This is a genomic window from Kitasatospora sp. NPDC029367 (genome assembly GCF_055569135.1).
In genome coordinates this window covers 1-57,143 of the sequence record NZ_JBVHYH010000007.1, presented here as the reverse complement: position 1 = coordinate 57,143, position 57,143 = coordinate 1, and the positions used below count along the sequence as shown (strand labels likewise).

The window sequence follows — 57,143 nt, the reverse complement described above, 5'->3', positions numbered from 1 at the left end:
CGAACGGTAGGCTTTCCGTGTGATCTTCAAGCGCATCGGCAATGGGCGGCCGTACCCGGATCACGGCCGGACGAGCACCCGACAGTGGGCTGACGTCGCCCCACGCCCGGTGCGGCTCGACCAGCTGGTGACCACCAAGGGCCAGCTCGACCTGGAAACCCTGCTGGCCGAGGACTCGACCTTCTACGGCGACCTCTTCGCCCACGTGGTCAAGTGGCACGGCGACCTCTACCTGGAGGACGGGCTGCACCGGGCCGTACGGGCCGCGCTGCAGCAGCGCCAGGTCCTGCACGCCCGTGTCCTGGAAATGGACTGACGGCCGCACTCCGACGACTCCGGACCGCCCCCTCGCCACCCGGCGGAGGGCGGTCCGCGCGTCCCCGGGTACCCCCTTTCGGGTACCGGGGTACTCCAGATGATGATCGTTTAGTACCTTCGCAGCTGTCCGGCACTACGCTGCTGACTACGGCCGCGACCAGGGGATCCGCCCGCTCCCGGAGGATCCCCCGCCCTGGCCCACCCGTCATCCCGACCCCGCCCTGGCACGAGGGGGAGACAGACCCGTGAGCATGTTGACTCCCCAAGGCCTCAAGGGGAAGCAGTACCGCGTCACCGGCAACGCCTACCCGCGGCTGGGCCGGCCCCCGAAGAAGAGTCGCAAGGTGATCGCCGCACTCGCGGCCCTGCTCGCCCTGGCCCTGATCGGCCTCGGCGGCGTCCAGCTGTACGACATCTTCCGCGGCAAGGACAAGAACGCCTCGGCCCAGGCCTGCGCCGCGCCGTCCGGGAAGCCGCTGGCCGCCCCGACGGCGGGCGCCACCCCGGGCGCCCCCGCGGCCTCCGGCGCGCCGGTCGATCCGCACGCCGTCCCGCAGCCCTCGGCCGTCACGGTGAACGTCTACAACGCCACCACCAAGGCCGGCCTGGCCGGGCGGACCGCCGACGAGCTCAAGAAGCGCGGCTTCACCATCGGCAAGGTCGGCAACGCCCCCGCCGAGCTGGACAAGAAGGTGCCCGGCACCGCCCAGGTGATCGCCGGCCCGACCGGCGTCGCGGCCGGCACCCTGGTGGGCGCCCAGATCGCCGGGGCGACCGTGACCGCCGACGCCCGCACCGACACCAGCGTGGACTTCGTGATCGGCGACAGCTACAACGCCCTGCTGGACGAGACCCAGGCGGCCGCGGCCCTCGCCCTGGCGATCAAGCCCTCCCCCACCCCGAGCGCCACCGGCAGCTGCTGAGGCGCGGCGGAGAACCGGCGCAGGACCGGCAGAGAACCAGGAGAGCCCCCCGGCAGACGCAGTGCCGGGGGGCTCTCGGACGCTCGGAGGGGTCGCTCAGCCGGCCGTGCCGTACAGCCGGTCGCCCGCGTCGCCCAGGCCGGGGACGATGTAGCCGTTCTCGTTCAGCCGCTCGTCCACGGCGGCGGTGACCACGGTGACCGGCAGGCCGGCCAGCTCGCGCTCCATCACCTCGACGCCCTCGGGCGCGGCCAGCAGCACCACGGCGGTGACGTCGGTGGCGCCGCGCTCGATCAGCATCCTGATCGCGGCGACCAGGGTGCCGCCGGTGGCCAGCATCGGGTCGAGCACGTAGACCTGGCGGCCGGAGAGGTCGTCGGGCATCCGGGTGGCGTACGTGGAGGCCTCCAGGGTCTCCTCGTTGCGCACCATGCCGAGGAAGCCCACCTCGGCGGTCGGCAGCAGGCGGGTCATCCCGTCCAGCATGCCGAGGCCGGCCCGCAGGATCGGCACGACCAGCGGACGCGGGTAGCTGAGCCGGGTGCCGAGGGTGACCGCCACGGGCGTGGTGATCTCCACCTCGTCGGTGCGGACGTCCCGGGTGGCCTCGTAGGCGAGGAGGGTCACCAGCTCGTCGGTCAGGCGACGGAAGGTCGGCGAGTCGGTGCGCTCGTCGCGCAGGGTGGAGAGCTTGTGGGCGACCAGGGGATGGTCGACGACGTGGAGACGCATGTACCGAGGTTAGCCCGGTCCTGGACGCCTGTACGACACGCCGTGCCAGGCCGCCGACCGGCGGCTGTCACGGTCCGGTGACACGCCGTGACGTGCCAGGAATGTCCGGACGGAACCGACTCCTGTGGTATCAACCCGGCCGTTCTGGGAATGTCACGTCTTATGACGAGCAACCCGAGGGCCGGGGACGGCTCGGCCGACGAGCCCGTCGACGGGCCGGCCCTTCGCGCCGGCCCGCCGCAGGAGCCCCCGGAGACCGAGTCGGAGCGCCGCAAGCGGCGGGCCGTCTTCCTGCGCGAGCTCGCCGAGGCCCGCGAGTTGAGGGAGCGGGTCCAGCCCCGGCGGACCAAGGAACGGCGGATGCGCGAAGCGATGCGGATGCGAACCTTCCGGATCTGACCGGCCCCACCGCCGACCCCGCCGCGGCGCCGCCGGGCGGCCGGATCGAATTCGACCGGCTTCGGACGGCCCCGCCCCGGCTCCGCCCCACGCCGCTCGGCCCTTCCGACACGACCTGCGAAGACGCGCTGCCGAACACTCCCCGCGAGGGCGGGCTTTCTGTCACGATTCCGAAGGGACGGTCCGAACAAGCGGACCGACTCTGGCGCGGGGGCGGCCAGATTTTCGCGCCGCCCGAGCGCGCCGACAGCCGAGACCGATGATCTTGGGAGTGTCCCTGGTGGCGTACTTCGCTGCAGTGCTTGCTCGCTCCGAGGACGGGTGGGATGTGAGCGAGACGGAGCTCGACGACGTCGAAACCCTGGCCGATCTGGCCGATCTGGCCCGCGAATCCGCGCAGGACGACGACAGCGTCCTGATCTTCATCGAACAGGAGGACTCCTGGTTCGCCATCGTCCGGGTGGACGGCGAGGACGACCCGAGGATCTTCGTGTCGGACGGCGCCGCCGCCGCCCGCAGCTCCTACGGCTCCGTCCTCACCGACGAGCTGGTCGACCAGGCCGGCGAGAGCGAGTTCGGCGACCTGGACCACCTGCTGGACGAGGACGCGGAGACCGAGGAGCAGGACGACGAGGACGCGGACGCCCACGGCGGCGTCCCGGTCGGCCCGCTCGGCGACGCCCACCTGCTGACCGAGTTCGGCCTGGCCGCCGACGAACTGCTCGCCCTCAGCGGCGAGGGCGCGGTGCCGGGCGACGCCCTGGAGGACATCGCCGAGGCCCTGGGCTGCGGCGAGGTCCTGGAAGCGGTCCGGTAGCGGCACCGGTCGCACCGGTGTCCGCCACCGGATGCCCGACACTGGATGCCATGCAGCCCGCATCCACCCCGCTGACCGTCCCGTACGTCCCCCCGCTGCCCGCCCCCGTCCGCCCCGACCCGGTCCGCGACCGCTGGGCGGCGCCGATGCGCCTCGCCATCGCCGAGGCCGCCCTGGCGCCGGCCACCGGGGACGTGCCGGTCGGGGCGCTCGTCCTGGGCCCGGACGGCGAGGTGATCGGACGCGGCCACAACGAGCGCGAGGCGGTCGGCGACCCGACCGCGCACGCCGAGGTGGTCGCGATCCGGCAGGCCGCCGAGCGGATCGGGGAGTGGCGGCTGAGCGGCTGCACCCTGGTGGTCACCCTGGAGCCCTGCACGATGTGCGCCGGCGCCATCGTGCTGTCCCGGATCGACCGGGTGGTCTACGGCGCCCTCGACGAGAAGGCCGGCGCGGCCGGCTCGCTCTTCGACGTGATGCGCGACCGCCGGCTCAACCACCGGCCCGAGGTGATCCCGGGCGTGCTCGCCGAGGAGTGCGGCGAGCAGCTGCGCGCCTTCTTCGACATCCACCGCTGAGCCGCCCGGCGACGGCCCGTCCGATACGGATTTCGTGACCGCGCCACCCGTCCGGTAGAGTTCCCCTCGGTAGCGTGTCCGAGCGGCCAAAGGAGCACGCCTCGAAAGCGTGTGTGGGGGCAACTCCACCGTGGGTTCGAATCCCACCGCTACCGCTCGAAAGCCCGAGGGCCCGTCCGATCACGGACGGGCCCTCGGCGTTTGCGCGCTCCGGACGGCGGCGGGGCGCCCCCTGACGCGGGAAAGCCCCCCGGACGCCCCGGACGTGGAAAAGGCTCCGCACTCCGGGCCGATGACCACCATTGCCCGGCTCGTACGGAGCCTTGGAGGGGGAGCGGCTCGGGGGGACTGACCGCTCCCCCGGCGGAGTCCCACAACCGGCGCCGCGAGGGGGGAAGCCGCGACCACCGGTCCCACAGCGGGGGCTCCGGATCCACGTGCCGGGGATTCCTGCCAGATCCTCGGCACGTCATCCATCCTGCCGCCCGGCCCCGGCCCGGGCACCCGGAGAAAGGCCCCACTCGCGGGGACCTTCGTCCCGCCGGGCGAACGAGTCGCACACTTGATAGCCCGTCCGGTGGATAAGCTGCCCTGCAGGACCGCTCGGGGACCGGATGACGGCGGCCCACCGCAGGGAGGAAGGTCACGATGGCGCAGGCGAAGAAGATCGGCATGGCCCTCCTGCTCATCTTCGTGCTCTACTCGATCATCACCTCACCGGCCCGGTCCGCCGAACTCGTCCAGCTGGGCTTCGAGGGCATCTCGAACGCGGCCAAGGCGGTCGGCACCTTCATGACCGGTCTGATCAAGTAAGGAGCGGCAATCGTGATCCGCCACCTGGTCCTGTTCAAGCTCGACGAAGGCGTCGCCAAGGACGAGCCGCGCGTGCTCGCCGCCGCCAAGGCCTTCGAGGAGCTCGGCGCGCTGATCCCCGAGCTGCGCGAGTGGGAGTGCGGCTGGAACACCACCGAGCGCGACATCGCGTACGACTATGCGATCAACAGCCTGGTCGAGGACCGCACGGCCCTCCAGGCCTACCTGACCCACCCCGCGCACCAGGCCGCGGCCGGCCAGTGGCGCGAGTTCGCGACCTGGGTGATCGCCGACATCGAGGTCTGACCCCCGCCGCCGTCCCCCGGACGGCCCGCGCCCGCCCCGCCCGGCTCACGGGCGGGGCGTCTTCGTCTGCCCCGGGACAATCCTTGCGGCGCCTCGCCGACAGGGTGGCCACCGGCTGCGCACTCCACCAACACACCTCCACCGGGTGCTTGCCCGACCTGCGCCCACCTTGTGATGCTATGACCGGTTTTGCCGGACATGGCGAGGTACCGAACCAGCCGCGACACCCGATCCGCAGGGCCCACCGTTGTCGACTTTGGGAGGGGGGACGTGTCCGTGGACGAGGTGTTGGCCGCGATCATCAGTCCGGCCGGCGAGCTCCGCCCGGACGGGCTGCGCGGCCCCGGCGGTCGACCCGCCGTGGACGTCCGGACGCTCACCCGGGTGCTGTTCGAGCGGCTCAGCGAGCTGCCCCCCGACGCCCCCGAACGGGAACGGGTCCGGGCCGCCCTGATCGAGGTGAACATCCCCCTGGTCCGCTACGCCGCCACCCGCTTCCGCAGCCGCAGCGAGCCGATGGAGGACGTCGTCCAGGTCGGCACCATCGGCCTGATCAACGCGATCGACCGCTTCGACCCGACCCGGGGCGTCCAGTTCCCCACCTACGCGCTGCCGACCATCCTGGGCGAGATCAAGCGCTATTTCCGGGACAACGTCCGCACCATGCACGTCCCGCGCCGGCTCCAGGAGCTCTGGGTCCAGGTCAGCGGCGCCATGGAGGAGCTGACGGTGCTGCACGGGCGGGCCCCCAAGGTGCCCGAGATCGCCGCCTGCCTGCGGATCCCCGAGGAGGACGTCCGGGCTTGCCTGGACGCCGGGCGCGCCTACAACGCCGCCTCGCTGGAGGCCGCCCAGGAGCACGAGGGCGGCCTCGCCCTGCTGGACCGGCTCGGCTACGAGGACACCGCGCTGGCCGAGGTCGAGCACCGCGACATGGTCCGCCACCTGCTGGTCCAGCTCCCCGAGCGGGAGCGGCGGATCGTGATGCTGCGGTTCTTCGCCAACCTCACCCAGTCGCAGATCAGCACCGAGCTGGGGATGTCGCAGATGCACGTCTCCCGGCTGCTCTCCCGGATCCTGACCAGGCTTCGGACCGGCAACTCCTGGGAAGAGTGAGATTGCAGCGCGTTACCCCGGTGTGACATCTTGCGACGTTCGGGTTTGCCGTGCACCGTGTTCCGGTATGCAGGGGGTTGGGCCCCCGCCGGGAACCTCCGTGCGACGGCCCCCGTTCAACTGTCAGTCACGAGGGGGTGGGTGCATGTCCGGAGAGCTGGGCACTGCGGAGATCCACGCTGGTCAGGCCGAGGGTACGGCCGTCACCGGGGACCGGATCCCGCTCCAGCGGGCCACGTCCCTCACGAGGCCCGGAGCCGGAGCGCCCGGCCCCGGAGCGCCCGGCGCCGGAGCCGACACCGCGGCACCGCCCGGCTCCGGGCTGGACACCCGGACGCTCTCCCGCTCGCTCTTCCTGCGGCTGGCCGCGCTGGAGCCCGGCAGCGCGGAGCACACCTACGTCCGCGACACCCTGATCGAGCTCAACCTGCCGCTGGTCCGGTACGCCTCGGCGCGCTTCCGCAGCCGCAACGAGCCGATGGAGGACATCGTCCAGGTCGGCACCATCGGCCTGATCAAGGCGATCGACCGCTTCGACCCGGAACGCGGGGTGGAGTTCCCCACCTTCGCGATGCCCACCGTGGTCGGCGAGATCAAGCGCTTCTTCCGGGACACCAGTTGGTCGGTCCGGGTGCCGCGACGGCTCCAGGAGCTGCGGCTGGCGCTCACCAAGGCCGGGGACGAACTGTCCCAGCGGCTGGACCGCTCCCCCACCGTCGCCGAACTGGCCGCCTGCCTCGGGGTCAGCGAGGAGGACGTGGTCGAGGGCCTCGCGGTGGGCAACGCCTACACCGCCTCCTCCTTGGACTCCAGCCCCGGCGAGGAGGACAGCGAGGGGCCGCTGGCCGAGCGGCTCGGCTACGAGGACCTCGCGCTGGAGGGCGTGGAGTACCGGGAATCGCTCAAGCCGCTGCTGGCCAAGCTGCCGCCGCGCGAGCGCCGGATCATCATGCTGCGGTTCTTCGGCAACCTCACCCAGTCGCAGATCGGCGAGGAGATCGGGATCTCCCAGATGCACGTCTCCCGACTGCTCACCCGCACCCTGACCCAGCTCCGCGCCGGGCTGATCAACGAGGGCTGACCGCCACCACGGCCGGCGGCGGGATCAACTCCCGTCGCCGTCCAGCAGGTTGGCGCGCAGCCCGGCCAGCACCCGGCCGTCCAGTCCGAGCCCCTCGCGCCAGAACGCGGCGAAGTCGCCCCAACCGGACTCGACCTCCGCGAAGGCCGCGTCCAGGTAGTCGCGCTCGGCCCGGAAGACCGGCAGCAGGAGCTCCGGCTCGTGCATCAGGCCGCGACCTGCGAAGTCCGCCAGCACCAGCTCGACCACGGCCGCGACCCGCTCGTTGGTGAGCAGGTAGTCGGCGAGCACGGTCTCGCGGTCCACGCCCAGCGCGGTCAGCAGCAGCGCCGCCGCCCAGCCGGTGCGGTCCTTGCCCGCCGAGCAGTGGAACAGCAGCGGCACGCCGTCCGGGGCGGCCAGCAGCCGCAGCAGGGCGGCGAAGGTCTCACGGGCCTCCCGGTCGGTGACGAACCAGCGGTAGAGACCGGTCATCATCGCGGCCGCCCGGCCTTCGCCGAGCAGGGCGCGCTGCCCGTCCGGGCTGCGCTCCGCCAGGGCGCCGCGCAGCGTCGCGTGGATGTCGAAGTCCGTTGCCAGCAAGGGGAGATGGTGTGCCGTCACGCCGCCCGGCAGGACGTCCCGGCCGGCCTCGCGGACCTCGTCGGCGCTGCGCAGGTCGACCACCGCGCGCAGGCCGAGCGCGCCCAGCGGGTCGAGGTCCTCGGCCGTGACGCGGTTCAGGCCATCGCTGCGCAGGACCACGCCGGCCCGCAGCACCCCGCCGTCGGCCGTCCGGTACCCACCCAGATCGCGGGCGTTGACCGCGCCCCGCAGCCCGAGACTGCGGCCGACCGGGATGGTCCCGGCGGGCTCCGGGAGCGCATTCCGTGCGTGCCCGATTCGCTCGGACGCGATCTGACGATCGGCCACCCGCGGCCTCCATTGCATATTCGGACTGTCACATGGCACAGCGGTGCCCGATATTGCATGAACCTGCCCATTGGAGCAGCAGGATGTGCGAGAGTGTCATGCGCAACGACGACAGTGTAGGTGCCCCACGGAGCCGTGCGAGGCGCACAGTCGGTAACCAGCTGTAGCAGTCGGCTTCCGGTTTTTCATTTTCAATTCATTATTTGCGCGAGCGGTCCGGTTACGGTCACAATCAGCGCCTCCATGGCTTCACCATGAACGTTGGTAACAGGTTCGCTGCACTGTCGCCCAATTGGTCCCCCGGACTGCCGACCCTCGACCAGGATGGGCGCCGGGCAGCCTGCTGCCCGCGAACAGCTACACGGGCAGGCGAGCGCCGAAGCAGCGCGGCGCCTGACCCAAGGGGAGGATCAGACATGGGTCGAGCGACCCGAAGAGTCGCCGCTTGCGCAGCGGCAGTTCTGCTGGCCAGCGGCCTGCAGACGACCCTGGCCCACGGCGACACCACGCCACCCAGGATCGACCTCACCATCCTGGTCATCGACGACGGCGGCCCGTCGGTCGCGGCGATCACCGCCGAGCTCAAGAGCCAGGGGACGCCCTACAAGGTCGTCAGCCTCAATGACACCAACCGCCCCGTCATCAACGCCGCTTTCCTGAGCGACACGGTGAACGGGCTGCCCCGGGGCAAGTACCAGGGCATCGTGCTGCCCAACGAAAACCCCTTCCCGAACAGCGCCGCCGAGATGGCCGCGATCGCCACCTACGAAGCGGCTTTCAACGTCCGGCAGATCGACGCCTACACCTGGGCCAGCCCGGCCGTCGGCCTGAACTACGCCCAGAATCCGGGATTCGTCGGGACCCTCGACGGAATCCAGGGCGCCACCACCACGGCCGGAACTTCGGGCCCGTTCGGGTACCTCAAGGGCAGCGTGCCGTTCGAGGACAACGACCCGAAGGTCGGCGAGAGCTACGGCTACCTGGCGACCCCGCTCGCCAACCTGCCGTCCGGCGCCTCCTTCGTCCCGCTGGTCGACGCGGCGATACCCGACTCGACCAGCCGCGGCTCGCTGGTCGGTGAGTACACCCACGACGGCCGCAAGGAACTGGTCGTCACCTTCGTCTACAACCAGTACCAGCAGCAGTACCGGCTGCTGGCCCGCGGCATGGTCGACTGGATCACCCAGGGCGTCCACCTCGGCTACGACCGCAACTACTTCGCCACCCACGTCGACGACGTGTTCCTGGCCGACGACCGCTGGGACACCGCGCTCAAGTGCACCCCCGGCGACGTCACCTGCCCGCCCGGCACCCCGGACACCGCCAACCCGATCCGGATGACCCCCGCCGACGCGCAGTACCTCAAGCAGTGGCAGACCGCCAACAACTTCACCCTGGACATGGTGTTCAACGGCGGCGGCAGCGAGGACTGGAAGTCCGACCACCAGACCACGGTGGACCCGACCGCCACCCAGATGATCACCGACCAGAACAGCTACCGCTGGGTCAACCACACCTACACCCACCCCTACCTGGGCTGTGTGCAGGACGTCTCGGTGGTCCCGTGGAAGTGCACCAAGGACGCGTCCGGCAACACCGTCTGGACCGACCGGAACACCATCTCCACCCAGATCAAGCAGAACTTCGACTGGGCCACCGCCAACGGCCTCAAGGTCGACCCGCAGGTGCTCGTCACCGGTGAGCACTCCGGTCTGCTCACCGCCCCGCAGGAGACCAGCGACAACCCGAACCTGGCGCCGGCGCTGGCCGCCAACGGCATCAGGTTCACCGGCAGCGACGCCTCCCGCGAGCCCGCCCAGCGGGCCGTCGGCTCGTCCACGCTGACCGTGCCGCGGTACCCGATGAACGTCTTCTACAACGCCGGTTCGGCGAAGGAGGAGGCCGACGAGTACAACTGGATCTACACCAGCAAGGCCAACGGCGGCAGCGGCGTCTGCGAGAACAACGCCAACTCCACCTGCCTGCCCGCGCCGCTGGACACCACCACCGGCTACCAGTCGTACATCGTGCCGCTGGAGGCCCGGATCGACCTCGGCCACGTGCTGAGCAACGACCCGCGCCCGCACTTCGTGCACCAGTCGAACCTCTCCGAGGACCGCATCCTGTACCCGGTGCTGGAGAAGATCCTCGGCAGCTACCGCTCGCTGTTCGCCGACAACGCCCCGATCGTGAACCTCGGCGAGCGCGAGATCGGCCAGGAGTTCCAGAAGCGCGCGGCCTGGAACACGGCGGTCGCCGCCGGCCAGGTCACCGCCTACAGGATCGGCAACACCGTCACGGTGAACGCGCCCGCCGGTGTTCAGGTCCAGGCCACCATGCCGACCGGAACTGCTCAGAAGATGGCCATCGGTACGGCCGCCTTCGGTTCGTCCTACGCCGGTACGCTCTCTGGCTGGGTGTCCCCGGGCGCCCTGCAGAGCGGCATCACCCTGCAGCTGCCGTCCGGCAGCGCGCCGGCCGCCCCGGCCGCCGTCGCCCCGAGCGTGGCCGCCAAGTCCGTCCCGGCACCGGCGCCGGCGGACAAGAAGGTCGTGCCGCAGGGCGTCGCCACGCCCGTCCCGGCCGGCCCGGGTGATGTCACCCGCAAGCCCGCCCAGTCCCTCGTCCCCGGCAGCGGCACCCCGGTGCCCGGCAAGGACGTCGTCCAGGGCGCGAAGACCCAGGGCAACGGTGCCCCGGCCGGCAACGGCCAGAACGGCTCCGGCAAGGCCTCTGGGGGGACGGCCTCGCACGGCAGCACCACCACCACCGGACGCTCCGGCAACCGGTAATCCGTAGCATCCCGTCGCGGGGTCGGGCCGGTCGCCCGGCCCGGCCCCGCCACGGCTCCCGCTCCGGCCACCCAGGCCGGACAACCGACGCAAGAACAGGAGGGGGGACAGGAGATGCGCGTCACCCTGCTCACCGAGGGGACGTACCCGCACCAGCACGGCGGCGTGAGCGTCTGGTGCGACCAGCTCGTCCAGGGCATGCCGGACGTCGACTTCGACGTCATCGCCGTCACCGGAACCGGCCAGGAACCGCTGGCCTGGGAGCTGCCCGCCAACGTACGGTCGGTCACCACCGCACCCCTGTGGGGTCCGGCCTCCGAGGCCCGGGCGCCGCGCGGCAAGGAGATGCGCCGCTTCCTCAACGCGTACGAGCGCTTCCTGCACTCCATCCTCGACCCGGTCTACACCACCCACTTCGGCACCGAGCTGTACGGCTTCGCCGACCTCGCCCGGCGCGGGCTGCTCAGCCCGGCGCTGCGCAGCGAGCGCGCCCTGCGCACCCTCCAGCACGTGTGGACCCGCGACTACCTGCCCACCGCGGTCTCCCGGCCCACCCTGCACGACGCGCTGAACGCCACCGACCTCCTGGAGCACGCGCTGCGGCCGCTCTCGGTCGACCCGCCCACCGACGGCGTCGCCCACGCGGCCAGCGGCGGACTCGCCACCCTGCCCGGGCTGATCGCCGCCCAGCAGTACGGCGTACCGTTCCTGCTCACCGAGCACGGCATCTACCTGCGCGAGCGCTACCTCGGCTACCGCACCGGCCCGTACCGCTGGCCGGTCAAGGCCCTGCTGCTCGGCTTCTACCGGATGCTCGCCGAGGAGAGCTACCGGCAGGCCGCGCTGGTCACCCCCGGCAACCGGTACAACCGGCGCTGGGAGGAGCGCGGCGGCACCCCGTCCCACCACATCCGCACCGTCTACAACGGCGTGGACCCGGCCGCCTTCCCGCCCGCCGGGCCGGAACCCGAGACGCCGACCCTCAGCTGGGCCGGCCGGGTCGACCCGATCAAGGACCTGGAGACGCTGATCCGGGCCTTCGCCATCGTCCACCAGGAGATCCCCGAGGCGCGGCTGCGGCTCTTCGGAGGCACCCCCAAGGGCGGCGAGGCGTACCGGGACGGCTGCATAGCCCTGGCCGCCGAGCTCGGCATCGCCGACTCGGTGGCCTTCGAGGGCCGCGTCGCCGACATCACCGACGCGTACGCGGCGGGCAACGTGGTGATGCTCTCCAGCATCAGCGAGGGCTTCCCGTTCACCCTGATCGAGGCCATGTCCTGCGGCCGCGCGACCGTCTCCACCGACGTCGGCGGCGTGCGCGAGGCGGTGGGCGACACCGGACTGGTCGTCCCGCCGCGCGAGCCCGAGCCGATGGCGGCCGCCGCGATCGAGCTGCTGCGCGACCCCGCGCGGCGCGCCCGGCTCGGCGAGGGCGCCCGGCTGCGGGTCATCGAGCAGTTCACGCTCCGCCAGAACATCGACGGGTTCCGGGGCATCTACACCGAACTCCTGGGCACCTCCCGCTGGATGCCCGGCGGCATGGTCGCCGTCACCGACGCCGCCCCCAGCCCGGACTGGGACCAGCAGCTGGCCGCCGCCCGTCCCGAGCCCAGCGAGGTAACGGCGTGAACGAGCGAACCATCAGCGGGTACGCCCCCAGCGAGGTGGGCGCATGAGTGGTCCGATTCGTCTGGTCCCCGACGAGGGCGGCGCCGAGCGGACGATGCAGCTGCGCACCCTGCCGTTGAAGCGCCGCCGCCCCGCCCCGTCGGCCGAGCCCGACCCCGCCGAGCAGCTCGACCTTTCCGAGGACCCGCTGGACGAACTGGCCGAACGCCTGCGCGACGTCTGCGCCGACGCCGTCCACCCGTACGAGATCGCGGCCTTCCTGGAGTCCGACGGCCTCTCCGACGAGCAGGCCGCGCTGCTGTACGGCCGCCCCGACGCGTTCACCGTCGCCGAGGAGCTGTTCGAGAAGGTCGAGCGCCGCTACCCCGGCCCGAGCTCCGAGTTCGCCAACCCCTGGCGGGCCGACCCCTGGCGCTGCGTGGTGCGCGGCCTGGTGTTCGCCCTGCCCGGGCTCGGCTACCTGCTCGGCGCCAACCTGTTCGCGACCACCCGGATGCGCTTCGGCCTGCCCTCGGGCATGCTCGCGCTGTCCATCGCCACGCTGGTCAGCTGGGGCTTCAACCAGGCCCTGGCGCACCGCGCGTACCGCTGGCTGAGCCGGCTGCGCCGCCGGGACGCCGCGGTCTGCCTGGCCGTCGGCGCACCGGTCGGCGCGCTGCTGGCCGCCGCCTCCGCGTACGTGGTCGGCGGTCCGCTGGGCGCCCTGTGGTTCGCCGCGGGCCAGTCCTGCTACCTGGCGGCCGCCACCGCGCTGCTGGTGCTCGGGCGGGAGAAGTTCCTGCTGCTGGCGCTCGCCCCGGCCTCGGTCGGCGCGGGCGTGGTGCTGGCCGTCGACGTGCCGGAGCTGGTCCGGACGGTGGTGCTGCTCGCCTCGGTGGTGCTCGCGGTCGGCCTGGCCGTCCGGGAGCTGCTGGTCGCGGCCCGCGGCGGCGAACGGGACGGCGTGGAGCTGAGGCTGCCGATCCGCCAGGAGGTCCCGCACCTGCTGTTCGGCCTGGCCTGCGGCGCGCTGACGCTGATCGCCGGGCTGGGCGAGACCATCCACCAGGCCGTACGGGCCGCCGGCCCCGCGGTGCACGCCGCGGCCCAGGGCGCGCACGCCGTGCACGAGGTGCGGACCACCCCGACCGGCCCGGCCATGATCGCCCTGACGCTCAGCCTGGGCCTCGCCGAGTGGCTGCTGTTCCGCTACCGGGCGATGGCCGTGGCCGCGCTGCGCACCAGCCACACCACCGGGCAGTTCACCCGCCGCACCGGCGGGATCCTGCTCGGCTGCCTGTTCATCTACCTCACCACCGTGGCCGCGCTGGACGCCGCCGCGACCGTGCTGTGGCCGGGCGCCCCGTCGCTCGGCGTGCCGCAGCTCGGCGCGATGCTGCTCCTGGGCGGCTCGCTCTGGCTGGCGCTGCTGCTGAACGCCTTCGGGTTCAGCTGGAGCACCGCCCTCATCTGTCTGGCCGCCGCGACCGCCGAGAGCGTCGGGCTGCTGACCGGTGCGGACCCGATCGTCCTGCAGCTGATCGGCTGCGGGGCGGCCGCCCTCGTCCTCACCGCCACCGCCGGGCCCGCGCTCGGCCGCACCACCCAACACCGCTGATAGTCCGCCTCCTCCGAGGCACCACCGGCCGGCCGTGCTCAGACGTCCGGCAGCCCCCGAAAACGAGAAAGCGAAAACGCATGAGCAGCGTCGCGGTTACCGGAGCCGAAGGCTTCATCGGCTCCCACCTCGTCGAGACCCTGGTCGCCGACGGGCACCACGTCCGCGCGATGGTCCAGTACAACTCCTTCTCCTCCTTCGGCTGGCTGGAGACCCTGACGCCGGAGGTGCTGGACTCGGTCGAGATCGTCCTCGGCGACGTCCGGGACCCGGGCTCGGTCAACGGCCTGGTCAAGGGCACCGAGGCGGTCTACCACCTGGCCGCCCTGATCGCGATCCCGTACTCCTACCGCGCCCCCCACTCCTACGTGGACACCAACGTCACCGGCACCCTGAACGTCCTGGAGGCCGTGCGCCACCAGGAGATCCCGCGCCTGGTGCACACCTCCACCAGCGAGACCTACGGCACCGCGCAGACCGTGCCGATCACCGAGGACCACCCGATCAACACCCAGTCCCCGTACGCCGCCTCCAAGGCCGGCGGGGACCGGCTGGCCGACAGCTACCACGCCAGCTTCGAGACCCCGGTCGTCACCCTGCGCCCGTTCAACACCTTCGGCCCGCGCCAGTCGATGCGCGCCGTCATCCCGACCGTGATCGCCCAGGTCGCGGCCGGCCAGACCGAGATCACCCTGGGCGACCTGCGCCCGACCCGCGACTTCACGTTCGTCAAGGACACCGCCAACGCCTTCCGCACGGTGGGCACCGCGGCCGCCGAGACCGTGGTCGGCCGGACCTTCAACGCCGGCACCGGCGGCGAGATCTCGGTCGGCGACCTGGTCACCCTGGTCGGCAAGCTGATGGGCGTGGACCTGGTGGTGAAGGAGGACGAGCAGCGCATCCGTCCGACCAACTCCGAGGTCATGCGCCTGGTCGCGGACGCCACCCGGCTGCGCACGGCCACCGGCTGGGCGCCGCGGTTCACGCTGGAGCAGGGCCTGGAGCAGACCATCGAGTTCTTCCGCGACCCGGCCAACCTGGCCCGCTACAAGACCGACATCTACAACGTCTGACCGCCGAAACGATCTTGCTCGTCCTGGTAACCGAGGTTCGTGTCCTACACACCTTTTCCGTGGGGGAAACACCATGCACGCAGTGATCCTGGCCGGCGGTAAGGGCGTTCGCCTCCGCCCGTACACCACCGCGCTTCCCAAGCCGCTCGTCCCGATCGGCGACCAGCACGCGATCCTGGAGATCGTGATGCGCCAGCTCGCCGCCGCGGGCTTCAAGACCGTCACCCTGGCCATCGGCCACCTCGGCCACATCATCCGCGCCTACGTCGGCAACGGCGCCCAGTGGGGCCTGCGGGTCGGCTACGCCGTCGAGGACAGCCCGCTCGGCACCATGGGCCCGCTGCTCACCATGCAGGACCGCCTGCCCGAGCACTTCCTGGTGATGAACGGCGACATCCTCACCGACCTGGACTTCGCCGGGGTGCTCAAGCACCACGAGACGTCCGGCGCCCCGCTGACCATCGCCACCTACGCCCGCCAGGTGAAGATCGACTTCGGTGTGCTGACCACCGACTCCGGCACCATCACCGGCTTCCAGGAGAAGCCCAGCATCGACTACCGGGTCTCGATGGGCGTGTACGGCGTCTCCCGCTCGGCGCTCGCCAAGTACACCCCGGGCCTGCCGCTGGGCTTCGACGAGCTGGTGCTCGACCTGCTGGCCGCCGACACCCCGCCGGCCGCGTACGACTTCGGCGGCTACTGGCTGGACATCGGCCGCCCGGACGACTACGACCGGGCGAACGCCGAGTTCTCCACGATCCGCCCGGTCCTGATGCCCTTCGAGTCGGACGGCACCGTGCCGGGCGTCGCGGAACTGCCGCTCCCGGCCGCCCGCACCGCCCCGGAGGACACGGCCGAGCAGCCCGCCGCCGCGGGCGCCGAGAGCGACGGACGGGCCGCGTGAGAATCCTGCTGCTCGGCGGCGACGGCTTCCTGGGCCGTCACGCCACCGCCGTCCTGCGGTCACTGCCCGGGGCCACCGTGCTGACCGCGGGCCGGCGGCCCGCCCACGACCTCCGGCTGGACCTGGGCACCGCCCAGGCCGGCCCGCTCGGCGAGGAACTGGCCGCGCTGGCCCCCGACGTGGTGGTCAACTTCGCCGGCGCGGTGGCCGGCAGCGCGGTCAAGCTCGCCGAGGTGAACGCCCGCGGACCGGCGGTGCTCTGCGAGGCGCTCGCCCTGGGCGCCCCGAAGGCCCGTCTGGTGCACGTCGGTTCGGCCGGCGAGTACGGCGTCTGCGCGGAGGGCGAGTCGCTCTCCGAGCAGGCCGACGCCCGTCCGGTCGGCGTGTACGGCGCGACCAAGCTGGCCGGCTCCCTCGCGGTGGCCGGCTCACCGCTGGACGCGGTGGTGCTGCGGGTGTTCAACCCGGTCGGCCCGGGCGCCCCGGCGGGCTCGCTGCCCGGCCGGCTGGCGGCCGAACTGCGCCGGGCGGCGCCCGAGGGCGCCGACGCCGTGGTCACGGTCGGGGACCTCTCCGCCTACCGGGACTTCGTGGACGCCCGGGACATCGCCCGGGCGGTCGGCCTGGCCGTCACCGCCGAGGGCCCGCTCCCCCGGGTGCTCAACCTCGCCTCCGGCCGGGCCCAGCGGGTCCGGGCGATCGCCGAGGGCCTGGTCGCGGCGTCCGGCTTCACCGGCCGGATCGACGAGAGCGGGGCGGGCTCCGAGCGCTCGGCCGCGGTCTCCTGGCAGCAGGCCGACGTCTCGGCCGCCGCCCGGGAGCTCGGCTGGCACCCGGAGACCGGGCTCGCCGACACCCTGCGCGACCTCTGGCTCAGCACCGCCGAGCCGACGCCGACCCCGGTGGTCGCATGACCGCCGGGACCACCCCCGACGGCCGCCTGCTGGTGCCGCTGTACGTCCACCCCGCGGTGGACCCGGCGGCCTGGCAGGCGGTCGCCGCCGCCGACCCCGCCCGGATCGCCGCCGTGGTGCTCAACCTCGCGGACGGTCCCGGCGAGGTTCCGGACCACGTCTTCGCCGATGCCGCCGAGGAACTCCGCGCCGCCGGACTGCCGTTGGTCGGCTACGCCGACACCGACTACGGCCGCCGGCCCCACGCCGCCGTGGTCGCCGACATCCTGACGTACCGTCAGCGCCACGGCATCACCGGCGTGTACTTCGACCAAGTCGCCACCCACCCGGGCGCGCTGGCGCACTACCGCCGCCTCGCCACGGCGGCCCGGGCGGCCGGCTGCGGCACCGTGGTGTTCGGCCACGGCGAGCACCCGGACCCGGCGTACGCCGAGGTCGGCCTGGCCGACCTGCTGGTCACCTTCGAGGGCGACTGGGACGCGTACCGCGCCATGACCCTGCCGCTGTGGACCGGCCGCCACGCGGCCTCCCGCTTCTGCCACCTGGTCTACGACGTCCCCGCCGAGTCCGCCCGCGACGCCTCCGCACTGATCGCCGCCCGGCGAGCCGGCGTCGGCTGCGCCGTACCGGGCGCCGGGGAGAACCCCTGGCGCACCCTGCCGCACGGCCTGACCGCCGCTGAACTGACCTGACCCGATCCGGAGTTCGACTACCGTGAACCGCCGTAACCGGCTGCTGCCCGCCGCCATAGCCTTCGCCACCGTCACCGCCCTGCTGGTCAGTTCGTGCAGCAGCTCGGGCTCGGAGGACGACAACGACTCGGCCGACGGCACCCAGAGCGCCTCGCCCACGGCCACCGCACCGAGCACCCCCAGCACCGCAGCGCCCAGCACCGCCGGCACGCCCAGCGCCCCCGGCACCACCTCGGCCCCGGGCACCCCCGGCGGCACCACCGCCCCGGGCACCACCCCGCCCGGCACCACCACCCCGCCGCCGGCCGGCGCCCGCTGGCAGCCCACCCCGGGCCTGACCTGGCAGTGGCAGCTCGGCGGCGGCCCCGTGGACCAGTCGGTGGACGTGCCGGTCTACGACATCGACGGCTTCGAGAACGACGCCTCGGTGGTCGCCGCGCTGCACGCCAAGGGCCGCAAGGTGATCTGCTACATCAACGCCGGCTCCTGGGAGGACTTCCGCCCCGACTCCGCCGCCTTCGCCAAGGCCCTGCAGGGCTCGGACACCGGCTGGAAGGGCGAGAAGTGGTTCGACATCCGCAAGCTCGACCAGCTGCGGCCGCTGATGGCGGCCCGCTTCGACATGTGCAGGAGCAAGGGCTTCGACGCCGTCGAGCCGGACACCATCGAGGCCTACAACCAGAACAGCGGCTTCCCGCTGACCCCGGACGACCAGATCAAGTACAACCGGATGCTGGCCCAGCTCGCCCACGAACGCGGTCTCGCCATCGGCCTCAAGAACGACCTGGACCAGATCCCCGCCCTGCTGCCGGACTTCGACTTCGCGGTCAACGAGGAGTGCTCGCAGTTCGACGAGTGCGACCGGGTCGCGCCCTTCGTGAAAGCGGGCAAGGCGGTCTTCCACGTCGAGTACAAGCTCGACACGGACCAGTTCTGCGCCAGGACCAAGGCCCTGGGATTCAGTTCGATGCAGAAGAAGCTCGACCTCAACGCCTGGCGCAAGCCCTGCTGAGGCCGGTGCTCCCCGCCGCGCGGGTGACCCTCACCGGGGTCACCCGCGCGAGGGTCACTTGACCGCCAGCCAGACGACGGCGCCCAGGACGACCAGGGCGACGACGGCGATCAGCGCGATCACGCCGGTGCGACTGCCGCCGGTCTTGCTGCTGCCGTAGGTGGAGACGGAGCCCGGTGCCTGACGCGCCGGGCTCTCGTCGACGAACGCCCGGAACATCTGGGTGCTACCGGCGGGGTCGTAGTCGTTGTCAGCCATGGCACGGACTCTAACGAATCCGCCCACCTCAGGCACACCCCGGACCCCTCCCCGGGCGGACCCGCCACCCGCGCGTGCGACGACGGTCCGACCGGATCGTGAAATCCGTGTGACGGACGGAACAACCCACCGCACGGGCCTGGTTGACTGCGGACATGACCGGAAACCAGAGCCGGGTCCGCCTCGGCACCTCCGACCTGTCCGTCCACCCGCTCTGCCTCGGCGGCAACGTCTTCGGCTGGACGGCCGACGAGCGGCAGTCCTTCGCCGTACTGGACGCCTACGCGGCCGCCGGTGGCAACTTCGTCGACACCGCCGACGTCTACTCCGCCTGGGCCCCCGGCAACGCCGGCGGCGAGTCCGAGACGGTGATCGGCGACTGGCTCCGCAGCCGGGGCAACCGCGACGACATCGTGATCGCCACCAAGGTCGGCAGCCACCCCAAGGCGACCGGCCTGGCCGCGGCCACCATCAAGTCCTCCGTCGAGGGCTCGCTGCGCCGCCTGGGCGTCGACCACATCGACCTCTACTACACCCACCGGGACGACGACACCCCGGTCGAGGAGTTCGTGACGGCACTGGACGAGCTGGTCCGCGCGGGCAAGGTCCGGGCGGTCGCCGCCTCCAACATCTCCGCCGAGCGGCTCGCCGAGGCGCTGTCCTTCGCCGAGCGCGAGGGCCTGGCCAAGTACGTCGCGGTCCAGCCCCAGTACAACCTGGTGTCCCGGGGCACCTTCGAGGGCCCGCTGGCCGAGGTGGTCGCCGAGCACGGCCTCGCCACCGTGCCCTACTACGCGCTCGCCTCCGGCTTCCTCACCGGCAAGTACCGCCCGGGCGGCCCGGGCGTCGACAGCGCCCGCGCCGAGGGCGCCGCCCGCTACCTCGCCGAGCCGCGCGGCCCCAAGGTCCTGGCGGCCCTCGACGCGGTCGCCGCCGAGCACGGCGTCGAGCCCGCCACCGTCGCCCTCGCCTGGCTCGCCGCCCGCCCCACCGTCGCCGCCCCCATCGCCAGCGCCCGCACCGTCGACCAGCTCCCCCCGCTCCTCGCCGCCGGCGCCCTCACCCTCACCCCCGCCCAGACCGCCCTCCTCACCACCGCCTCGGCCTGAGCACGCACCGGCCCCCGACAGCGGCGTGCTGTCGGGGGCCGGTGGGCTTCCCGGCTACGGCCGCCCGAAGTGGGTCGGGTAGTAGCCCGAGTCGAGCGTGGATATCCGGACGGTCCTGCCGGGCCGGGGGGCCTCGACGAACTTGCCGCCGCCCAGGTAGATCCCCACGTGGTGGATCCCCGAGGCCCGGCCGCTGTCCGACCAGAACACCAGGTCACCGCGGCGCAGTTGGCCCGCGCTGATCGGCGTGGTCGCCGCGTACTGGTCGTCGGCCACCCGGGGAAGGCCTATCCCGCTGCGCCGGTAGGCCTGCTGGACCAGCCCGGAGCAGTCGTAGCCGGACGGGCCGTTGCCGCCCCAGACGTACGGCTTGCCCAGCTGGGCGAGCGCGTAGTCGACGGCCGCCTCGGTGTTCCCGGAGGTCGGGGTGGTGTCCGGGGACGGTCGGCTGCCCGACCCGCCGGAGCCCTGCTCCGAGCCGCCGCCGGACTGACCGGTGCGACTGACGTAGACGTCGTAGTGGCTGGTCCAACGCCACTCACCGCTGCCGTTCTTGAACCAGTACCTCGACCCGTCCCAGCCCTGACGCAGGCCCCAGGAGGAGGCCGAGCCGTTCGAGCCGGCCTTCGCACCGGAGGAACCGGAGGAGGCGGAGGAACCGGACGAGCCGGACTTGCCGGTGCGACTGGCGTAGACGTCGTAGTGGCTGGTCCAACGCCACTCACCGCTGCCGTTCTTGAACCAGTACCTCGACCCGTCCCAGCCCTGCTTGCCGGCCGCCGCGTGCGCGGAGCCCGCACCGGCCGTCAGGCCGACCACGCCGGCACCCGCCAGCACGGTGGTGGCCAGGCAGGTGCCTCGCACGGCCCGGTTTATTCGGCTGCCACCGCCGACCGCGGCGGCCCGGGCGGTGCGCGGCCGGGCGGCGCAGTTCGGGCAGCCGCAGCCCGTGATCGCGGGGATGCTGCCCAGGCGCTCCTCGAAGCCGATCAGACCGGTATCGGCGTCGGGGCCGATACCGGTATCGGTGCCGGGGTCGGCGTACGCGCCGGTGGCTATCCTCATGCGGGTCGTCCTTCCTTCCGCCCGGCCCGGGCGGCCGGGGGCGGTACCGAGGCGGCCACTCCGGCCGGGGCGACGAAGGCGACCAGCAGCTGTTCCATCAGCGCGCTGCGGGCGGCCTCGTCCAGTTCGTGCGCGGTCGCGCGCTCCAGGCGCCGGACGGCCAGCGCCGCCGCCTCCACCGCGTCGTCGACCAGGACGGTCCGCAGGCCCGCGTCCAGGTCGGCCAGCCGGCGGCGGCGCATCGACTCGGCCACCTCGGGCGCGTAGTCCAGCGCCAGCGGCTGCACCGAGTAGACCTCCAGGCCCGCCGGAGCGGCCTCGGCGGCCAGCGCCCGGGTCATCTCGTCGGCGAACCACTGCCCGTCGCGCAGCGCCGGGCCGGGCGCCGCGTTGCTGTCGCACGGCAGGGTGGAGGCGGTGCGGGTGAGCACCGCCTGGACCTGCTCGCGCAGGTAGCTCTCGTGGTCCTCGATCGCCAGCAGCGCCCGCGCGGTGTCCTTGACCCGCCAGACGATCAGCAGCCGGACCACGATCGGGGTGCCGGTGCGGTCGACGGCCTTGACCGGCTCGCTGCGCCAGTGCCGCAGCCGCACGTCGACCCGGCGGCGGCGCAGCAACGGGTTGACCCAGACCAGCCCGGTCCTGCGCACCGTGCCCCGGTAGCGGCCCCAGCGGCTCAGCACCCGGGTCTCGCCGCCCGCGTTGGCCAGCAGGCCGGCCAGCGCGAACACCACCAGCAGCCCGGCCGCGCTGACCGCGGCGATGGCCTGGGCGTCGATCTCGGCCCGGCCGCTCGCCCGCACGGCGGGGCTGCGCAGTTCGGGCAGCACGTCCCAGCGCGGGACGACGCCGGTGCGCAGCAGCGCGTAGCCCACCGCGGCCAGGCCGAGCAGCACCACCAGCAGGGCGACCCAGCCGGGCAGGACGGCGGCGGTGTACTCGCGCAGCGCCTGGTCCGCCCTCGGGGGGCGGCGCGAGGTGGCGGCGGCGGGTGCACCGGCCGGGCCGGGCTCGGGGAGTTCGACGGTCTCCGGGGCGGCGGTCTCCAGCGGGTCCCGCTGGTCGGCGGGACCGGCCGGCGACGGGGCGGGGACGACGGCCATCGGGGCCGTGGCCGGACCGCCGTCGCCCGGACCGACCGGGCCGACCAGGCCGACCGGCTTGGCGGCCTTGACGGTCGAAACCCTGGGCAGCGGGCTGGCGCCGGAGGCGGAACGTTCCGGCAGGGCCGGGGGGAACGACTTGGACAGGTGGTCGGGTCGCTGCGAAGAATCGCGGGTGACGTCCATGCACGGATCCTCTGGGTCTGGTGTGTCGCGCAACGGGCGGCCCGGATCTGACGGGCAGTGCCAGAGTCAGGCTAAGTTCATACGTCATCAAATGCGACATTTGAGCCGAGGTGTGTCGACATTTACTGACTAATCGTCCAAAGCTGACCTGACGCGCAGGCACATGGTCGGTTGATCGGGACGGTTCGGCGCAGGTCAGCGCCGTCGGGCACCGGATCCACGGGCGAACACCCGACGGGTGATCAGCCCGATTCCGGCGAGCACCAGCAGCACCCCGGCGAGCAGACCGTGCCAGCGGGCCTCCCGTGGCTGGGCAGCCGCCGCCTGGGCCGGCGGCGCCGGCAACGGCCGGGCAGCGGCCCCGCTCGCCCTGCTTCCTCCCTGGTCAGCGGCCGACAGCGGCTCGGCGGCGACCGGTCCGCCGCCGGGCGACGCGGCCGCCACGGCTCTCGTCGAGCCGACGCCCGGGGCCGGCGGAGCACTCCCGGTCGGCGGGGCGGGGACGGCGGAGACAGCGGAGGCAGCGGGAACGAACGGAACCGACGGACGGGCCGAGGCGCTGGAGCCGGCCGAGGCCGCCGCAGGAACCGCGGGAACGGACGTCGCCGACGGCACCACCGGTGGCACGACGATCGGCAGCAGCCCCACCGGAACCGGCCGGAGCGCCGGCACCCCGGTCGGACTCGGCGACCCGACGGCCGACGGCACCACCGCCGACGGCGACGGCGAAGCCGAAGCCGACGGGCTCGCACTCACGCTCGCACTGGCACTCGCGCTCGCCCCCGACGGAGCCGCCACTGACGGACTGACCGCCGAAGGACTCACCACCGTGGGACTGACCGCCGGAGAGCTGACGGCCGGAGAGCTGGCCGCCGAAGGACTCACCACCCCCGCAGCCGCCACCCGCACCCGCACCGGATCCGCCGAAGTCCCGTTCCCCGCCCGGTCGGTGACCGTGACGGTCAGCCACTGCTCCCCGTCCGCCAGGTCCCGGTTGGCGGTGCAGCTCCAGCTCCCGTCCAGCGCCGCCGTGGCCCCGCAGAGCACCGTACGGTCGCCGCCCGCCGTCGGGGCCGCCGCGACCTGTACGCTCGCCCCCGCTTCGGCCCGTCCGGCGAGCTTGGGCCGGCCGACCCGCAGGACCTCCCCGGGAGCGGGCGCGGTGAGCACCGGCTTGTCCGGCGGCACGGTGTCCACGACCAGCGCGACCGACTGTCCGGCCGTCCGGTTCCCGGCCGCGTCGACGGCGACGGGGACGAGCTGGTGGCCGCCGTCGGCCAGGTTCTCGACCGGCAGGCAGGACCACCCGCCGTCCGCGCGGACCGCGCTGCTGCACAGTTCGGCGGAGGCTGAGGCGGAGGAGGGTGCGGAGGCGGCCCGGTCGGTGACCGAGACGGTGCTGCCGGCCTCGCCGGTGCCGGTGAGCTGCAGCCCCGGGTCGTTGGTGTAGGCGGGAAGGGTGAGCACCGGCGCGGTCGGCGGGGTGGTCTTCACGGTGACCTTGGCGGGCTCGCCGCGCAGCACCACGCCGCCGCTGGTGGTCTCCACCGGGGTCAGGGAGTGCGGCCCGGCCGCGAGCGCCTTGCCGGGGCGGCAGGACCAGTCGCCGTTGCGTTCGACCTTGGCCCGGCAGAGCACGGTGTCGCCGTCCCGGATCTCCATCGAGGCGCCGGCGACGGCGCCCTCCCCGCTGATCCTGGGGCGGGCGTCGGCCAGCACGGTGCCGTCGACCGGCTCGGCGACCTCGGGCCGGGCGGCGCCGACGGTCAGCTTGATCCGCTGGTCGGTGACCTGTCCGGAGTCGGCGAAGCCGCCGGAGGGCACGAGTTGGCTGGTGTCCCGGCCGATCCGCAGCCGGGCCCAGGTGTCGCCGGAGGCTGCGCCGGCCGGCACGGTCCACTCCAGCGTGGCGGTGTCGGCACCGGCCGGGATCTCGGTCTGCACCCGGTCGGCGGGGTCGAACCGGCCACTGTGGTCGAAGTCGATCCAGCCGGCCAGGGTGGCAGGCTGGTCGCCCACCGCGACCGGGACGGTGACCCGGTAGTACCGGCCGATGGCGGCCTGGTCGGGGAAGCCGAGCGAGGGGTCGGCGCCCTGGTACTCGCCGCGGCCGGGCTGGAGCTTGGGGGGCGGCGGGCTGCCGGAAGGGCCGGTGGGCAGGCTCGCGAAGGGGTTGCCGCGCCGGACCGCGTCGTGGTCGAGCTCGACCAGCGGCCGGTCGGCCGGGGCGATGGCGGGGCGGCTGCGGTCGCGGTGGCCGGGGGTGGTGGCGTCGGCGCCCAGGAAGAGGTCGGAGACCACGTGCGAGGCGTTGCCGTAGGCCTGCGGCGCGGTGCCGAACTCCTCGTCCACGGTGACGGTGTAGGCCTGCCGCAGGACGGGCGGCGCGGTGGTGCTGCCGGCCCGGGGGGTGGAGCGCTGCTCGATCCGGAAGACCGCGGTGCGGACCGTCCCGGTGAGTTCCAGGGTGCCCTCGGCGGCGGAGCCCGCGGCGGCGTCGGTGGAGCCGTCGGTGCCCGCGGGCGCCAGGGAGTTGCCGCCGACCGTCCAGCCGGGCCAGTCGGTGCGCCCGACCAGGCCGGGGGCGGCGGGGGATCCGCCGGTGAGGGTCAGCCGGGCCGCGGTGCTGGTGGTGCCGGAACTCCCGGTGGCGACGGCGGCGAGTCCGCTGAGGTGCAGCCTGGGATTGCGGACCGGCCGGGAGAAACCCAGCCGGAGGGTTCCGACGGTGCGCCAGGAACCGTCCGGCTGCGGACGGTCGGGGGTGAGGAGGAAGGTCTGGGCGGGGTCTCCGGCGTGCATTCCGTCCGCGTACCGGCCGGGACTCCCCCCTCCGGGACGATCGGCCAATCGGCCCGCTTCGGCGGTGACCGCCGTTCCGGTCTCGGCCGTGAGGTCGAACTGGACGGAGAGCCCGGAGGGCAGCACCGCCCGGTGTTCGGCCGACCAGGAATCCGGGGTCTGTCGGGCCACCGAGAGCGGGGCGTTCCAACCGGTCAGCGCCCCGACCGTGAGAACGGCCAGGGCGGCAGCTGTGCGGGGAAACCGTCGGCTCATCCGGCTCTCCTTCACGGTCGGCTGCCGGGGCGGCGGGCAGTCTGGGCACAAGATCTGACAAACGGAACCACGATCCTGGGCCGGCCATACTCCGACACATGTGCTTCTGTCCGCATCCCACCCGATTGGCGGCCATTCGGGCGGCAGGACGGGATGTACCCGAAACGACCGCATTTGATCCACTGGGCGGTGCCGGCTCCCGCCAAGACGCACCCTGGCTCAACCGGACCGCCCTGGGGTGCCCGGCGTCACGCACCGCCGGGAGCCGTGCCCGGAAAACGGAGAAGCCCCCGGCCGGTGGCCGGGGGCTTCTCGCTGGTGCGCTCAGCAGGATTCGAACCTGCAACCTCTTGATCCGTAGTCAAGTGCTCTATCCGTTGAGCTATGAGCGCAAGGAACGGGCGAACCCGATCTTGCGGAGTGTGGTGCGCTCAGCAGGATTCGAACCTGCAACCTCTTGATCCGTAGTCAAGTGCTCTATCCGTTGAGCTATGAGCGCTCGCCCTGGTGAACCATGCCCCCGGGGCGTTGCGTGGACAACATTACATGACCTGCGACGCAGGACGAAATCGATTGATCCGACCCGGGCCGGCCGCCTGCGGCCCCCGTCCCGGCAGCCCGCGGACCCCGTCCCGGCCGGGCGGCCGACGGGCCCCGGACATGCGAAGAGCCCCGCCGACATGATCGTCGACGGGGCTCCCCGGCTGGCGGAGGCTGAGGGATTTGAACCCTCGATCAGGAATAACCCCGAAACCGCATTAGCAGTGCGGCGCCATAGACCGGACTAGGCGAAGCCTCCCCACATGGATCACACCCGCGCGAGCGGGCCCGTTCCGTGTGTCAGTGATGATGCCACAACCGTGGGGCTCGGCACCAACCACCGCCCACGTTACTAGGCGGGTCGCTCCCGCCGCAAAGAAGAATGAGATACTGCCGACTCCGGAGGAGCTGCCCTGAGCCGAGGAGACCTGTCGACGTGAGCAGCAGGCCGATCCGAGGCGCTGCTCGCCTCGACGCCATACTCGACGCCCTGCCCGAAGCGCTGTTGCTGGTGAACAGCAACGGCACCGTGGTGGACGCCAACAGCGCGGCGGTCCAGGCGCTACAGGCGCCCGGCACCTCGCTGGTCGGCATGGGCGTGCTCGGCCTGCTACCCGAGTTCGACCCCAGCCGGATCCCGGGCTCGATGCGCCCGGCCACCCGCGAGGCCGACGCCCTGGACCGTCCGGTCCGGATGACCGCCCACCGCACCGACGGGACGACCTTCCCGGTCGAGGTCTCCGGCAACGACTTCGCCGCCGACGGCGGCGACGGCTACGGGCGCTCCCCCTACGAGCCCTACCGCGAGGGCTCCCGCGCCTCCTCGTCCTCCGACCTGCTCCTGCTGCTGGTCCGGGACCTCTCCGGGCGGCTCGGCGTCGAGACCGAGCTGCGCCGCCAGCACAAGCAGACCGAGATGATCCTGCGGGCCGCCGCCGAGGGCGTGCTCGGCGTGGACCTCGAAGGCCGCTGCGTCCTGGTCAACCCGGCCGCCGCGCACATCCTGGAGTACCGGGCGAGCGAGCTGGGCGGGCGCGAGCTGCACCCGCTGATCCAGCACTCCCGGGCCGACGGCACCCCGCTGGCGCTGGAGGAGTCCGCGCTGCTGGACACCCTGACCTCCGGGCGCAAGCACCGGGTGCGCGGCACCGTGCTGTGGCGCAAGGACGGCCGCCCCGTCACCGTCGACCTCACCACCGCCCCGGTCCGGGACGGCGACGAGCTGGTCGGCGCGGTGATGACCTTCACCGACCGCAGCCGCGAACTCGCCCTGGTCGCCCGTAACGAGCACCTCACCGCCGTCCTGGAGAGCGAGCTCGGCGGCGCGCTGAGCGCGCTGAACCAGCGACTGGACCGCCTCGCCGCCGACCCGGCCGGGCAGCTCTGGCCCGAGGCCAACTGGACCCTGCGACGGCTCGCCGACGAGTGCCGCCGGTTCGGCAAGCTGATCGACGGCGTGCTGGAGCACCAGCGCTCCGAGGCCGGCGAGGGCGCACCGCCCGAGGGCCGGGACGGCAAGGGCGGGCGCGGGGCCGCGAAGCGGGTCCCGGTCGGCCTGGACCAGGTGGTCCGCCGGGCCGTCGAGGAGGCCGGCGAGCTGGTCGGCCCCGGCCGGGTGCGCTTCTCGGTGCACGCCGCCGCGGTCGAGGTGATCGCCGACGAGCGTCGGCTCGCCCAGGCGCTGGCCCACCTGGTCGCCGACGTCAGCGGTACCGGCCTCTCGCTGGACCCGCCCACCGCCCCCTCCCCCGGTCTGGCCGTCCCCGGACTGACCGCGCCCGGGCTGGGCGGCCCGCCCACCCCGCCGGCGCCCGCCGAACCGCCGACCGTCGTCCTGGCCGCCGCCCAGCGCGGCGAGGTCGCCCGGGTCGAGATCCGCGGCCCCGGTGTCGGCGGCAGCCCCGTCCACCTGCCGATAGCCCGCGCGGTGGTCGAGCGCCACGGTGGCGTGCTCCAGCCGCACGAGCTGCCCGGCAAGGCCGGGACCACCTACGTGGTCGAGCTGCCGCTGGACCCGGCCGCCGCGAAGGCCGCCGCCGAACGCGCCTCCGCCGAGGGCCGCTCGGACCGGCCCAAGGAGGGCGACAGCGCCGTCCTGCCCGAGCTGCCGGGCATTCCGCAACTGCCCACCAGCGGCGTCGACGCCGCCGAGTCCACCGGGCCCACCCCGGCCGCCGGCACCCCGACCGGCTCCGGCCGCCCCGGCGACGCGCCGGGCACCCACGAGGCCGCCGAACCGGAGCAGGCACCCGCCGAGGAGGCCCCGGCCGAGCGCCGCGGCCGCCGCGGCCGGCCCGCCGCCGAAGCCGGGGCCCCCGAGGGCTCCGCCCCGGCCGCTCCCGCCGACCAGTGGCCGAACGCCCCCGCCCGGGTCGAGCGGGCCGTCCCCGAGCAGTGGAACGGCACCGGCAACGACCCCGCCTACGGCCGCCCCGGCCCGGCCGCCCCGGAGGCGGCGCAGAGCGACCCCTGGGGCAAGGACGACGGCCGCTCCGGCCCCGCCTACGCCGTACCCGTGGAGGGCGCGCGCCCCGCCCAGGGCCGGCCCGCCGGCCGTGGGCCGCTGGCGCTCGGCCCGGCGCCCGCCGACGCCGCCGCCGCTCCCACCTCCGCCTCCGCCTCCGCCTCCGTCGAACCGCAGCCGAACGGCGCCGCCACCGAGGACGGCGTCGAGGCCAAGCCGCGCAGACGCCGCGCCCTGCCCTCCCCGGAGGACTCCTCGGGCGGCTTCGCGCTCCCCGGCGTGGGCGACACCCCGGTCTACCCCGGCCTGGAACACGCCCTGCCCACCGGCCCGGCACCCGCCCCGGCCGAGCCCGCCGTCGCACCGACCGGCCGCCGCCGCCGGCTCTCCGTACCGCCCGGGCCCGGAGCGGACGCCCCGGCCGGAGCACCCGCTCCGCAGACCGGCGGCGCGCTGGAGCCGGCCCGGCCCGCGCTGTCCGCCGCCGAGGAGCCGGACGGGCCGCGCCCGGTCGGCAGCGGACTGGCCGAACTGGCGCCGCCGCGACCGGCCGCCGCCCCGGTGCCCGCCGCCCCGCAACCGCCCGGGCCGGCCGCGCCGCGCGCGCTGGCCGAACTGCCCGCCGCCCGGAGCGACCGCCCGGACGCCGAGCAGCCGCAGGCCGCCTCCGGTGAACTGGCCAACACCCGCCGGCTGCTGGTCTGGCCCGAGCCCGACCCGGCCACCGGCCAGGCGCTCCAGGCCCGCGGCTACCTGCCGGTGATCGTCCGCTCCCGCGAGGAGGTGGACGCCCAGGCGAACGCCTTCCCGGCGGCGCTCTTCGTCGACCCGCTGACCGGCCCGATCACCCGCACCGCGCTGCAGTCGCTGCGCACCGCGGCGCTCAACAGCCGGGTCCCGGTGCTGGTGACCGCGGGCCTCGGCCAGGCCACCCGGGACGCCGCCTACGGCGCCGACCCCGCCGTGCTGCTGCGCGCCCTGGCCCCGCGCGACGGCGAGCACCACGCCCCGCGGGTGCTGCTGGTCGAGGGCGATCCGGACATCGCCGCCGCCATGATCAGCAGCCTGGAGCGGCGCGGCATGCACGTCGAGCACGCGGTGGACGAGAACGACGCCGTCGCCCGGGCCAGCAGCGTGCAGCCCAACCTGGTGGTGATGGACCTGTTCCAGATCCGCCGCCGCCGGATCGGACTGCTGGACTGGCTGCGCGCCAACGACCGGCTGCACCGCACCCCGCTCGTGGTCTACACCTCGGTGGACCTCGACCCGCGCGAGCTGCCCCGGCTGCGCACCGGCGAGACGGTGCTCTTCCTCGCCGAGCGCTCCACCAGCGAGGACGTCCAGTCCCGGATCGTCGACCTGCTCGGGCGGATCGGCGCGATGGGCGAGGCGGGCGTCGCCGCCGCGGGCTGAGCCCGGACGCGCCGGAGGGCCGACCCCGTGCGGGGCCGGCCCTCCGGTGTACGTCCGCTACTCCTTGCCGAGCGTGGTGACGTCCAGTTCGTCGGCCGCGTAGCTGGCCCGGATCACCTTCTTGTCGAACTTGCCGACCGAGGTCTTCGGGACGGACTCGACGATCGCCCAGCGCTCCGGCAGCTGCCAGGAGGCGATCCGCTCGGCCAGGAAGGCCCGCAGCTCCTTGAGCCCGACGGCTGCGCCCGGGCGCAGCACCACGGTGGCCAGCGGGCGCTCGCCCCACTTCTCGTCCGGCACCGCGACCACGGCGGCCTCGGCCACCTCGGGGTGACCCATCAGGGCGTTCTCCAGCTCGACGGAGGAGATCCACTCGCCGCCCGACTTGATGACGTCCTTGGCCCGGTCGGTAAGGGTCAGGTAGCCGTCGGCGGTGATGGTGCCCACGTCGCCGGTGCGCAGCCAGCCGTCCTCGGAGAACTTGTCATCCGGGCGGACCGGGTCCTGCCCGGCGCCGCCGTAGTACGCGCCGGCGATCCACGGGCCGCGGACCTCCAGCTCGCCGGCCGAGACGCCGTCGTGCGGCATCCGCTCGCCGCCCGGGCCGATCAGCCGGGCCTCGACCGAGGCCGGGAAGAGGCCCTGGGTGATCCGGTACGGCCACTCCTCCTCGGGGGTGAGGCCGCCCGGCGGCTGGGCGAAGCAGCCGAGCGGGGAGGTCTCGGTCATGCCCCAGGCGTGCAGCACCCGGATGCCGTGGCGCTCGTCGTAGGCCTTCATCAGCGAGGGCGGGCAGGCGCTGCCGCCGATGACGACCATGCGCAGGCTGGAGGTGTCGTAGTCGCCCGCGTCCAGCTCGTCCAGCAGGCCGCTCCAGATGGTCGGGACGGCGGCGCTGACGGTGGGGCGGACGGCGGCGATCATCTCGGCCATCGGCTTGGGCTGGAGGAAGCGGTCCGGCATCAGCAGGTTGGCGCCGGACATGAAGGCGGCGTGCGGGATGCCCCAGGCGTTCACGTGGAACATCGGGACCACCGGCAGGGCGGTGTCGCGCGGGGTGAAGGCGAAGTTGTCGCCGGTGTTGACCTGCATGCAGTGCAGGTAGATCGACCGGTGGCTGTAGAGCACGCCCTTCGGGTCCCCGGTGGTGCCGGAGGTGTAGCAGAGCACGGCGGCCTGGCGCTCGTCGATGTCCCGCTGCCACGGGTAGTCGGTGGGCCGGTCGGCGATCAGCTCCTCGTAGTCGTGCACGCCGCCGGCGAAGCCGGCCAGCACCGAGCGGTCGCCGGGGCCGGCCACCACGATGTGCTTGAGCGTGGGCGCGAGCTGCGGCAGCACGGCGGCGAGCAGCGGCAGGACGCTGCCGTTGACGATGATCACGCGGTCGGCGGCGTGGTCGACGATGAAGGACAGCTGCTGGGCGGGCAGCCGCAGGTTCAGGGTGTGCAGCACGGCGCCCATCGACGGGACGGCGAGGTACGCCTCCAGGTGGACGTCGTTGTTCCACATCAGCGTCGCGACCCGGTCGTCGCCCGTCACCCCGAGCTCGTCGCGCAGCGCGTGTGCCAGCTGCGCGGCGCGCGCGCCCACCTCGGCGTAGGTCCGGACGACCGGACCGGTCGCGTCCCAGGTGGTGACGGTGGAACGGGCGTGGACCGTGGACCCGTGCTCCAGGATCCTGGCGACGGTGAGCGGTACGTCCTGCATCGTGCTGAACACGGGTCCTCCTCGACCTGGCGGCACTGGCGGTTCCACGGCACTTCCTACCGGGGGGTAATGCGCGTGGACGTGCCCGATTGTGCCGTTCCGTCCGGCCGCTGTCAGCATCCTGAACCCGTTGCACGGATCACTGAGGCGCCGCCTCCCCTCGCCGCCTCGCCTCGCCGTCTCGCCGCCGTTGGCCGCGGTGGGGTGGCGCGGTCAGCCGGCGGTCGGGCCGTCGACCTGGTCGCGGTCGACGGTGAGGGTCTCGCCGGCGTAGGTCTCCTGGACGTTGCCGTGGTACTGGTGGACGCGCTGGTGGGAGGCCCAGAGCTGCGGGTCGAGCGGGCCGGAGCCGGCGGTGTCGGCGTGGTCGTCCCAGCGGGCGTACCAGACGGCGTCGGGGAGCGGGGCGCTGCCGGCCCGGGCGGCGGCGGCCAGGTCGGCGACGCCGGAGTCGAGGCTGGAGTAGAAGCCGGAGCGGTAGCCCGCCGCGTGCAGGGCCCTGGTCCAGCCGAGGGCGAAGTCGACCACGGCCTGGCCGCAGCCGGCGTCGTGCATCGGGTAGGCCTCGATGTCCAGGTAGACCGGGGCGCCCTTGCCGAAGCCGAGCGCGCGCATCGCGCGCACGGCCTCGCCGGCCTCGTCCCCGCCCTGCTCGGCGGCCTTGGCCGGGTCGATCCGCCGGGGCTTGCGGCTCGGGTCGGCGCACGGCGCCTGGAGGCCGACGTGCACCGGCAGGAACCGCCAGCCGATCGCGCGCGCCTGGTGGATCCAGTCCGCGGTGAGCCGGGGCTGGGTGCAGCCGCGCTGGGAGCCGCTGACGTAGATGCCGACCGCCCCGTACGGGGAGGCGGCGCGCCAGGCCCGCAGTGCGTCGGTCGAGGGGGCGGTGCAGGCGTCGAAGGCGGTGCCGCTCCAGTGGTCGCGGAACCGGGGCGGCCCGATCCGGTCGGGGAGCCGGACGGCCCGGATGCGCGGGGCGGCGGCGGCCGGGACGGAGGCCTCGGCGCTCACACCCGTCCCGTCGGTGGCCAGCAGGAGCACGAGGGAGGCGGCGAGGAGGGCCGCTGGGCGGAGATAGCGCACCCGGCCTTGATACTGACGGACCATCGGATGAACGCGCCAACCACGCCGCATGGCCCGTTCGAGCCCACCCTTTCGGGCGCACCCGTCCGCATCCGTCCCGGTTTCCGTGAACGGGTTGTAACGAGCTTGCTGGTTGGTCACTCCTTACGGCAAACTCGTCAGCATGCCCACCTCCCACACCGGCGAAACCGTCGCCCCCGCCTCGGCCGCTGCCGTCGCCGAGGCCCTTGCCATGCCGCCCGCCCCCAAGGGCGAGCCCGCCGGCGAGCGGGGCAGCTGGCGACGAGGTGGGGAGCCCGGCTCCACGGCGCCCCCGGGGCTCCGACCCGGCCGGTCCACCGGCCGGATCGGCAAGGCCCTGCGGCGCCCGGACAGGATCCCGGCGCCGCTTCTGTGTCTGGTCGCGATGTTCCTGGTGCAGACCGGCATCGCCCTGTCCAAGCCGCTGTTCGGCCCGCTCGGGGTCAGCGGCACCACCTTCCTGCGGCTGGGCTTCGCCGCGGTGATCCTGCTCGCCGTCACCCGGCCCCGGCTGCGCGACAAGCGCCCGCGCGACCTCGCCGCGGCCGCGCTGCTCGGCATGGCCTCCGCCGGGATGACCCTCCTGTTCGCCGGGGCGATCGACCGGCTGCCGATGGGCACCGCCGCGACCATCGAGTTCCTCGGCCCGCTCGCGGTCGCCCTGGTCTTCGCCCGGCGGGCCAGCCACCTGCTCTGGGCGCTGCTCGCGGCCGCCGGGGTCGTCCTGCTGACCCTGCTCGGCGAGGGGGACGGCGGCGGCTCGCTCGACCCGGTCGGCCTGCTCTACGCCTTCGGCGCGGCCGGCTGCTACGCGCTGTACATCCTGTTCACCGACAAGGTCGGCGCCACCTTCAAGGGTTTCCAGGGGCTGGCGGTGTCGATGACGGTCGGCGCCCTGTTCCTCGCGCCGTTCGGGCTCGGCGAGGCCTGGGACGGGCTGACCGCCTCCGGCGCCTCGCCGCTGGTGCTGCTCGCCTCGGCGGCCGGAGTGGCGCTGCTGCTGCCGGTGCTCCCGTACGCGCTGGAGATGACGGCGCTGCGGCGGATGCCCCAGCGGGTGTTCAGCGTGCTGGTCAGCCTGGAGCCGGCGGTCAGCGCACTGGTCGGGCTGGTGGTGCTCGGCCAGCTGCTGGGCGCGGCACAGCTGGCCGGGATCGGCTGTGTGGTCGCGGCCAGCGTGGGGGCCACGCTGACCGGACGGCGCTGACCGTACGGGGCCGGTCGTACCGGCCGTTCGGGGCCGGCGTCACGGCGCCGGCCCCGTGACGCCGGCCTACGGCCAGAGCAGGGTGCGGGACCACTCCGGGGTGCGGACCGGACCGGTGCGGGTGTAGCGCAGCCGGACGTGCCGGCGCTGGGCGTCGCCCTGCCAGAACTCCACCTCGTGCGCCCACAGGGTGTAGACCGCGTGGCCGGGCGCGACGGCGTCCGGGGTGGCCTCCAGCCGGCGCCGGGCGACCGCCACCGCCTCGTCGTACTCGGCCAGCTCACCCAGCGGCTCGCTCTGCCGGCCGACCAGCGCACCGACCCGGGCGGCGGGCGAGCGGGTGGCGAACTCCGCGGCGGCGACCAGGTCGGCGGCCCGCTCGACGCTGCCGCGCACCCGGACCTGGCGGCCCAGCTGCGGCCAGTAGACGCTCAGCGCGGCCGCCGGGTGGTGGGCGAGCTGGCGGCCCTTGGGGCTGTCGGCGGCCGCGGAGAAGTTCCAGCCGGTGCCGGCCGCGTCCACGTCGCGCAGCACCAGCACCCGGGCGTCCGGCATGCCGTCGGCGTCGACCGTGGAGAGGGTGAAGGCCTGCGGGTCCAGCACCCCGGCGTCCAGGGCGGTGACGAGCCAGTCCACGAACAGCGGGCCGGGCTCGGCGGGGGCGGTCGCGGGGTCGAAGGAGGGCAGCGGGCGGGCCATCGGCGGGCGGCCGAGCAGCAGTTCGGGGACGGACCGCGGCCCGGGCCGGCGCTCGTCCAGTGGTGCCGGGCACGGCTCCGGCTGCGGCTCCGGTACGGGCCTGGCCCCGTCCGGGCCGGTCAGGCCCTCGTCCTCCGCCGCCATCGCGCGCCTTCCTTCCGATTGCCGCGGTCGCCGCCCCGACCGGGCCGTCCGTTCCGGGCCCGGGCACGTGGAGCGCTGTCGGAGCGCAACCGTACCGCCGTGGACCGACGCCTCCGGGCGCGGGCCCTCGCTGGACGGGTCCGGACCGCTCGCGGGGGACGGGGCGCGCGCGGGGCGCGCACGGGTGGGGCGCGCGGGCGGGGCGCGCACGGGCGGGGCGCGCACGGGCGGGGCGCGCACGGGCGGGGCGCGCGGGCGGGGCTGGTGGCAACCCCGGGCCCGGACGCACTCGTGGGCGGTGCCGATGGCGGCACCGCCCACGAGGCCGGTTTCGCGGCGACCCTTTCCGCTGGCCGGTCCATGCGTTCGTCCGGTCTCCCCGGTCCACCCGGGGCGGGAAGCCCGCCCGGTGACCGTTCCGAACCCCGCCGCGGATGTTCAGCTCACCCGCGGCCGTCCACCTCCGGCGCCCCCGCCGGCAGTGGCACCCGGGGCCGTCAGGGGAAGATCGGGGCGAAGATGACGTTGACGTTCTTGTTGCCCTGACCGGCCAGGACGTTGCCCGTGTTGTCCTTCACCGCGACGGTGTTGTTCTGGTTCGAGGCGCCGGCACCGGTGGCCGTCTGCTGGGTGGAGACGTAGTTGCCGTCGACGCCGCCGAAGACGTTGCCGGTACCCGTGTTGGACACCACGCCGGCGTTGGAACCGGCCGCGGCGCCCGCGCCGTTGTCGGCGGCGGCGACCCCGGCACCGGCCAGCAGCAGACCCGCCGCCAGCGGGGCGGCGAGCAGGATCCCGGACACCCGGCGGGTGTTGAAGCGAGCCATGTTGTATGCCTCCAAAAAACTGTTAATCGTGCATTGGTCGAGCAGGGTTGCGGGGGTTCGCCGGCCAGACGAACACCTGCGGGCTGCGACGCCGGGAGACAGACTTCCGCAACAAATCGACAAAGCACTAGCCGGCGGATCAGTTTTCGCCCGTAAGCGTGATATCCACCGAGGCTGCGCATAACGGGCACCGAACCGGACAGTGCGCCGACACACCGCCACTGAGCTGGCACTTCGCCCGATCGGCGGCCTTTCGGCGGGCGCCGGACGACGGCGCATCGGTGCCGTACGAACCTCCGGGCGCACCACCCCGGCGCAAGGCGCATCGAAACACGCCCCCGCTACGTTCGATCACCCTTCCAAGTCGACTTTTCGGCCATTCGCAGACCATCGGAAAGTCGTACTGAAAAGGCGGGCCGACCAAGGGCACGAAATGCGGAAATGACATCCGTCCTGAAAATCAGACCATCTTGCCCGGTCAGACCATCTTGCCCGGATTGAGGATGCCCAGCGGGTCGAAGACCGCCTTCACCTGCCGCTGCAGCTCCAGCCCGACCGGCCCCAGCTCACGCGCCAGCCAGTCCCGCTTGAGCAGCCCCACCCCGTGCTCCCCGGTGATCGTGCCGCCCAGCTCCAGCCCGAGCGCCATGATCTCGTCGAAGGAGCGCTGGGCACGCGCCGTCTGCTCCGGGTCCGCGGCATCGAAGATCACGATCGGGTGGGTGTTGCCGTCCCCGGCGTGGCTGACCACCCCGATCGTCAGCGCGTGCCGCTCGGCGATCGCCGCGACTCCGTTGAGCATCTCGGCCAGCCGGGAGCGCGGCACCGCGACGTCGTCGATCATCGTGGTGCCCAGCCGGTCCAGCGCGGGCAGCGCCAGCCGCCGGGCCGCCAGCAGCAGGTCCGACTCGGCCTGGTCCTCGGCCGGGACCACCTCCGTCGCCCCGGCCTCCCGGCACAGCTCCGCGACCCGGGCCAGTCCGGCCTCCCGGTCCGGCCCGTCGAAGGCCACCAGCAGCAGCGCCCGGGTCGACTCCGGCAGCCCCATCTGCCCCAGCTCGTTGACGGCCCGGACGGAGACCGCGTCCATCAGCTCCATCAGCGACGGGGTCAGCCCGCGCTCCATCACCGCGCAGACCGCCGCCCCCGCGGTGTCCGCGCTGGGGAACTCCGCCGCCAGCGCCAGCTGCGGCTCCGGCGCGGGCCGCAGCGCCAGCACCGCCCGGACCACCACTCCGAGGGTGCCCTCCGAGCCGACGAACAGCCGGGTCAGGTCGTACCCGGCCACTCCCTTGGCCGTGCGGCGCCCGGTGGACAGCAGCCGGCCGTCCGCCAGCACCACATCCAGCCCGAGCACGTACTCACTGGTGACGCCGTACTTCACACAGCAGAGCCCGCCCGCGCCGGTGCCGATGTTGCCGCCGATCGTGCAGGACTCCCAGCTGGACGGGTCCGGCGGGTAGCAGAGCCCCAACTCCTCTACCGCGCGCGACAGTTCCGCGTTCACCACGCCCGGCTCGACGACCGCCACCCGGTTCACCGGGTCGATCTCCAGGATCCGGTTCAGCTTCACCAGCGACAGCACGACGCAGCCGTCGACGGCGTTCGCCGCCCCCGACAGCCCGGTCCGGGCCCCCTGCGGCACCACCGGCACCCGCAGCTCGGTCGCGGTGCGCAGCACGTGCTGCACCTGCTCGACCGTCTCCGGGAAGACCACCACCGCGGGAGTGCCGGCGGCGCAGAAGCCCGCCATGTCGTGGCTGTAGGCGGCGGTCACGTCCGGATCCACCACCACCGCCTCCGCCGGGAGGCCCAGTGCCAGTCGGTCCGTCAGATCACTCATCGCCGCCTCCAGTCACCGCGCACCGCCGCCACCTCCGCACTCTGCCCCGAGGCCCGGGGCCGGGCAAGTGGGCCTCGGAGCCGGTCGCACGCCGCGGCCGCCGCCCCACCGACGGGCGGTGCCGGTCGGTCAGGCCCGGCGCAGCGCCGGGGCGGCGAGGGCCGCCAGCCCGGCCACCCCGGCGGCGATGGCACAGCACAGGGCGGGCAGGACGGCCCCCGTCGCGTCCGCCACCGTCCCGAGCAGCCCGGTGGACAGCACCAGGGCGAGGCTCTGCACCAGCGTCAACAACGCCTGCACCCGGGAGAGATGGGAGGCCGGAGCGCCACCGAGCACCAGCGGTCCGAGGTGGCAGGCGAACAGTCCGGAGCCGAGGCCCAGCACCGTGCTGCCGGTCACCGCCGCCGCCGGACCGCCGGACAGCGCCAGCAGCGCGGTGCCCGCCGAGGCCGTGCAGAGCCCGGCGGCCGCCCCGACCCCCGGCCGGGGCAGCCCTCCGCGCCAGGCGACCGACGCCGCCACCACGAGCACCCCCGCCGCCTGACCGGCGGTCACCAGTCCGGCGGTGCCCGCCGCCCAGCCGTGTGCCCGGGCGAGCAGCGGGCCGAGCAGCGAGACCACGGGCAGCAGCGCCCCCGCGGCGGCCCCGGTCAGCAGCAGCGCGGCCCGCAGCAGCGGATCCCCCAGGGCCAGCCGGACGCCCGCCCCCGCCTCCCGCAGCAGGCCCACCGGGGCGGCGGCGGGAGCCGGACCGGGCCCGTCCCGGTCCGGCCGGACCCGCAGCAGCACCAGCAGGACGACCGCGAAGCTCACCGCGTCCGCCGCCGCCGCGCCCGCGAGCCCGCCCCCGGCGACCAGCAGGCCGCCCAGCGGCGCCCCGAGCAGCACCGCGCACTGCCCGCCGGCCTGCCGCAGCGCGAGCGCCCGGGGCAGCCGGTCCGCGGGCACCAGCCGGCGCGGCATCGAGCCGCTCGCCGGGAGGTAGAACGCGTCGACCGCGCCGGTCACCCCGGCCGCCCCGACCAGCAGCCACAGCGGCGCGGCCCGGTCGCCGGCCACCGCGAGCGCCAGTCCGGCGGTCACCACCAGCATCACCGCGTCCCCGGCGAGCATCACCCGGCGGGCGCCGACCCGGTCCGCCACCGCCCCGCCCAGCAGGACCAGCACCGTACGGGGCACGGTGACCGCCGTCAGCACCAGCCCGGCCGCCCCGCCGCCGTACCCGGAGGCGGCCCAGCCGAGGGCGAAGGACAACGCGGCGTCACCCAGCAGCCCGGCCTGGGCCCCGGCCAGCCAGAGCAGGTACGGCCGGGGCAGGTACGGCCGGGGCAGGGGGGTGCGCCGGGCCGCCCCGGCGGAGGTCGCGGTGGTCATGCCGGGGACGCTAGGAGCCTCGACCTGGTCGAGGGCAAACCGCGAGCCGCGGCCGCTACCTGCGGACCACCGGTTCCTGGAACTCGACGACCCAGCCGGACCGGTCCTCCGGGGTCTCCAGGTAGCGCTCCCGGGCGTAGCCGGTCGAGCGGTAGCCGTTCTCGTCGATGTAGCGGGCCAGCGCCTGGAAGCTGCCCATCGCGTCGTCCATCGAGCCGCGGTGGACGATGGTCACCGCCTCCTCGATGGGCGCCAGGTCGACCACCTCGAAGTCCGCCCGGTCGTTCCGCACGGACGGCGCGACCTGGAGGGCGACCCGGATGACCACCGAGCCGTCGCCCTCCGGCCCGTCCTCGTACCGGGCGACGGACGGCCCGACCACCTCGATCCCGGACTCCTCCACCCGCCGGCACAGCTCGTCGAAGAGCGGGCCGATCACCGGGGTGATGTCCTCCGGCGCGTAACTCGCCGCCACACCGCTCAGTTGGGCCACCCGCACGGACGGAACGGGCTTCACCACGACGTCGTGCTCGAACATGTTCCCCTCGCTCTCGATCGTCCGGAGCCTCGCCTCCACCCGGGCCAGCCGCCGCTCGTCCGCCGCGATCGCCTCGGCGAGCTGGGCCCGCCGCAACCGCAGCATCCCGCGCAGCTCGGCCGCGTCCAGGTGCTCGTCCAGCACGGCCCGTACCTGCTGCAGCGTGAAGCCGAGCTCCTTGAGCGCGATCACCCGGTTCAGCCGGGCGAGTTGGCCCGCCTCGTAGGAGCGGTACCCGGTGACCGGGTCGACCCGGGCGGGCGTGAGCAGGCCGATCGCGTCGTAGTGGCGCAGCATTCGCACCGACACCCGGCCGTGGACGGCGAAGTCTCCGATGTTCAACATGGTGCTCCCACTCCACCGTCTCCCCCCGTGTCAGGGTCAACCCCCGGCCGCCGGGCCAGCCACGGCCCACCACTGGCCCACCGCCGGCCCACCGCCGTCACGCCCCGGAAAACACCGAGGGCGGGTGCCGAACGATCTCGGCACCCGCCCTGAGCAGGTGGTTCTCCTACCAGCGGAGAGCGTGGGATTCGAACCCACGGTGACGGGTCACGCCACGACAGTTTTCAAGACTGTTCCCTTAGGCCGCTCGGGCAGCTCTCCAGGCGGAGGTCAGCCTAACGGGTCCGGCGGCGTTCGGTGCACACGATTCCGCGTGCCCCGGGGTCACTGATCGCCGTCCCGCTGGCCGAGCGTGACCTTGGTGGTCATGGTCTGGCCGTTGCGGGTGTACTCGACGTCGACGGTCTCGCCCGGCTTGTGCGTCCAGATCCGGCTGACCAGGGCGGGGCCGTTCTCGATCGGCACGCCGCCGAGCTTGGTGATCACGTCGCCCGGCTTGAGGCCGGCCTTGTCCGCCGCGCCGCCGGGGGTGACGGCGGGCTGGCCCTGGATGTCCTTGGTCTGGATCTGCGCGCCGTCGCCCTTGTAGTCGTCGTTGCGCAGCACGTCGAGCTTGGCGTAGACCGGCTTGCCGGTCTTGATCAGGGTGTCCGCGACCCACTTGGCCTGGTTGATCGGGATGGCGAAGCCCAGGCCGATGCTGCCGGCCCGGCCGTTGGCGGAGGCGTTGGACTGGATCGCCGAGTTGATGCCGATCACCGCGCCGCTGGAGTCCAGCAGCGGGCCGCCGGAGTTGCCGGGGTTGATCGAGGCGTCGGTCTGCAGGGCGTTCATGTACGAGGCCTGCGAGCCGGTCTCGTCGCCGGAGGCGACCGGGCGGTCCTTGGCGCTGACGATGCCGCTGGTGACGGTGGACTCCAGGCCGTACGGCGCACCGATCGCGACGGTGGCGTCACCGACGTTGACCTTGTCGGAGTCGGCCAGCGGCAGCGGCGACAGCCTGCTCTTCGGCGGGTTGTCGATCTTGACCACGGCGACGTCGTAGCCCTCGGCGTGGCCCAGCACCGAGGCGCTGTAGGAGGTGCCGTCGGCGAACTTGACGGTCAGTTTGCCGCCGTTGAGGGTCGGCGCGACCACGTGGTTGTTGGTGAGGATGTGGCCCTCGGTGTCGAAGACGAAGCCGGTGCCGGTGCCCGACTCGGTGCTGTTCTGCGCCTTGATGGTGACGACGCTGGGCAGCGCCTTCTGGGCGATGGCGGCGATCGACCCGGGGGCCGGCTCGTTCTTCTGGGTGTTGCTGGCCTGGACGGTGGTGCTGCGGTGGTCGTCCGCCGAGCTGCTGCCGCTGTTGTGGTCGCTGGCGACCACACCGACCGCGCCGCCCGCGATGCCGGCGACCAGCGCGACGGCCGCGAGCAGGGCCACCAGGCCGCCGCGCTTCTTGCGCGGGCCGTGGCCGCCCGGGCCGCCGGGGTACTCGGCGGGGTAGCCGAGCGGACCGCCGGGGCCGCCGGGGTGGCCGGCACCGGCGTCGTGGCCGGCGCCCCAGCCGCCGAGCGGCTGGCCGGCACCGAAGGGGTGGTGACCGGGCGCACCGGGCGCGACGGGCACACCGGCGGCCGGAGCGCCGTACGGCTCCTGGGCGTTGGCGGCCGGAACGCCGTACGGATCCTGGGCGCCGGCGGCCGGAACGCCGTGGGTCGGGGTCGCGTACGGGTTGGTGCCCGGGGTGCCCGGCGGCAGGGCGGGCGCGGCCGGGGCGGCGGCGACCGGGGCCGCGGCGGGTGCGGGTGCGGCGGGCGGCGCGGGCGGCAGGACCGGCGGCGGGGCGTCGAGGTAGCCGGTGACCGGGTCGACGGCCGGCTCCTCGACGGCGGCCGCGGCCGGCGCGGCCGGGGCCTCCGGCGCGGGCACCTTGGTGAAGGCGACGGTGGGCTTGTGCCCGCCCTCGGCCGGGACGGGCTGGGCCGGGGCCTCCGGGGCGGCCTCGGCCGCCGCGCTCGCGGCGGCCGGCTCCGGGATCCGGCCGAAGGCCATGGTCGGCTGGTACCCGCTGTCGGCCGGGGCGGCGTCGGTCGACCCGTCGACCGACCCGTCCACCGGCTCGTCCTTCGGCTCGGGGACCCGGCTGAAGGCCATGGTCGGCTTGTGGCCGCCCTGAGCGGTGCCCTCGGAAGCGGCACCCGCCGCCTCCGGGGCCCCCGCGGGCTGCTCCCCCTGCGGCCCGGTGGGCCCAACCTCGCGCTCGGTGCTCACGGACGACCTCCATAGCTGACAGAACCAAGGACCATAGTTTTTCGCACCGACGATTCGATTGCCGTAAGGACCCCTCTGAATAACTCATAAGAATCCTTAGCCGCCACCGACAGCCGGGGCTCCCCACCCCCGCCCGGCGTCCCGCGATGCGGACCGCGCACCCCGTGGCCTTTGGCGTTCGTCTCCGTGCCGGTTAGCCTGTCGCTCCAAACTGACACGCGGGAGCTTGGACCGACCAGGCTGAGAGTGCGCATGTCGACCGTACGCCAGGCCAGTGACCGGCGGACCGTCGAGGGGGCGCTGACCGCCGGAACCTGTCCGGGTAATGCCGGCGTAGGGAGTATCGGCCATGCCGCCTGCTTCGCCATCCTCTTCTTCGGGCGCGCCCGCGTCCAAGGATTTCCCCCCGGGCCCGGCCGGCGCCGGTGCCGCGCTGCTGGACCACCGCGTCGAGGCGCCGCTGGTCCTGGACACCGAGCCGCCGCGCACCCTGCGCTTCCGGGACCACTTCGCGCTCTGGATGAACCTCGGCGTCAGCCTGATCGGCTTCTCCACCGCCGCGACCGTGCTCGGCGAGAAGGGCAGCGAGCTGTCGCTGGCCGCCGCGGTGACGGCGATCGTGACCGGTACGGCGGTCGGCACCGCGATGCTCGGCGTCGCCGCGCTGATCGGCGCCCGCACCGGCGCCCCGGCGATGGCCAGCCTGCGCGGCCTGTTCGGCACCCGGCTGTCCTACCTGCCGACCGTGCTGAACATCGTCCAGTGCGTCGGCTGGGGCGTGTTCGAGCTGCTGACCATCGCGGCGGGCGCCCAGACCGTCGCCCACACCAGCGACTACCGCTGGCTGTTCGTGCTGCTCGCGGGCGCGCTGACCACCGCGCTGACGATCTGGCCGCTGGGCTCGATCGCGGTGCTGCGCCGCTTCGTGGCCGGGGCGGTCGCGGTCGCGATGGTGTACTTCACCGTCCAGCTGGGCCGCCAGGGCGTGCCGGACCCGGGCGCGGGCAACTGGCACGGCTTCCTGGGCGCCACCGACGCGATGATCGCGGTGTCGATCTCCTTCGTCCCGATGGCCGCCGACTACACCCGGCACTCGCGCAGCCCGAAGTCGGCCTTCTGGGGCAGCTTCTCCGGCTACACCGTCGCCCAGGTCTGGTGCTACGTGCTGGGGCTCATGGCGCTGCTCCAGTCCGACGGCGACCCGAGCCGGATCTTCGACTCCTTCCTCGGCGTCTGGGCCGGCTGGCTGTTCCTGCTGGTGCTGGTGCTGCGCGAGACCGACCAGTCCTTCGCCAACGTCTACTCGACCGCGATGTCGCTGCAGAACCTGCTGCCGCGGGTGGACCGCCGGGTGCTGAGCGGCGGGATCGGCGTGCTGACCACCGTGCTGGCGCTGCGGATCGACCGGTTCACCGACACCTACAGCAACTTCCTCGGCCTGATCGGCTCGGTCTTCGTGCCGCTGCTGGCGGTGCTGGCGGTGGACTACTTCTTCGGCGCCGGCCGGCACGGCTGGGACCTCTCCGAGCGGGCGCCGTCCCGCTGGCTGATGCTGCTGCCGTGGGTGCTGGGCTTCGCCGTCTACCAGCTGATCGCGCCGACCGCGGTGGCCGACTGGTGGGTGGACTTCTGGACCTCGGCCCAGCAGGCGCTGCACTTCACCCCGCAGGAGTGGACCTCGGCCTCGCTGTTCGCCTTCCTGCTGCCGGCGCTGGCCACCTGGGGCCTCACCCCGCTGACCCGCCGCACCGCCCGGGCCTGACCCACCGGGGGCGGAGCCGGCCCCACAGGTTGGGACCGGCTTCGCCCCCGGTTCACCCGCGCCCCCTATCGTTGGGGCCGTGACCAGCCCAGAACTGCCCTCGGCGGCGGCGCGCACCACGCCCTCCGTCCAGGTGATCGCCCACCGCGGCTCCTCCCACGCCCTGCCCGAGCACACCCTCGCGGCGTACCGGCGCGCGCTCGACGAGGGCGCGGACGCCGTCGAGTGCGACGTGCGGGTGACGGCCGACGGCCACCTGGTCTGCGTGCACGACCGCCGGATCGGCCGGGTCTCGAACGGCCGCGGCACGGTCTCCGCGATGACGCTGGCCGAGCTGGAGGCGTACGACTTTGGCGCATGGAAGACCGGCCGGCCCAGCACCGACCCCGAGCTGCGCGGCGTGCTGCGGCTGGAGCGGCTGCTCGAACTGGTGGTGGACTGCGGCCGCCCGGTGGACCTGGCGATCGAGACCAAGCACCCGGTGCGGTTCCGCGGCCGGGTCGAGGCCGAGCTGCTGCGCACCCTGGAGCGGTACAAGATCGGCACCGCCCCGGACGGCGACCGCCCGTCCGCCCGGATCATGAGCTTCTCCTCGATCGCGCTGAACCGGGTGGCCACCGCCGCGCCCGACTACCGGCGGGTGTTCCTGATCGAACGGATGCTGCCGCTGCTGGGCCGCCTCCGCCCCGGGCAGCCGCTGCCGGGCGGGGCCCGGATCGCCGGCCCGGGCATCGAACTGGTCAAGGCCAAGCCGCAGCTGGTGCCCCGGCTGCGCGAGCTGGGGCACGAGGTGCACGTGTGGACGGTGGACGAGCCGGCCGACGTCGAGCTCTGCCTGGAGCTCGGGGTCTCCGCGATCATCACCAACAGGCCCGCCGAGGTGTTGGCCCAGCTCGGCCGCTGAGCCGGGGCCGGGCGCCCGGCCGTCCCGGGAGAACCTGATCGCCCTGGTCGGCAGTCAAACCTTCCGTGCACGTTATTGCCGGAATTCTTGCGCACGGGCGACGGAGGGTGAGCACGGAATGACCTCTTGTCGACCCTGAGTCGCATCGCCCGAAATGGGCCCGCAGGATCCTCCGACGGTCGTTTCCGACGCATTACCAAGGGGCATCCATCCCTCGGCATACGCTGAAGGAGGTCCGGGGGTGGCGTTGATGGTGGCGCGTGAAGTGCCGACTTCATCGACCATGGCAGTGCCGCACGGCCCAGCGAGTGTCGGGGTCGCACGGCGCCGACTGCGTCGAGATCTGGGTGACCGGCAGATACCGGAACCGGTCATCGATGATGCTGTTCTGATCCTTTCCGAACTGTTGAGCAACGCCTGTCGATACGCCCGTCCGCTGGGCCCGCTGCCCGCCCTGGGCCGCGGTGCCCGGGCCGAGGTGGTGGACCAGGTGCTGGTCGGCGTCCCCTCCGGGACGCACCCGGCGCCGGGCGGCCGGGAGCCCGAGGACGGCGCGACCGAGCCGGACGGCGGCGTGCTGGTCCGCTGGCAGATGCACGCCGACGGCGTGCTCACCCTGGAGGTCACCGACGGCGGCGCGGCCACCCGGCCGCTGCCCGCCAGCCCCTCGCTGACCTCGCGCGGCGGCCGCGGCCTGGCCATCGTCGACCAACTGGCCAGCGACTGGGGCGTCCGGGACGCGCCCGGCGAGGTCACGGTCTGGGCGGCACTGCCCGCCCGCGCCCGGCACGCCCGGCGCACCGGGGGCGGCACCGCCCGCAGCGCGTAGTCGTCCAGAACGGCACCCTGGGCCCCCGCCCGACCGGCGCCCGGGCATCCGTCCGACCGGCAGCCGGGCGTACGGCGCCCGCCCCGGCGCGTTCCCGCGCGCCGGGGGAACCTCAGTAGGCTTCCCGTGAAACAGGACCACCGTCCCCGGGAGAGCCGCAGCATGGGCAAGAAGGCCGCCAAGAAGGCGCCGCAGCGCCAGTCCACCACCGCCGTCACGGGCGAGATCCCCGTGGTCGGGGCCCGCGAGGACTGCCCCTGCGGCTCGGGCCGCCGCTACAAGGCGTGCCACGGCCGGGAGGCCTCGCACGCCGTGCAGGAGCTGGTGCACCGTCCGTTCGAGGGCCTGCCGGGCGAGGCCGACTGGGTGGCGCTGCGCGAGCTGGTGCCCGCCGCCACGGCGCCGCTGACGCTGGCCGCCGGGGTGACCGCGAGCGCCGGCGGCGACGTCCCGTCGGTGACCCTGGCGACGGTGCTGCCGCTGGCCTGGCCGGCCCTGCGCCGCCCCGACGGCTCGATCCTGCTCGGCCTGCAGACCCAGTCCTCCTCGGGCGACCTCAGCCGCGACCTCGCGGACGCCCTGGAGCTGGCCCTGGCCACCGAGCCGGGCAGCCCCGTCCCGGCCCGCCGGACCGTCCCGGGCGGCCGTCGCCTCCAGGACCTGCTGGACACCTCCGCCGCGTTCACGCCCACCGTGCACACCGGCTTCGAGTTCTGGCTGGAGGACGCCGAGACCGCCACCGGCGAGGTCGCCGCCTCGCTGGAGCGCGCCAACGCCTCCGCCATCCCGACCGAGAAGCTCGCGAGCGTCGACGCCGCCTACTGGTGCGGCACCCCGGACAAGAACCACCTGCGCTGGGTGATGACCGTGCCCGAGGAGCAGCTGCTGGACGCCCTGGCCCGGCTGAACGCCGCCGGTGAGGCCTCGCTCGGCGCGGACACCCGCCTGGTGGGCTCGTTCCGCGCGCACGGCCTGACCGTCCCGGTGTGGGACCTCCCGCTCGCCATGACCGCCGCCGACTGCGAGAAGCCGGCCGCCGAGTTCGGCGAGCGGCTCGCCGCCGTCCTCGCCGACCCGACTCCGCTGACCGCCGAGGAGCGGCGCGCCCGGGCAAACCTGGTGAACCGTCAGGTCACCTTGAACTAAAGGGCGCAGGATCCGAGTGATACGCGTCACATTGTCGCCGGGAAGCCGCAATTTCCGGGCCTGGAGGGCGTCTTGGAAATTGGCGCGGGCGCGGATCCTTGTTACTGTCTAAAGAGTCCGGCCGCTGGTGCATCCCCCGTCGCCAGCGGCCGGATCTTTTGTTTTCCGGAACGCCCCGCACCACCGGGCCCGGAGTCCGGCCCGACCCGGCGATCCGTCAGTACGTCGAGCGCCCGCTGTCCAGCCGGACCGTCGCCTCCACCAACTCCCCCAGCAGCGGCCCGACCTGCGGCAACCGGACCCCGCCGTCCGCGGCCGGCCGCGGCGCCAGCACCCAGCGCACCCTCCCGGCCCCGCCGCCGGGCGGCAGCGGCAGGAAGCCGCCCGGCCCGTGGTAGCGCAACGAGCCGGGCACCAGAGGGAGTTGGGCGAGCATCTCACCCAGGGCGTCGAGCGAGTACGGGGCCACCAGCAGGGCGTAGCGGCCCGGCATCGCGAGCACCGGGCCGAGCGGCAGCCGCAGCGCGCCCAGGTAGACCAGCGCCCTGGCACCGGCCGCCGCGGGCAGGCTGACCGCCGAGACCGCGGAGCCGGTGGCGGCCAGCACCGGCGCGTCCGGGTTCTGCCGCTCCCACCACCAGCGCACCATCCGGGGATCCGTGGTGGCGGCCAGCAGGGACGGGTCGTGCGGATGGGCGCCGGGCGCCGGGCAGTCCGGCTCCCCGCAGGAACAGCGGCCGCCGCACAGCACGGTGCCGGGCACCACCGGCCAGCGGTGTTCGAGGGCGGCCGTGAGCGCCGCGGCCAGCCGGGCGGACGACTCCTGCGACTCCTGCGGCTCCTGCCGCTCCCGGGGCTCCTGCGACCGGCTCCTCGGGCTCTTCCGGTTCTCACGCATGGCGCTCGTTCCTTTCCCTGACCGCTCGGTTCGCTCCGCCCCACCGACATCCGTCGGGACCCGCCGCACGGGCCCGCGGCGGCACGGCCCCGGAAAGGCGCGGAGCGGGGCGGGCGGCACGGCGGACGGCGCGGCTACGACGTGGAGCACGGTGTGGAGCACGACATGAGAAGGGCCGCGCACTGGAACAGCCCCTGGAACGAGAATCCCGTATGCGACCGGATGGACGCCGCCCGGGCGCGCTTGGTTCCACCGTACGAGTGAGAGACTTCCGGCCAGCCCGGATCGCGGGCGGCGCGGACATACGATCCGGACGGCCACCCGGTCCGTCCCCTCCGTTCTGCCCGCTCCCGGCTCGCTCCATGCCTCCGGCTCCGACCGGCGCGCCGCGCCCGGTGCGCGCCCTCCGGCCGGGTCGCGCGGACGTGGAACCGGCCACCGCGTCGTCCTGGATCTGGACATGCCCCGAATGGCCTGTGTAGAAGTGGTGGCATTGCTGTCGATCAATGACGAGTAGTAGCGAATCGAGGCGAAACGCGTCCTTTGGCCGTGCTCGCTCCACATCGGCCGTACCTGGGGGTTTCGCATGGCACGTAGCACCGCGTCAGGAGTGGCGGCATGACCAAGTCCCACGCGTCGGCCGCCCAGCCGTCGACCCCGCCCGCAGAGCCGGGTGAGACCGGCTGTGCGGGCGGGCTCACCGTCCTCGACCCGCCGCCGGACCTGCCCGGCCCCGCCGACGCGCCGGACGGCGGCACCGACGGCCCCACGGCACCGTCCACCACCGTGCAGGACCGTTTGGCCGGACGCCTGTCCGAAATCACCAGCCTGTACGAGCACACCGAGCGGCTCGCCCGCGCCCGCGGCACCACCGCCACCCTGGACGCCGTGCTCGCCTCCGGCGCCGCGCTGCTCGGCGCCGGCCGCGGCGTCCTGGTCACCCTGCTGCCGGGTGGCGGCACCGGCCAGCCCGTCGGCCTCGGCCTGGACCGGGCCAGCCTCGGCGCCCTGGAGACCGTCCCGACCGAACAGAGCCTGCTCGCCCGGCTGCTGAGCGAGCACGACCGGCCCGAACAGCTGCACTCCGCCGACCTCGCCGACGACCCGGCCGTCGGCGCCCGGCTGCGCGAACTCGCCGTCCACCTCGGCCTCGGCGGCGCCTACGGCCTCCCGCTCGCCACCGCCGAGGACGGCCCGCTCGCCGCCGCCGTCTGGTTCTACGACCGACCCGCCCAGCCCACCGACTGCCAGCGCGAACTCGCCCGCCACTACTGCGAGATCGCCGCCCCGCTGCTCGCCAAGCAGCTGGAGGCGGACCGCACCCTGCGCACCACCGAGGCGCTGCGCCGCGGCCTGCTGCCGGACCACCTCCCGCAGACCCCCGGGCTGCGGCTGGCCGCCCGGATCGCCCCGGCCGGCCTGGACCGCTCCAGCGGCAGCGACTGGTACGACGCCATCCCGCTGCCGGACGGCACCGTCGGCCTCACCGTCGGCTCGGTCTCCGGCGACGGCCCCGGCGCGGGCCCCGGCTCCGCCCCCGGCGCGGCCGCCGCGATGGGCCGGATCCGGGCCGCGCTGCGGGCGTACGCGGTGCTGGAGGGCGAGGACCCGGTCTCCGTCCTCGGCGACCTGGAACTGCTGCTCAAGACCACCGAGCCGACCCGCACCGCCACCGCCGTCTACGCCTGGATCGAACCCGAGGAGCGCCGGATCACCCTGGCCGGGGCCGGGCACTGCCCGCCCGTCCTGGTCGGCCGGCACGGCGCCGAGTTCGTGGAGACCTCGCTCTCCGCCCCGCTCGGCATGCTGGCCTGCTGGGAGGCCCCCGGGGTCGAGTTCACCGCCGGGCGCGGCGACACCCTGCTGCTCTACACCGAGGGCCTGGCCCGCCGCTGCGGCCCGACCCTGCACGCCGGACAGGCCAACCTGCGCCGGGCCGCCGCCGACGCCCCGCGCGACGTGCGGATCGACCCGGACCGGCTCTGCGCCCACCTGCTGGCCGTCTGCCCGGCCCCGGACGCCGCCACGGCCACCGACGACCTGATGCTGTTGGCCGCGCGCTTCGAGTAGGCGTACGAACCCCGGACCGGCGAGCGGCCGGGCGTCCGTACCATGGACGCACGGCCGCCCGCGCGTGTCGCGACCCGACACCTCCCCCGAGGGCGGCGGTACCACCCCCAAGGAGGCGTTGCACGTGACCGAGGACCGGACCCCCGCAGTGGCCGAGAACCCCGAGGCCGAGGGCGGCGAGGAGCCGCCGCAGTTCAAGGGCCGCAAGAACGGCCTCTACGGCGAGATCTCGGACGAGCTGTCCGCCTCGATGAGGACCGGCTGGGCCGACACCGAGCTGCACGGCCTCACCCCGGTCGCCCAGGCCCCGTACGCCGCCGCGCGCCGCGCCGCGCTGTCCGCCGCCCACCCGGGCGTCCGCCTGGTCGTCCCGGCCGGCAACCTGCGGGTGCGCTCCAACGACACCGACTACAACTTCCGCGCCGCCAGCGAGTACGTGCACCTCACCGGCGACCGGACCGAGGACGCGGTGCTGGTCGGCGAGCCGACCGGCGACACCGGCCACGAGTTCACCCTCTACCTGCTGCCCCGCTCGGACCGCGAGAACGGCGAGTTCTGGCTGGACGGCTACGGCGAGCTGTGGGTCGGCCGCCGGCACAGCCTGGCCGAGCAGGAGCAGCTGCTCGGCCTGCCCGCCCGCGACGTCCGCAAGGCCGCCGAGGAGCTGGCCGAGCGCGCCAAGGACTCCACCGTGCCGACCCGGATCGTCCGCGGCTACGACGCCGGCCTGGAGGCCGCGCTCGCCGAGGTGCTGGACGCCGACAAGGACGCCGAGTTCAAGGAGTTCCTGAGCGGCCTGCGGCTGGTCAAGGACGAGTGGGAGATCGGCGAGCTGCGCGCCGCCTGCGACGCCACCGTCAACGGCTTCACCGACGTGGTCCGCGAGCTCGGGCAGGCCGTCGCCACCTCCGAGCGCTGGATCGAGGGCACCTTCTGGCGCCGCGCCCGGGTCGAGGGCAACGACGTCGGCTACGGCACCATCGCCGCGGCCGGCCCGCACGCCACCACCCTGCACTGGGTCCGCAACGACGGTGACGTCCGCCCCGGCGAGCTGCTGCTGCTGGACGCCGGCGTGGAGACCCACACCCTCTACACCGCCGACGTCACCCGCACCCTGCCGATCAACGGCTCCTTCACCGAGCTGCAGCGGAAGATCTACGACGCGGTGTACGACGCCCAGGAGGCCGGCATCGCCGCGGTCAGGCCGGGCGCCCGCTTCCGCGACTTCCACGAGGCCTCGCAGCGCGTCCTCGCCGAGCGACTGCTCGCCTGGGGCCTGCTGGACGCCTCGGTGTACGACGTCGAGAAGGTCCTGGAGCTCGGCCTGCAGCGCCGCTGGACCCTGCACGGCACCGGCCACATGCTCGGTCTGGACGTCCACGACTGCGCCCACTCGCGCCGCGAGGAGCACGTCGACGCCCTGCTGGTGCCCGGCATGGTGCTCACCGTCGAGCCCGGCCTGTACTTCCAGCAGGACGACCTGACCGTGCCCGAGGAGTACCGCGGCATCGGCGTCCGGATCGAGGACGACATCCTGGTCACCGCCGAGGGCAACGAGAACCTCTCGGCCGGGCTGCCGCGCCGCAGCGACGAGGTCGAGGCCTGGATGGCCTCGCTGGCCTGAGCCTGAGCCCCGGGCCCGAGCACGGGCACGGGCACGCGCACACCGGAGGGCCCGGTCTCCCCGCCACGGGGAGGCCGGGCCCTCCGTGCTCCTGCTACTGCTACCGCTACTGGACGATCCTGAGCGCGATGTCCTGGTGTCCGAGCACGGTCTGGTCGCCGCTGCCGCGGTACGGCAGCAGGGCCTGCGCCCTCAGCGGCATGTCCCCGGTGCCGTCCTTGGGCCCGATCGTCAGCCGGTAGGTCAGCCGCTTGCTCTGCCCAGGGCCCAGCGAGAAGACGTCCTGGTCCTGCGCCACCGCGTAGGACATGTCGCTCCCCCGGGACATCGCCCGGGCCGACCAGCCGCCGTCCGTCTGCACCTCCAGCTTGCCGTCGTTGGGCAGCAGCTGGCCGGCCGTGGTCGGCGTGCCCCCGTAGCGGTCCGTGAAGACCAGCGGCTGGACCTGGTCGTAGGTGCCCTGCCCGGTGTTCCGGAAGGTCACCGAGAAGGTGGCGACCGCGCTGCCGATCCGCAACTGCTGGCCGGAGCCGAGCCCGTCGATGCTGACCGCGAGGTCGTTCGGGCCGGGCCCCGCCGCCACCGGGGCCTGGTGGCCGCTCGGGTCCAGGCTGTTGACGATGGACGCCAGCCCGGGCTGGTAGTCGGACTTGAGCCCCTGCGCCGAGACGAAGACCTGGTCCTTGGGCAGGGCCCACAGCTGGGTCGTGAAGGAGTCGCTGCCGCAGGTGACCTGCCACTGCGACCTGAGCGCGGGACTCCCCGCAACGGTGACCGTGCTCTTCGTCGGACCGGAGCTGTTCATCTCCCCCGCCGCCGGCGGGTGCGGGTTGCCCCAGACCGGGCAACTGCCCTGGTGCGCCCAGCCGGCCGGGGCGTCCAGGTCGGCGGTCGTCGGCCAGGCACCGCCCTCGAGTTCGCCCGCCGAGCTGTAGACCGTGACCTGGACGCCGTACGGCGCGCACACGGCCGACGACCAGTTCCGTTGCGGATCGGTCGGCGCGCCCGGGCTCAGCAGGCAGAGCGCCCGGTCCGAGAGCGGCACCGCCTTCCAGCCGGCCGGCACCTTCAACCTGACGCCGCGGAAGGTGTACGGCGTACCCGGCCCGGTCGGCACGCCCGAGCCGGAGGACGACGGGACGGCGTCGGCGAGCGGCCGGTCCGTGGCGGGACCGCCGGTCGTGGTGGCGGTCCCGTCGGGGGTGGGCGACGCGTCCGGGGTGGGGGTCGCGTCCGGCTTGGGGGTCGGGGGCGTGGTGATGCTCGCGGCCGGGGGCGGGGGGACGTCCTGCTTGGCGACCGGGTCGCCGTGGAAGGCGAGCAGGCCGATCCCCAGGGAGGCGGCCAGGGCGAGGATCGGCACGGCGGTCAGGTACACCGGGCGGAGCCTGCGGACCCGGCCCCGCGGAGGTGCGGCCGGGCGCAGGTCGTGGACGGTGATCAGGGACGCACGGGCGCCCATCGCCTCGCGGAGCAGCCGTTCGGTAGCGGTCTCGGCCGGCCCGCCGTCGTCACCGCCGCTCGGGCGGGAGAACTTGTCGGTCATCGAACCTTCTCCAGGTGCTTCTCCAGGGCGTCCAGGCCCCGGCTGGCAGTGGACTTCACGGCGCCCCGGGAGAGCCCCAGGGTCTCGGCTATCTGGGCCTCCGACATGTCGGACCAGTAGCGCAGCACCAGCACCTCACGCTGGCGGGGGGTCAACTCCTGCAGGGCGACGAGCACCCGTCGGTGCTCGTCGTTGAGCACCGCGTGGTCCTCGGCGGAGGGGGCGTCGGCCTCGTGCGGGGGCACGTACTCCCGGGCGGTCCTGCGGCGGCGCAGCATCGAGCGGGCGCCGTTGACCACCGAGGTCCGCAGGTATCCGAGCGCGTTGTCGAGGTCGTCCAGGTGCTCGCCGTGCCGCTGGTAGAGCTGGGTGAAGGCCTCCTGCACGACGTCCTCGGCCAGGTCCTGGTGGTCGACCAGCAGGACCGCCATCCGGACCAGGCCCAGCCGGTGGGCGTGGTACAGGTCGGTCAGCGTGGGCCGGTCCGCCGCGGGCCCGCGTCCGCCGCGCACCAGCCGGAAGCCGGCGCGGCGCTGCGCCGGCATCTGCTCCGCGGCGGGCGTGGAGGTCGGCGCGCCGGCCTCCTGCGCACCGAACAACGCGACGACCGCTCCGCGGACTCCCCGGACTCCGCGGACTCCACGGGCTCCGCGGGTTCCACGGACGGAGAAGCCGCGCCCCCACCGCAGCGCGGCGGACGGGCCGATGGCCATGGACATGTGCGGTTCTGCTTTCCCCCAGGACGGTGTGGCGGCGTGCTCGCCCGACCGTCAGGCACCTGATGAAGATCGTGATCGGGGAGATCCTCGCAGCCGTGTTCCACCCGGATCCCTCCGCCCCCGTATTGATGGACGTGTGGCACGGGTGGAGGTTGCAGGGGGATTCGCGGGAAGTTCCCGGAGGGCCGCGACGACTACACTCACCGGCAGTTCCGCCACCCGTGAGCAGGGGGTTCGCATGGCCGAGCAGATCGCCGGACAGGTCGCCGGACAGGTCGCCGGACAGGTCGCCGAGCAGGTCGCCCAGCAGGTTGCCGAGGATGTCGTCGCGGATGTCGCCGAGGAGTTCGCCGCGGACCGGCCCGCCCGGCCGCGGCCGGTGGCCGTCGCCATCGGCCGCCGCCCGGAGCCCGTGCACGACCTCGCGGTGTACGCCTTCGATGGCATGGCACCGTTCGAACTCGGCGTGGTGGTGGAGGTGTTCGGGCTGGCCCGGCCCGAGCTGGGCGGGCTGCTGGCCGCGCCCTGGTACGGACTCAAGGTGTGCGCGGACCGGCCGGGTACGCCCCTGGACGCGGTGGGCGGCTTCGCGCTGACCGCCCGGCACGGCCTGGACGAACTCGCCGCGGCCGACACCGTCATCGTCCCCGGCGTACGCAACGCCTTCGGCGGCGAGGTCTCCCCCGGCCTGGTCGAGGCGCTGCGGACGGCACACGAACGCGGCGCCCGGATCGTCTCGATCTGCTCGGGCGCCTTCGCGCTGGCCGCCGCCGGACTGCTGGACGACAAGGAGGCGACCACCCACTGGCGGTACGCCGACCTGCTCCAGCAGCGGTACCCGCGGGTGCGGGTCAACCCTGACGTGCTGTACGTCGACCACGGCGACGTGTTGACCAGCGCGGGCAGCGCCGCCGGGATCGACCTGTGCCTGCACCTGGTGCGTCGGGACCACGGCGCCAAGGTGGCCAACAACGTGGCCCGCCGCTTCGTGGTGGCGCCGCACCGGGACGGCGGGCAGGCACAGTTCATCGAGGCCGCGGTCCGTCCGGTCGAGGAGGACGAGGACGGGATCGCCCGCAGCATGCAGTGGGCGCTGGACCACCTGGCCGAGCCGCTCACCGTCTCGGTGCTGGCCCGGGCCGCCCGGATGTCGGACCGCTCGTACCTGCGGCACTTCACCGCCCGCAACGGCACCAGCCCGATGCGCTGGGTCGTCACCCAGCGCATCGCGGCCAGTCTGACGCTGCTGGAGTCGCCGGAGGGCACGGTGGAGGAGGTCGCCGCGGCGGTCGGCTTCGAGAGCGCCGCGACCTTCCGCCACCACTTCGGCCGGGTGATGCGCACCTCACCGACCGCCTACCGGCGCTCCTTCGGGCGCGGGGTCGCCTAGCGGGGACGCCTGGCGCGGTCGCCCGACGGGGTCGCCTGGCGGGGGCGCCCGACGGGGTCGCGCCGCGGGGCGCGCAGCGAACCCCCGCGCCGCTGCGCGCCCCCCGTACCGCTACGCCTTCTCGTGCCGGTCGGCGTTGGCGACGATGGCGTCGTGCAGCCACCGCGCCAGGCCGGGGGCCAGCTCCTCGTAGGTGGTGGTCCAGCGCTGGTCCTCGACGTACAGGCAGGCGAGGCCGCGGTGGATGGTGAACGTGCAGTCGTAGAAGTTCCGGCAGATGTGCTGCCGGTGCTCCTCGGCGAGGTCCATGGCCGCGGTGCCGTCGGCGGGCTCGCCGGCGGTGACGGCCGCGGCCAGGCGGGCGTTGAGCCCGCTCGTCTCCTCCTGGATCCGCTGCCAGTCGGCCTTGGTGTAGCCGCCGGTGCGGCGCTGGGACTCGGCCCAGGCCTCGGTGTTCCCCCAGCGCTGCTCGGCCTCCTGCTCCCACTCCTCCTGGTAGCCCTCGCCGAAGATCTCGAACTTCTCCTCCGGGGTCAGCTGAATGCCCATCCTGCGTGCCTCCATGGCGTGTTCGACGGCTGAGGCGAGTTCCTGGAGGTGACTGATCCGGTCGGTCAGCAGTCGGTGCTGACGCCGGAGGTGCTCGGTCGGGCTGACCGAGTCGTCGTCCAGGATCGCCGCGATCTCCTCCAGGGCAAATCCGAGCTCGCGGTAGAACAGGATCTGCTGCAACCGGTCGAGGTCGGCGTCCACGTACCGGCGGTAGCCGGCCCGGGTGCGTCCCGCGGGGGACAGCAGTCCGATCTCGTCGTAGTGGTGCAGGGTGCGGACGGTCACCTTGGCGATCTTCGCCACGGCGCCGACCGGGTAACCCGCGTCCCCGTTCATCCGGAGCTCCTCCCTGGTGGTGACCACCACCCTCCGCTCTCACGTCGCGTGAGGGTCAAGCCGTGTTTCCCGGGAGGCCTCAGGCGTCGACCAGCTCCCGCTCGCGCCGCCGGGCGGCGCGCCGACGGCCCTCCCCGCCGTCCTGCGCCGGCGGCCGGGGCCGGCGGGACTGCTGGGTGGGCCAGAACAGCACGTACGCGGCGGAGACCACCACGAAGGCGAGCCGGACGAAGCCGCGGGCCGCGTCGGACGGCAGGAACAGTGTGCCGCCGTACAGCGCGGCCAGCGCGATCCAGCTCCACCACGGGACCAGTCGCTTCTGCCCGACCGCGTCCCAGAGCAGGGTGCCGAGCAGGATCGAGGCCGTGTAGTACGTGTAGACGCTCGGGTCGAGCAGGATCCGGGCGTCCGCCCCGAGCAGCACCACGGCCGGCCAGCGCCCCCGCCAGACGGCCACGCAGCCGAGGCCGATGCCGAGCGCGAACTGGGTCGGGCGGTCCCACCAGGGGGTGGCCGGGTCGGTGACCCCGAACCAGCGCAGCGCGGAGGCGGGCTGGTTCGGGATGGTGAACTTGGCCGCCGCCAGGGTGTCCAGGTTGCCCAGGTAGAACGGCAGCCAGGCGATCGCGACCAGCAGGCAGAACCAGAGCGCGGTGCGCAGCCAGGCGGGCCGGGGCAGGGCCAGGATCAGCGGGGCGAAGGCGATCGCCCAGGGTTTGGAATCGACCGCCAGGGCCAGGAAGACCCCGGTCTGGACGGACTTGCCGCGGGCCAGGGCGTGCGCGGCGAGGGTGGTGAAGAACAGCGCGAGGACGTCGTCCAGGTGCGCGAAGCGGACCGAGACCTCGACCCACATCGGGATGAACGCCAGCCCGGCGATCAGCAGCCGCTGCTGGAGCCGGCGGTGGTTGGTACCGGTGCCGAGGTAGTACAGGGCGGCGGTGCGGCCGACCAGCACCAGCATCACCAGGCCGAGCCCGGCGCTCGCCGCCTCGGCGATCAGCTGGCCGGCGTGCGGCGAGAACGGGGCGGTGAGCCGGGCGGCGGCCAGGCTGACCGGGCCGATCTGCAGCTCGGGGTGGTGGGCGTAGAGCGAGAGGCCGCCGTCGGGCTGGCTGCTGAACAGCAGTTGTTCGCCCTGGCGCAGGTAGTGCCAGGAGAAGCCGCCGCTGGGCTCCACCAGGAAGAACCAGAGCACCGTCCACGCCGTCAGCAGCACGTGGTGCCGGCGGAGCGGTAGACCCGCGATCCGACCGGTCGTGGCTTCGTAGTCGGTGGTGGCCCGTGCCGTGCGATCTCCCCGCACCTGTACCTCTCCCCGCCGTTCCGCCCCCTCCGGCCGGACATCCTATGTGACGGAGGAGAACAGCCCGTTCCGCCCGGCGCCGCCGCCCGCTGGGGAGCGGCGGCGCCGCGGGGGGGGGGGGGGGGGGGGGGGGGGGTGGGGGGGGGGGGGGGGGGGGGGGGGGGGGGGGTGAGGGGGGGGGGGGGGGGGGGATCAGGGGGAGAGAGCAGGCCAG

Annotated in this window: 45 protein-coding genes, 5 tRNA genes and 1 pseudogene; 28 read left to right on the top strand and 23 right to left on the bottom strand. The window is 73.9% G+C overall.

What is annotated here, in order from left to right:
- Nucleotides 1-19: 19 nt before the first annotated feature.
- Nucleotides 20-316, top strand: coding sequence for a type II toxin-antitoxin system VapB family antitoxin (locus ACZ4W5_RS06460; RefSeq protein WP_030273186.1), 297 nt, complete (start codon nt 20-22; stop codon nt 314-316).
- Nucleotides 317-569: 253 nt separating this feature from the next.
- Nucleotides 570-1,241: a LytR C-terminal domain-containing protein gene (locus ACZ4W5_RS06455; protein WP_360227710.1), complete on the top strand. Its 672-nt coding sequence runs from the start codon at nt 570-572 to the stop codon at nt 1,239-1,241.
- Nucleotides 1,242-1,337: 96 nt separating this feature from the next.
- On the opposite strand, the gene upp is transcribed toward ACZ4W5_RS06455, so the two are convergent.
- Complete coding sequence (gene upp, locus ACZ4W5_RS06450; protein WP_049650159.1) at nt 1,338-1,973, bottom strand: uracil phosphoribosyltransferase; 636 nt, start codon at nt 1,971-1,973, stop codon at nt 1,338-1,340.
- 162 nt (nt 1,974-2,135) lie between these two features.
- Here upp and ACZ4W5_RS06445 point away from each other — a divergent pair, with 162 nt between their 5' ends.
- From ACZ4W5_RS06445 to ACZ4W5_RS06410, 8 genes are all read left to right on the top strand, one after another.
- Nucleotides 2,136-2,372 carry a hypothetical protein gene (locus ACZ4W5_RS06445; protein WP_360227214.1) on the top strand — a complete coding sequence of 79 codons (237 nt, stop codon included), beginning with the start codon at nt 2,136-2,138 and terminating at the stop codon, nt 2,370-2,372.
- A 259-nt stretch (nt 2,373-2,631) separates the two neighbouring features.
- Entirely contained in the window at nt 2,632-3,189 is a 558-nt protein-coding gene (locus ACZ4W5_RS06440) for a tRNA adenosine deaminase-associated protein (protein ID WP_360227217.1), read from the top strand.
- 50 nt (nt 3,190-3,239) lie between these two features.
- Nucleotides 3,240-3,767, top strand: a complete 528-nt coding sequence (gene tadA / locus ACZ4W5_RS06435; protein ID WP_465653295.1) for a tRNA adenosine(34) deaminase TadA — start codon at nt 3,240-3,242, stop codon at nt 3,765-3,767.
- 68 nt (nt 3,768-3,835) lie between these two features.
- Nucleotides 3,836-3,922, top strand: a tRNA-Ser gene (locus tag ACZ4W5_RS06430).
- 493 nt (nt 3,923-4,415) lie between these two features.
- Nucleotides 4,416-4,580 carry a hypothetical protein gene (locus tag ACZ4W5_RS06425; protein ID WP_188304848.1) on the top strand — a complete coding sequence of 55 codons (165 nt, stop codon included), beginning with the start codon at nt 4,416-4,418 and terminating at the stop codon, nt 4,578-4,580.
- A 12-nt stretch (nt 4,581-4,592) separates the two neighbouring features.
- Nucleotides 4,593-4,886 (top strand): Dabb family protein, encoded by a 294-nt coding sequence (locus ACZ4W5_RS06420; protein WP_360227223.1) that lies wholly within the window; start codon nt 4,593-4,595, stop codon nt 4,884-4,886.
- A gap of 270 nt (nt 4,887-5,156) precedes the next feature.
- Nucleotides 5,157-6,002, top strand: a complete 846-nt coding sequence (locus ACZ4W5_RS06415; RefSeq protein ID WP_402484872.1) for an RNA polymerase sigma factor SigF — start codon at nt 5,157-5,159, stop codon at nt 6,000-6,002.
- A gap of 145 nt (nt 6,003-6,147) precedes the next feature.
- Nucleotides 6,148-7,083: an RNA polymerase sigma factor SigF gene (locus ACZ4W5_RS06410; protein ID WP_360227226.1), complete on the top strand. Its 936-nt coding sequence runs from the start codon at nt 6,148-6,150 to the stop codon at nt 7,081-7,083.
- 24 nt (nt 7,084-7,107) lie between these two features.
- On the opposite strand, the gene ACZ4W5_RS06405 is transcribed toward ACZ4W5_RS06410, so the two are convergent.
- On the bottom strand, nt 7,108-7,995 hold the full coding sequence (locus tag ACZ4W5_RS06405; protein WP_465653294.1) for a tyrosine-protein phosphatase: 888 nt from the start codon (nt 7,993-7,995) through the stop codon (nt 7,108-7,110).
- 416 nt (nt 7,996-8,411) lie between these two features.
- On the opposite strand from ACZ4W5_RS06405, the gene ACZ4W5_RS06400 reads away from it, so the two are divergent.
- The 8 genes and pseudogenes from ACZ4W5_RS06400 (at nt 8,412) to ACZ4W5_RS06365 (ending at nt 18,608) form a co-directional block, all read left to right on the top strand.
- Entirely contained in the window at nt 8,412-10,787 is a 2,376-nt protein-coding gene (locus ACZ4W5_RS06400) for a hypothetical protein (RefSeq protein ID WP_465653293.1), read from the top strand.
- Between the two features lie 114 nt (nt 10,788-10,901).
- Nucleotides 10,902-12,416 carry a GT4 family glycosyltransferase PelF gene (gene pelF, locus ACZ4W5_RS06395; protein WP_465653292.1) on the top strand — a complete coding sequence of 505 codons (1,515 nt, stop codon included), beginning with the start codon at nt 10,902-10,904 and terminating at the stop codon, nt 12,414-12,416.
- A 43-nt stretch (nt 12,417-12,459) separates the two neighbouring features.
- Nucleotides 12,460-14,013: a hypothetical protein gene (locus tag ACZ4W5_RS06390; protein WP_465653291.1), complete on the top strand. Its 1,554-nt coding sequence runs from the start codon at nt 12,460-12,462 to the stop codon at nt 14,011-14,013.
- An 80-nt stretch (nt 14,014-14,093) separates the two neighbouring features.
- Complete coding sequence (locus ACZ4W5_RS06385; RefSeq protein WP_360227241.1) at nt 14,094-15,086, top strand: SDR family NAD(P)-dependent oxidoreductase; 993 nt, start codon at nt 14,094-14,096, stop codon at nt 15,084-15,086.
- 73 nt (nt 15,087-15,159) lie between these two features.
- Nucleotides 15,160-15,861: pseudogene (locus tag ACZ4W5_RS06380) on the top strand (nucleotidyltransferase family protein); the annotation flags it as partial.
- Nucleotides 15,862-15,986: 125 nt separating this feature from the next.
- A complete protein-coding gene (locus ACZ4W5_RS06375) occupies nt 15,987-16,904 on the top strand; it encodes an NAD-dependent epimerase/dehydratase family protein (RefSeq protein WP_380396445.1) in 918 nt (305 codons plus the stop codon).
- Nucleotides 16,901-17,596, top strand: coding sequence for a spherulation-specific family 4 protein (locus tag ACZ4W5_RS06370; protein WP_465653290.1), 696 nt, complete (start codon nt 16,901-16,903; stop codon nt 17,594-17,596). The genes ACZ4W5_RS06375 and ACZ4W5_RS06370 overlap by 4 nt, the downstream gene beginning before the upstream one ends.
- Nucleotides 17,597-17,618: 22 nt before the next feature.
- Nucleotides 17,619-18,608, top strand: a complete 990-nt coding sequence (locus tag ACZ4W5_RS06365; protein ID WP_465653289.1) for an endo alpha-1,4 polygalactosaminidase — start codon at nt 17,619-17,621, stop codon at nt 18,606-18,608.
- Between the two features lie 54 nt (nt 18,609-18,662).
- Here ACZ4W5_RS06365 and ACZ4W5_RS06360 read toward each other — a convergent pair whose 3' ends face one another.
- Entirely contained in the window at nt 18,663-18,866 is a 204-nt protein-coding gene (locus ACZ4W5_RS06360; protein ID WP_360227253.1) for a hypothetical protein, read from the bottom strand.
- A 155-nt stretch (nt 18,867-19,021) separates the two neighbouring features.
- Here ACZ4W5_RS06360 and ACZ4W5_RS06355 point away from each other — a divergent pair, with 155 nt between their 5' ends.
- Nucleotides 19,022-19,975, top strand: coding sequence for an aldo/keto reductase (locus tag ACZ4W5_RS06355; RefSeq protein ID WP_360227256.1), 954 nt, complete (start codon nt 19,022-19,024; stop codon nt 19,973-19,975).
- A gap of 54 nt (nt 19,976-20,029) precedes the next feature.
- Here the strand turns inward: ACZ4W5_RS06355 and ACZ4W5_RS06350 are convergent, their stop codons facing one another.
- The 6 genes from ACZ4W5_RS06350 to ACZ4W5_RS06325 form a co-directional block, all read right to left on the bottom strand.
- On the bottom strand, nt 20,030-21,040 hold the full coding sequence (locus tag ACZ4W5_RS06350; RefSeq protein WP_465653288.1) for a C40 family peptidase: 1,011 nt from the start codon (nt 21,038-21,040) through the stop codon (nt 20,030-20,032).
- Complete coding sequence (locus ACZ4W5_RS06345; RefSeq protein ID WP_465653286.1) at nt 21,037-22,329, bottom strand: SPFH domain-containing protein; 1,293 nt, start codon at nt 22,327-22,329, stop codon at nt 21,037-21,039. Before ACZ4W5_RS06345 ends, ACZ4W5_RS06350 begins: the two co-directional genes overlap by 4 nt.
- Nucleotides 22,330-22,524: 195 nt before the next feature.
- Nucleotides 22,525-25,386 (bottom strand): Ig-like domain-containing protein, encoded by a 2,862-nt coding sequence (locus tag ACZ4W5_RS06340; RefSeq protein WP_465653284.1) that lies wholly within the window; start codon nt 25,384-25,386, stop codon nt 22,525-22,527.
- A gap of 316 nt (nt 25,387-25,702) precedes the next feature.
- Nucleotides 25,703-25,778, bottom strand: a tRNA-Arg gene (locus ACZ4W5_RS06335).
- Between the two features lie 31 nt (nt 25,779-25,809).
- Nucleotides 25,810-25,885: transfer RNA gene (locus ACZ4W5_RS06330), tRNA-Arg, on the bottom strand.
- Between the two features lie 206 nt (nt 25,886-26,091).
- Nucleotides 26,092-26,185, bottom strand: a tRNA-Ser gene (locus ACZ4W5_RS06325).
- Between the two features lie 177 nt (nt 26,186-26,362).
- Here ACZ4W5_RS06325 and ACZ4W5_RS06320 point away from each other — a divergent pair.
- Nucleotides 26,363-29,803, top strand: a complete 3,441-nt coding sequence (locus ACZ4W5_RS06320) for a hybrid sensor histidine kinase/response regulator (protein WP_465653282.1) — start codon at nt 26,363-26,365, stop codon at nt 29,801-29,803.
- A gap of 57 nt (nt 29,804-29,860) precedes the next feature.
- Here the strand turns inward: ACZ4W5_RS06320 and ACZ4W5_RS06315 are convergent, their stop codons facing one another.
- Nucleotides 29,861-31,522 carry a long-chain fatty acid--CoA ligase gene (locus ACZ4W5_RS06315; protein ID WP_465653280.1) on the bottom strand — a complete coding sequence of 554 codons (1,662 nt, stop codon included), beginning with the start codon at nt 31,520-31,522 and terminating at the stop codon, nt 29,861-29,863.
- Nucleotides 31,523-31,723: 201 nt separating this feature from the next.
- The gene (locus ACZ4W5_RS06310) at nt 31,724-32,593 is read right to left on the bottom strand and encodes a DUF1906 domain-containing protein (RefSeq protein ID WP_465653278.1); all 870 of its coding nucleotides are present in this window, start codon (nt 32,591-32,593) and stop codon (nt 31,724-31,726) included.
- A 163-nt stretch (nt 32,594-32,756) separates the two neighbouring features.
- Here ACZ4W5_RS06310 and ACZ4W5_RS06305 point away from each other — a divergent pair, with 163 nt between their 5' ends.
- Complete coding sequence (locus ACZ4W5_RS06305; RefSeq protein WP_465653276.1) at nt 32,757-33,821, top strand: EamA family transporter; 1,065 nt, start codon at nt 32,757-32,759, stop codon at nt 33,819-33,821.
- 66 nt (nt 33,822-33,887) lie between these two features.
- Here the strand turns inward: ACZ4W5_RS06305 and ACZ4W5_RS06300 are convergent, their stop codons facing one another.
- The 7 genes from ACZ4W5_RS06300 to ACZ4W5_RS06270 form a co-directional block, all read right to left on the bottom strand.
- Complete coding sequence (locus tag ACZ4W5_RS06300) at nt 33,888-34,664, bottom strand: pyridoxal 5'-phosphate synthase (protein WP_402484915.1); 777 nt, start codon at nt 34,662-34,664, stop codon at nt 33,888-33,890.
- A gap of 497 nt (nt 34,665-35,161) precedes the next feature.
- Nucleotides 35,162-35,491 (bottom strand): hypothetical protein, encoded by a 330-nt coding sequence (locus ACZ4W5_RS06295; protein ID WP_360227283.1) that lies wholly within the window; start codon nt 35,489-35,491, stop codon nt 35,162-35,164.
- A 478-nt stretch (nt 35,492-35,969) separates the two neighbouring features.
- On the bottom strand, nt 35,970-37,334 hold the full coding sequence (locus ACZ4W5_RS06290) for an FAD-binding oxidoreductase (protein WP_465653273.1): 1,365 nt from the start codon (nt 37,332-37,334) through the stop codon (nt 35,970-35,972).
- Nucleotides 37,335-37,463: 129 nt separating this feature from the next.
- Nucleotides 37,464-38,708, bottom strand: coding sequence for an MFS transporter (locus ACZ4W5_RS06285; RefSeq protein ID WP_465653271.1), 1,245 nt, complete (start codon nt 38,706-38,708; stop codon nt 37,464-37,466).
- Nucleotides 38,709-38,763: 55 nt separating this feature from the next.
- Nucleotides 38,764-39,591, bottom strand: coding sequence for a MerR family transcriptional regulator (locus ACZ4W5_RS06280; RefSeq protein ID WP_360227292.1), 828 nt, complete (start codon nt 39,589-39,591; stop codon nt 38,764-38,766).
- A 173-nt stretch (nt 39,592-39,764) separates the two neighbouring features.
- Nucleotides 39,765-39,852: transfer RNA gene (locus ACZ4W5_RS06275), tRNA-Ser, on the bottom strand.
- Nucleotides 39,853-39,915: 63 nt separating this feature from the next.
- Complete coding sequence (locus ACZ4W5_RS06270) at nt 39,916-41,847, bottom strand: S1C family serine protease (protein WP_465653269.1); 1,932 nt, start codon at nt 41,845-41,847, stop codon at nt 39,916-39,918.
- A gap of 349 nt (nt 41,848-42,196) precedes the next feature.
- Between ACZ4W5_RS06270 and ACZ4W5_RS06265 the strand changes: the two genes are divergently transcribed.
- The 4 genes from ACZ4W5_RS06265 (at nt 42,197) to ACZ4W5_RS06250 (ending at nt 46,488) form a co-directional block, all read left to right on the top strand.
- Nucleotides 42,197-43,609 carry a purine-cytosine permease family protein gene (locus ACZ4W5_RS06265; RefSeq protein ID WP_465653267.1) on the top strand — a complete coding sequence of 471 codons (1,413 nt, stop codon included), beginning with the start codon at nt 42,197-42,199 and terminating at the stop codon, nt 43,607-43,609.
- A 79-nt stretch (nt 43,610-43,688) separates the two neighbouring features.
- A complete protein-coding gene (locus tag ACZ4W5_RS06260) occupies nt 43,689-44,513 on the top strand; it encodes a glycerophosphodiester phosphodiesterase family protein (protein ID WP_360227301.1) in 825 nt (274 codons plus the stop codon).
- A 241-nt stretch (nt 44,514-44,754) separates the two neighbouring features.
- Entirely contained in the window at nt 44,755-45,342 is a 588-nt protein-coding gene (locus ACZ4W5_RS06255) for an ATP-binding protein (protein ID WP_465653264.1), read from the top strand.
- 162 nt (nt 45,343-45,504) lie between these two features.
- On the top strand, nt 45,505-46,488 hold the full coding sequence (locus tag ACZ4W5_RS06250) for a DUF5926 family protein (protein ID WP_465653262.1): 984 nt from the start codon (nt 45,505-45,507) through the stop codon (nt 46,486-46,488).
- Nucleotides 46,489-46,705: 217 nt separating this feature from the next.
- Here ACZ4W5_RS06250 and ACZ4W5_RS06245 read toward each other — a convergent pair whose 3' ends face one another.
- Nucleotides 46,706-47,386 (bottom strand): bifunctional DNA primase/polymerase, encoded by a 681-nt coding sequence (locus tag ACZ4W5_RS06245; RefSeq protein ID WP_465653260.1) that lies wholly within the window; start codon nt 47,384-47,386, stop codon nt 46,706-46,708.
- A 618-nt stretch (nt 47,387-48,004) separates the two neighbouring features.
- On the opposite strand from ACZ4W5_RS06245, the gene ACZ4W5_RS06240 reads away from it, so the two are divergent.
- Together ACZ4W5_RS06240 and ACZ4W5_RS06235 are read left to right on the top strand one after the other, a co-directional pair.
- Nucleotides 48,005-49,456 (top strand): PP2C family protein-serine/threonine phosphatase, encoded by a 1,452-nt coding sequence (locus ACZ4W5_RS06240; RefSeq protein WP_465653258.1) that lies wholly within the window; start codon nt 48,005-48,007, stop codon nt 49,454-49,456.
- Nucleotides 49,457-49,580: 124 nt separating this feature from the next.
- A complete protein-coding gene (locus ACZ4W5_RS06235) occupies nt 49,581-51,080 on the top strand; it encodes an aminopeptidase P family protein (RefSeq protein ID WP_360227314.1) in 1,500 nt (499 codons plus the stop codon).
- Nucleotides 51,081-51,186: 106 nt separating this feature from the next.
- Here the strand turns inward: ACZ4W5_RS06235 and ACZ4W5_RS06230 are convergent, their stop codons facing one another.
- Nucleotides 51,187-52,626 (bottom strand): hypothetical protein, encoded by a 1,440-nt coding sequence (locus ACZ4W5_RS06230; RefSeq protein ID WP_465653255.1) that lies wholly within the window; start codon nt 52,624-52,626, stop codon nt 51,187-51,189.
- Nucleotides 52,623-53,225 carry an RNA polymerase sigma factor gene (locus ACZ4W5_RS06225; RefSeq protein WP_360227320.1) on the bottom strand — a complete coding sequence of 201 codons (603 nt, stop codon included), beginning with the start codon at nt 53,223-53,225 and terminating at the stop codon, nt 52,623-52,625. The genes ACZ4W5_RS06230 and ACZ4W5_RS06225 overlap by 4 nt, the downstream gene beginning before the upstream one ends.
- 358 nt (nt 53,226-53,583) lie before the next feature.
- Here ACZ4W5_RS06225 and ACZ4W5_RS06220 point away from each other — a divergent pair, with 358 nt between their 5' ends.
- Nucleotides 53,584-54,735, top strand: coding sequence for a helix-turn-helix domain-containing protein (locus ACZ4W5_RS06220; protein WP_465653253.1), 1,152 nt, complete (start codon nt 53,584-53,586; stop codon nt 54,733-54,735).
- A gap of 111 nt (nt 54,736-54,846) precedes the next feature.
- On the opposite strand, the gene ACZ4W5_RS06215 is transcribed toward ACZ4W5_RS06220, so the two are convergent.
- Together ACZ4W5_RS06215 and ACZ4W5_RS06210 are read right to left on the bottom strand one after the other, a co-directional pair.
- A complete protein-coding gene (locus tag ACZ4W5_RS06215; RefSeq protein ID WP_402484960.1) occupies nt 54,847-55,623 on the bottom strand; it encodes a MerR family transcriptional regulator in 777 nt (258 codons plus the stop codon).
- A gap of 79 nt (nt 55,624-55,702) precedes the next feature.
- The gene (locus tag ACZ4W5_RS06210) at nt 55,703-56,929 is read right to left on the bottom strand and encodes a hypothetical protein (protein WP_360227329.1); all 1,227 of its coding nucleotides are present in this window, start codon (nt 56,927-56,929) and stop codon (nt 55,703-55,705) included.
- Nucleotides 56,930-57,143: the final 214 nt, after the last annotated feature.

Coding starts and splice junctions, on each gene's coding strand:
- ACZ4W5_RS06445 (WP_360227214.1), top strand. CDS start 2,136: ATGACGAGCAACCCGAGGGCCGGGGACGGCTCGGCCGACGAGCCCGTC.
- ACZ4W5_RS06290 (WP_465653273.1), bottom strand. CDS start 37,334: ATGAGTGATCTGACGGACCGACTGGCACTGGGCCTCCCGGCGGAGGCG.
- ACZ4W5_RS06280 (WP_360227292.1), bottom strand. CDS start 39,591: ATGTTGAACATCGGAGACTTCGCCGTCCACGGCCGGGTGTCGGTGCGA.
- ACZ4W5_RS06390 (WP_465653291.1), top strand. CDS start 12,460: ATGAGTGGTCCGATTCGTCTGGTCCCCGACGAGGGCGGCGCCGAGCGG.
- ACZ4W5_RS06250 (WP_465653262.1), top strand. CDS start 45,505: ATGGGCAAGAAGGCCGCCAAGAAGGCGCCGCAGCGCCAGTCCACCACC.
- ACZ4W5_RS06285 (WP_465653271.1), bottom strand. CDS start 38,708: ATGACCACCGCGACCTCCGCCGGGGCGGCCCGGCGCACCCCCCTGCCC.
- ACZ4W5_RS06355 (WP_360227256.1), top strand. CDS start 19,022: ATGACCGGAAACCAGAGCCGGGTCCGCCTCGGCACCTCCGACCTGTCC.
- ACZ4W5_RS06295 (WP_360227283.1), bottom strand. CDS start 35,491: ATGGCTCGCTTCAACACCCGCCGGGTGTCCGGGATCCTGCTCGCCGCC.
- tadA (WP_465653295.1), top strand. CDS start 3,240: ATGCAGCCCGCATCCACCCCGCTGACCGTCCCGTACGTCCCCCCGCTG.
- ACZ4W5_RS06410 (WP_360227226.1), top strand. CDS start 6,148: ATGTCCGGAGAGCTGGGCACTGCGGAGATCCACGCTGGTCAGGCCGAG.
- ACZ4W5_RS06305 (WP_465653276.1), top strand. CDS start 32,757: ATGCCCACCTCCCACACCGGCGAAACCGTCGCCCCCGCCTCGGCCGCT.
- ACZ4W5_RS06265 (WP_465653267.1), top strand. CDS start 42,197: ATGCCGCCTGCTTCGCCATCCTCTTCTTCGGGCGCGCCCGCGTCCAAG.
- ACZ4W5_RS06215 (WP_402484960.1), bottom strand. CDS start 55,623: ATGAACGGGGACGCGGGTTACCCGGTCGGCGCCGTGGCGAAGATCGCC.
- ACZ4W5_RS06300 (WP_402484915.1), bottom strand. CDS start 34,664: ATGGCGGCGGAGGACGAGGGCCTGACCGGCCCGGACGGGGCCAGGCCC.
- ACZ4W5_RS06360 (WP_360227253.1), bottom strand. CDS start 18,866: ATGGCTGACAACGACTACGACCCCGCCGGTAGCACCCAGATGTTCCGG.
- upp (WP_049650159.1), bottom strand. CDS start 1,973: ATGCGTCTCCACGTCGTCGACCATCCCCTGGTCGCCCACAAGCTCTCC.
- ACZ4W5_RS06230 (WP_465653255.1), bottom strand. CDS start 52,626: ATGACCGACAAGTTCTCCCGCCCGAGCGGCGGTGACGACGGCGGGCCG.
- ACZ4W5_RS06400 (WP_465653293.1), top strand. CDS start 8,412: ATGGGTCGAGCGACCCGAAGAGTCGCCGCTTGCGCAGCGGCAGTTCTG.
- ACZ4W5_RS06425 (WP_188304848.1), top strand. CDS start 4,416: ATGGCGCAGGCGAAGAAGATCGGCATGGCCCTCCTGCTCATCTTCGTG.
- ACZ4W5_RS06220 (WP_465653253.1), top strand. CDS start 53,584: ATGGCCGAGCAGATCGCCGGACAGGTCGCCGGACAGGTCGCCGGACAG.
- pelF (WP_465653292.1), top strand. CDS start 10,902: ATGCGCGTCACCCTGCTCACCGAGGGGACGTACCCGCACCAGCACGGC.
- ACZ4W5_RS06385 (WP_360227241.1), top strand. CDS start 14,094: ATGAGCAGCGTCGCGGTTACCGGAGCCGAAGGCTTCATCGGCTCCCAC.
- ACZ4W5_RS06455 (WP_360227710.1), top strand. CDS start 570: ATGTTGACTCCCCAAGGCCTCAAGGGGAAGCAGTACCGCGTCACCGGC.
- ACZ4W5_RS06240 (WP_465653258.1), top strand. CDS start 48,005: ATGACCAAGTCCCACGCGTCGGCCGCCCAGCCGTCGACCCCGCCCGCA.
- ACZ4W5_RS06340 (WP_465653284.1), bottom strand. CDS start 25,386: ATGAGCCGACGGTTTCCCCGCACAGCTGCCGCCCTGGCCGTTCTCACG.
- ACZ4W5_RS06350 (WP_465653288.1), bottom strand. CDS start 21,040: ATGAGGATAGCCACCGGCGCGTACGCCGACCCCGGCACCGATACCGGT.
- ACZ4W5_RS06440 (WP_360227217.1), top strand. CDS start 2,632: ATGATCTTGGGAGTGTCCCTGGTGGCGTACTTCGCTGCAGTGCTTGCT.
- ACZ4W5_RS06345 (WP_465653286.1), bottom strand. CDS start 22,329: ATGGACGTCACCCGCGATTCTTCGCAGCGACCCGACCACCTGTCCAAG.
- ACZ4W5_RS06245 (WP_465653260.1), bottom strand. CDS start 47,386: ATGCGTGAGAACCGGAAGAGCCCGAGGAGCCGGTCGCAGGAGCCCCGG.
- ACZ4W5_RS06370 (WP_465653290.1), top strand. CDS start 16,901: ATGACCGCCGGGACCACCCCCGACGGCCGCCTGCTGGTGCCGCTGTAC.